The 57,028-nt window shown below is 42.8% G+C and carries 64 protein-coding genes (2 of these 64 only partly in view); 51 read left to right on the forward strand and 13 right to left on the reverse strand.

Annotation, left to right across the window (positions count from 1 at the left end):
* Positions 1-224, forward strand: partial view of a bifunctional aspartate kinase/homoserine dehydrogenase II gene (locus C9I86_RS07310; RefSeq protein ID WP_107276029.1) — the final stretch only. The gene continues 2,191 nt to the left of window position 1, outside the view; only the last 224 of its 2,415 coding nucleotides appear in the window; its start codon lies off the left edge, out of view; it ends in the stop codon at positions 222-224.
* A 68-nt stretch (positions 225-292) separates the two neighbouring features.
* On the opposite strand, the gene C9I86_RS07315 is transcribed toward C9I86_RS07310, so the two are convergent.
* Complete coding sequence (locus C9I86_RS07315) at positions 293-859, reverse strand: PadR family transcriptional regulator (protein ID WP_080158762.1); 567 nt, start codon at positions 857-859, stop codon at positions 293-295.
* Between the two features lie 411 nt (positions 860-1,270).
* A complete protein-coding gene (gene ppc, locus C9I86_RS07320) occupies positions 1,271-3,901 on the reverse strand; it encodes a phosphoenolpyruvate carboxylase (RefSeq protein ID WP_080158761.1) in 2,631 nt (876 codons plus the stop codon).
* A 632-nt stretch (positions 3,902-4,533) separates the two neighbouring features.
* On the opposite strand from ppc, the gene argC reads away from it, so the two are divergent.
* The 4 genes from argC to argH all read left to right on the forward strand — a co-directional run bounded on the left by argC (position 4,534) and on the right by argH (position 9,642).
* Positions 4,534-5,547, forward strand: coding sequence for an N-acetyl-gamma-glutamyl-phosphate reductase (gene argC, locus C9I86_RS07325; protein WP_107276030.1), 1,014 nt, complete (start codon positions 4,534-4,536; stop codon positions 5,545-5,547).
* A gap of 10 nt (positions 5,548-5,557) precedes the next feature.
* Positions 5,558-6,352, forward strand: coding sequence for an acetylglutamate kinase (argB, locus tag C9I86_RS07330; protein WP_107276031.1), 795 nt, complete (start codon positions 5,558-5,560; stop codon positions 6,350-6,352).
* Between the two features lie 103 nt (positions 6,353-6,455).
* On the forward strand, positions 6,456-7,661 hold the full coding sequence (locus C9I86_RS07335; RefSeq protein ID WP_080158758.1) for an argininosuccinate synthase: 1,206 nt from the start codon (positions 6,456-6,458) through the stop codon (positions 7,659-7,661).
* A 103-nt stretch (positions 7,662-7,764) separates the two neighbouring features.
* A complete protein-coding gene (gene argH, locus C9I86_RS07340) occupies positions 7,765-9,642 on the forward strand; it encodes an argininosuccinate lyase (protein ID WP_080158757.1) in 1,878 nt (625 codons plus the stop codon).
* An 82-nt stretch (positions 9,643-9,724) separates the two neighbouring features.
* Here argH and C9I86_RS07345 read toward each other — a convergent pair whose 3' ends face one another.
* The gene (locus tag C9I86_RS07345) at positions 9,725-10,453 is read right to left on the reverse strand and encodes a glutathione peroxidase (RefSeq protein WP_080158756.1); all 729 of its coding nucleotides are present in this window, start codon (positions 10,451-10,453) and stop codon (positions 9,725-9,727) included.
* Positions 10,454-10,612: 159 nt separating this feature from the next.
* On the opposite strand from C9I86_RS07345, the gene oxyR reads away from it, so the two are divergent.
* The gene (gene oxyR, locus C9I86_RS07350) at positions 10,613-11,524 is read left to right on the forward strand and encodes a DNA-binding transcriptional regulator OxyR (protein ID WP_107276032.1); all 912 of its coding nucleotides are present in this window, start codon (positions 10,613-10,615) and stop codon (positions 11,522-11,524) included.
* Positions 11,525-11,610: 86 nt separating this feature from the next.
* Here oxyR and C9I86_RS07355 read toward each other — a convergent pair whose 3' ends face one another.
* A complete protein-coding gene (locus C9I86_RS07355) occupies positions 11,611-14,199 on the reverse strand; it encodes a penicillin-binding protein 1A (protein WP_080158754.1) in 2,589 nt (862 codons plus the stop codon).
* Between the two features lie 148 nt (positions 14,200-14,347).
* On the opposite strand from C9I86_RS07355, the gene pilM reads away from it, so the two are divergent.
* The 9 genes from pilM to dam all read left to right on the forward strand — a co-directional run bounded on the left by pilM (position 14,348) and on the right by dam (position 23,272).
* Entirely contained in the window at positions 14,348-15,328 is a 981-nt protein-coding gene (pilM, locus tag C9I86_RS07360; protein WP_107276033.1) for a type IV pilus biogenesis protein PilM, read from the forward strand.
* Positions 15,325-15,936 (forward strand): PilN domain-containing protein, encoded by a 612-nt coding sequence (locus C9I86_RS07365; protein WP_107276034.1) that lies wholly within the window; start codon positions 15,325-15,327, stop codon positions 15,934-15,936. Before pilM ends, C9I86_RS07365 begins: the two co-directional genes overlap by 4 nt.
* On the forward strand, positions 15,929-16,513 hold the full coding sequence (locus C9I86_RS07370; protein ID WP_080158751.1) for a type 4a pilus biogenesis protein PilO: 585 nt from the start codon (positions 15,929-15,931) through the stop codon (positions 16,511-16,513). The genes C9I86_RS07365 and C9I86_RS07370 overlap by 8 nt, the downstream gene beginning before the upstream one ends.
* A 10-nt stretch (positions 16,514-16,523) precedes the next feature.
* Positions 16,524-17,039: a pilus assembly protein PilP gene (locus C9I86_RS07375; protein WP_107276035.1), complete on the forward strand. Its 516-nt coding sequence runs from the start codon at positions 16,524-16,526 to the stop codon at positions 17,037-17,039.
* Positions 17,040-17,052: 13 nt separating this feature from the next.
* Positions 17,053-18,774: a type IV pilus secretin PilQ gene (locus C9I86_RS07380; RefSeq protein ID WP_107276036.1), complete on the forward strand. Its 1,722-nt coding sequence runs from the start codon at positions 17,053-17,055 to the stop codon at positions 18,772-18,774.
* Between the two features lie 387 nt (positions 18,775-19,161).
* Positions 19,162-19,680 carry a shikimate kinase AroK gene (aroK, locus tag C9I86_RS07385; protein ID WP_045035958.1) on the forward strand — a complete coding sequence of 173 codons (519 nt, stop codon included), beginning with the start codon at positions 19,162-19,164 and terminating at the stop codon, positions 19,678-19,680.
* A gap of 23 nt (positions 19,681-19,703) precedes the next feature.
* Positions 19,704-20,783 (forward strand): 3-dehydroquinate synthase, encoded by a 1,080-nt coding sequence (gene aroB / locus C9I86_RS07390; protein ID WP_107276037.1) that lies wholly within the window; start codon positions 19,704-19,706, stop codon positions 20,781-20,783.
* Between the two features lie 23 nt (positions 20,784-20,806).
* Positions 20,807-22,327 (forward strand): AAA family ATPase, encoded by a 1,521-nt coding sequence (locus tag C9I86_RS07395; protein ID WP_107276038.1) that lies wholly within the window; start codon positions 20,807-20,809, stop codon positions 22,325-22,327.
* Positions 22,328-22,435: 108 nt separating this feature from the next.
* Complete coding sequence (dam, locus tag C9I86_RS07400; protein ID WP_107276039.1) at positions 22,436-23,272, forward strand: adenine-specific DNA-methyltransferase; 837 nt, start codon at positions 22,436-22,438, stop codon at positions 23,270-23,272.
* Positions 23,273-23,284: 12 nt separating this feature from the next.
* On the opposite strand, the gene C9I86_RS07405 is transcribed toward dam, so the two are convergent.
* On the reverse strand, positions 23,285-23,482 hold the full coding sequence (locus tag C9I86_RS07405; RefSeq protein ID WP_107276040.1) for a DUF2970 domain-containing protein: 198 nt from the start codon (positions 23,480-23,482) through the stop codon (positions 23,285-23,287).
* A gap of 199 nt (positions 23,483-23,681) precedes the next feature.
* Here C9I86_RS07405 and rpe point away from each other — a divergent pair, with 199 nt between their 5' ends.
* The 8 genes from rpe to C9I86_RS07445 all read left to right on the forward strand — a co-directional run bounded on the left by rpe (position 23,682) and on the right by C9I86_RS07445 (position 31,847).
* Positions 23,682-24,356 (forward strand): ribulose-phosphate 3-epimerase, encoded by a 675-nt coding sequence (gene rpe / locus C9I86_RS07410; RefSeq protein WP_080158744.1) that lies wholly within the window; start codon positions 23,682-23,684, stop codon positions 24,354-24,356.
* Positions 24,357-24,370: 14 nt separating this feature from the next.
* Complete coding sequence (locus C9I86_RS07415) at positions 24,371-25,054, forward strand: phosphoglycolate phosphatase (RefSeq protein WP_080158808.1); 684 nt, start codon at positions 24,371-24,373, stop codon at positions 25,052-25,054.
* 105 nt (positions 25,055-25,159) lie between these two features.
* Entirely contained in the window at positions 25,160-26,179 is a 1,020-nt protein-coding gene (trpS, locus tag C9I86_RS07420; RefSeq protein ID WP_080158743.1) for a tryptophan--tRNA ligase, read from the forward strand.
* A 104-nt stretch (positions 26,180-26,283) separates the two neighbouring features.
* Complete coding sequence (locus tag C9I86_RS07425; protein WP_080158742.1) at positions 26,284-26,859, forward strand: aminodeoxychorismate/anthranilate synthase component II; 576 nt, start codon at positions 26,284-26,286, stop codon at positions 26,857-26,859.
* A 325-nt stretch (positions 26,860-27,184) separates the two neighbouring features.
* Positions 27,185-28,417: an aspartate aminotransferase family protein gene (locus tag C9I86_RS07430; protein ID WP_080158741.1), complete on the forward strand. Its 1,233-nt coding sequence runs from the start codon at positions 27,185-27,187 to the stop codon at positions 28,415-28,417.
* Between the two features lie 105 nt (positions 28,418-28,522).
* Entirely contained in the window at positions 28,523-29,539 is a 1,017-nt protein-coding gene (gene astA, locus C9I86_RS07435) for an arginine N-succinyltransferase (RefSeq protein ID WP_107276041.1), read from the forward strand.
* Between the two features lie 12 nt (positions 29,540-29,551).
* Complete coding sequence (gene astD, locus C9I86_RS07440; RefSeq protein WP_107276042.1) at positions 29,552-31,012, forward strand: succinylglutamate-semialdehyde dehydrogenase; 1,461 nt, start codon at positions 29,552-29,554, stop codon at positions 31,010-31,012.
* 40 nt (positions 31,013-31,052) lie between these two features.
* The gene (locus C9I86_RS07445) at positions 31,053-31,847 is read left to right on the forward strand and encodes a DUF1338 domain-containing protein (RefSeq protein WP_080158738.1); all 795 of its coding nucleotides are present in this window, start codon (positions 31,053-31,055) and stop codon (positions 31,845-31,847) included.
* A 50-nt stretch (positions 31,848-31,897) separates the two neighbouring features.
* Here the strand turns inward: C9I86_RS07445 and C9I86_RS07450 are convergent, their stop codons facing one another.
* Together C9I86_RS07450 and crp are read right to left on the reverse strand one after the other, a co-directional pair.
* Positions 31,898-32,092: a hypothetical protein gene (locus C9I86_RS07450; protein WP_235865966.1), complete on the reverse strand. Its 195-nt coding sequence runs from the start codon at positions 32,090-32,092 to the stop codon at positions 31,898-31,900.
* A gap of 179 nt (positions 32,093-32,271) precedes the next feature.
* Entirely contained in the window at positions 32,272-32,904 is a 633-nt protein-coding gene (crp, locus tag C9I86_RS07455) for a cAMP-activated global transcriptional regulator CRP (protein ID WP_036789513.1), read from the reverse strand.
* A gap of 382 nt (positions 32,905-33,286) precedes the next feature.
* Here crp and C9I86_RS07460 point away from each other — a divergent pair, with 382 nt between their 5' ends.
* A complete protein-coding gene (locus C9I86_RS07460; RefSeq protein WP_107276043.1) occupies positions 33,287-33,691 on the forward strand; it encodes an OsmC family protein in 405 nt (134 codons plus the stop codon).
* 101 nt (positions 33,692-33,792) lie between these two features.
* Here C9I86_RS07460 and C9I86_RS07465 read toward each other — a convergent pair whose 3' ends face one another.
* From C9I86_RS07465 to C9I86_RS07480, 4 genes are all read right to left on the reverse strand, one after another.
* Positions 33,793-34,662 carry a phosphoribulokinase gene (locus C9I86_RS07465; RefSeq protein WP_080158736.1) on the reverse strand — a complete coding sequence of 290 codons (870 nt, stop codon included), beginning with the start codon at positions 34,660-34,662 and terminating at the stop codon, positions 33,793-33,795.
* Positions 34,663-34,813: 151 nt separating this feature from the next.
* On the reverse strand, positions 34,814-35,026 hold the full coding sequence (locus tag C9I86_RS07470) for a YheU family protein (protein WP_080158735.1): 213 nt from the start codon (positions 35,024-35,026) through the stop codon (positions 34,814-34,816).
* Positions 35,027-35,093: 67 nt separating this feature from the next.
* Positions 35,094-36,092 carry a hydrolase gene (locus C9I86_RS07475; protein ID WP_107276044.1) on the reverse strand — a complete coding sequence of 333 codons (999 nt, stop codon included), beginning with the start codon at positions 36,090-36,092 and terminating at the stop codon, positions 35,094-35,096.
* A 63-nt stretch (positions 36,093-36,155) separates the two neighbouring features.
* On the reverse strand, positions 36,156-38,078 hold the full coding sequence (locus C9I86_RS07480; protein ID WP_107276045.1) for an ABC transporter ATP-binding protein: 1,923 nt from the start codon (positions 38,076-38,078) through the stop codon (positions 36,156-36,158).
* A gap of 259 nt (positions 38,079-38,337) precedes the next feature.
* On the opposite strand from C9I86_RS07480, the gene kefG reads away from it, so the two are divergent.
* The 4 genes from kefG to slyD all read left to right on the forward strand — a co-directional run bounded on the left by kefG (position 38,338) and on the right by slyD (position 41,619).
* Positions 38,338-38,913 carry a glutathione-regulated potassium-efflux system ancillary protein KefG gene (kefG, locus tag C9I86_RS07485; RefSeq protein WP_107276046.1) on the forward strand — a complete coding sequence of 192 codons (576 nt, stop codon included), beginning with the start codon at positions 38,338-38,340 and terminating at the stop codon, positions 38,911-38,913.
* Positions 38,906-40,711: a glutathione-regulated potassium-efflux system protein KefB gene (gene kefB / locus C9I86_RS07490; RefSeq protein ID WP_107276047.1), complete on the forward strand. Its 1,806-nt coding sequence runs from the start codon at positions 38,906-38,908 to the stop codon at positions 40,709-40,711. The genes kefG and kefB overlap by 8 nt, the downstream gene beginning before the upstream one ends.
* A 15-nt stretch (positions 40,712-40,726) precedes the next feature.
* On the forward strand, positions 40,727-40,936 hold the full coding sequence (locus C9I86_RS07495; protein WP_080158730.1) for a YheV family putative zinc ribbon protein: 210 nt from the start codon (positions 40,727-40,729) through the stop codon (positions 40,934-40,936).
* A gap of 83 nt (positions 40,937-41,019) precedes the next feature.
* On the forward strand, positions 41,020-41,619 hold the full coding sequence (gene slyD, locus C9I86_RS07500; protein WP_045028976.1) for a peptidylprolyl isomerase: 600 nt from the start codon (positions 41,020-41,022) through the stop codon (positions 41,617-41,619).
* Between the two features lie 114 nt (positions 41,620-41,733).
* Here the strand turns inward: slyD and C9I86_RS07505 are convergent, their stop codons facing one another.
* Positions 41,734-41,955 (reverse strand): SlyX family protein, encoded by a 222-nt coding sequence (locus C9I86_RS07505; RefSeq protein ID WP_045035979.1) that lies wholly within the window; start codon positions 41,953-41,955, stop codon positions 41,734-41,736.
* A gap of 10 nt (positions 41,956-41,965) precedes the next feature.
* On the reverse strand, positions 41,966-42,943 hold the full coding sequence (locus C9I86_RS07510) for a WD40 repeat domain-containing protein (RefSeq protein ID WP_080158729.1): 978 nt from the start codon (positions 42,941-42,943) through the stop codon (positions 41,966-41,968).
* A 192-nt stretch (positions 42,944-43,135) separates the two neighbouring features.
* On the opposite strand from C9I86_RS07510, the gene fkpA reads away from it, so the two are divergent.
* The 23 genes from fkpA to rplE form a co-directional block, all read left to right on the forward strand.
* The gene (fkpA, locus tag C9I86_RS07515) at positions 43,136-43,999 is read left to right on the forward strand and encodes an FKBP-type peptidyl-prolyl cis-trans isomerase (protein WP_107276048.1); all 864 of its coding nucleotides are present in this window, start codon (positions 43,136-43,138) and stop codon (positions 43,997-43,999) included.
* Positions 44,000-44,187: 188 nt separating this feature from the next.
* Positions 44,188-44,910: a transcriptional regulator gene (locus tag C9I86_RS07520; protein ID WP_080158806.1), complete on the forward strand. Its 723-nt coding sequence runs from the start codon at positions 44,188-44,190 to the stop codon at positions 44,908-44,910.
* A complete protein-coding gene (gene tusD / locus C9I86_RS07525) occupies positions 44,907-45,299 on the forward strand; it encodes a sulfurtransferase complex subunit TusD (RefSeq protein ID WP_080158727.1) in 393 nt (130 codons plus the stop codon). The genes C9I86_RS07520 and tusD overlap by 4 nt, the downstream gene beginning before the upstream one ends.
* Before the next feature lie 10 nt (positions 45,300-45,309).
* Positions 45,310-45,666: a sulfurtransferase complex subunit TusC gene (tusC, locus tag C9I86_RS07530; protein ID WP_107276049.1), complete on the forward strand. Its 357-nt coding sequence runs from the start codon at positions 45,310-45,312 to the stop codon at positions 45,664-45,666.
* Positions 45,667-45,673: 7 nt separating this feature from the next.
* The gene (gene tusB / locus C9I86_RS07535) at positions 45,674-45,967 is read left to right on the forward strand and encodes a sulfurtransferase complex subunit TusB (protein WP_080158725.1); all 294 of its coding nucleotides are present in this window, start codon (positions 45,674-45,676) and stop codon (positions 45,965-45,967) included.
* 176 nt (positions 45,968-46,143) lie between these two features.
* The gene (rpsL, locus tag C9I86_RS07540) at positions 46,144-46,518 is read left to right on the forward strand and encodes a 30S ribosomal protein S12 (protein ID WP_004399892.1); all 375 of its coding nucleotides are present in this window, start codon (positions 46,144-46,146) and stop codon (positions 46,516-46,518) included.
* A 95-nt stretch (positions 46,519-46,613) separates the two neighbouring features.
* Positions 46,614-47,084, forward strand: coding sequence for a 30S ribosomal protein S7 (gene rpsG, locus C9I86_RS07545; RefSeq protein WP_080158724.1), 471 nt, complete (start codon positions 46,614-46,616; stop codon positions 47,082-47,084).
* Positions 47,085-47,173: 89 nt separating this feature from the next.
* Positions 47,174-49,279 (forward strand): elongation factor G, encoded by a 2,106-nt coding sequence (gene fusA, locus C9I86_RS07550; protein WP_107276050.1) that lies wholly within the window; start codon positions 47,174-47,176, stop codon positions 49,277-49,279.
* A gap of 100 nt (positions 49,280-49,379) precedes the next feature.
* Complete coding sequence (tuf, locus tag C9I86_RS07555) at positions 49,380-50,564, forward strand: elongation factor Tu (protein ID WP_107276051.1); 1,185 nt, start codon at positions 49,380-49,382, stop codon at positions 50,562-50,564.
* Positions 50,565-51,015: 451 nt separating this feature from the next.
* On the forward strand, positions 51,016-51,327 hold the full coding sequence (rpsJ, locus tag C9I86_RS07560; protein WP_002541412.1) for a 30S ribosomal protein S10: 312 nt from the start codon (positions 51,016-51,018) through the stop codon (positions 51,325-51,327).
* 14 nt (positions 51,328-51,341) lie between these two features.
* Entirely contained in the window at positions 51,342-51,971 is a 630-nt protein-coding gene (gene rplC / locus C9I86_RS07565; RefSeq protein WP_036789584.1) for a 50S ribosomal protein L3, read from the forward strand.
* Between the two features lie 16 nt (positions 51,972-51,987).
* Positions 51,988-52,590, forward strand: coding sequence for a 50S ribosomal protein L4 (gene rplD, locus C9I86_RS07570; RefSeq protein WP_036789587.1), 603 nt, complete (start codon positions 51,988-51,990; stop codon positions 52,588-52,590).
* Entirely contained in the window at positions 52,587-52,889 is a 303-nt protein-coding gene (rplW, locus tag C9I86_RS07575) for a 50S ribosomal protein L23 (RefSeq protein ID WP_036789589.1), read from the forward strand. Before rplD ends, rplW begins: the two co-directional genes overlap by 4 nt.
* An 18-nt stretch (positions 52,890-52,907) precedes the next feature.
* On the forward strand, positions 52,908-53,732 hold the full coding sequence (rplB, locus tag C9I86_RS07580; RefSeq protein ID WP_045038830.1) for a 50S ribosomal protein L2: 825 nt from the start codon (positions 52,908-52,910) through the stop codon (positions 53,730-53,732).
* Between the two features lie 18 nt (positions 53,733-53,750).
* Positions 53,751-54,029 carry a 30S ribosomal protein S19 gene (rpsS, locus tag C9I86_RS07585; protein ID WP_005302795.1) on the forward strand — a complete coding sequence of 93 codons (279 nt, stop codon included), beginning with the start codon at positions 53,751-53,753 and terminating at the stop codon, positions 54,027-54,029.
* Between the two features lie 10 nt (positions 54,030-54,039).
* Positions 54,040-54,372, forward strand: a complete 333-nt coding sequence (rplV, locus tag C9I86_RS07590; protein ID WP_005302797.1) for a 50S ribosomal protein L22 — start codon at positions 54,040-54,042, stop codon at positions 54,370-54,372.
* A 19-nt stretch (positions 54,373-54,391) separates the two neighbouring features.
* Positions 54,392-55,081 carry a 30S ribosomal protein S3 gene (rpsC, locus tag C9I86_RS07595; protein WP_036789594.1) on the forward strand — a complete coding sequence of 230 codons (690 nt, stop codon included), beginning with the start codon at positions 54,392-54,394 and terminating at the stop codon, positions 55,079-55,081.
* An 11-nt stretch (positions 55,082-55,092) separates the two neighbouring features.
* Positions 55,093-55,503 (forward strand): 50S ribosomal protein L16, encoded by a 411-nt coding sequence (gene rplP, locus C9I86_RS07600; RefSeq protein ID WP_080159320.1) that lies wholly within the window; start codon positions 55,093-55,095, stop codon positions 55,501-55,503.
* Positions 55,503-55,694, forward strand: coding sequence for a 50S ribosomal protein L29 (rpmC, locus tag C9I86_RS07605; protein WP_036789604.1), 192 nt, complete (start codon positions 55,503-55,505; stop codon positions 55,692-55,694). Before rplP ends, rpmC begins: the two co-directional genes overlap by 1 nt.
* Positions 55,694-55,948, forward strand: coding sequence for a 30S ribosomal protein S17 (gene rpsQ / locus C9I86_RS07610; protein ID WP_036789606.1), 255 nt, complete (start codon positions 55,694-55,696; stop codon positions 55,946-55,948). The genes rpmC and rpsQ overlap by 1 nt, the downstream gene beginning before the upstream one ends.
* 163 nt (positions 55,949-56,111) lie before the next feature.
* A complete protein-coding gene (gene rplN, locus C9I86_RS07615) occupies positions 56,112-56,483 on the forward strand; it encodes a 50S ribosomal protein L14 (protein WP_045032667.1) in 372 nt (123 codons plus the stop codon).
* Positions 56,484-56,495: 12 nt separating this feature from the next.
* Positions 56,496-56,807, forward strand: a complete 312-nt coding sequence (gene rplX, locus C9I86_RS07620) for a 50S ribosomal protein L24 (protein WP_036789611.1) — start codon at positions 56,496-56,498, stop codon at positions 56,805-56,807.
* Between the two features lie 15 nt (positions 56,808-56,822).
* Positions 56,823-57,028, forward strand: partial view of a 50S ribosomal protein L5 gene (rplE, locus tag C9I86_RS07625; RefSeq protein WP_036789621.1) — the start only. 334 nt of this gene lie beyond the right edge of the window; 206 of the gene's 540 nt are visible here — the first part of the coding sequence; its start codon is at positions 56,823-56,825; its stop codon lies off the right edge, out of view.

Consider the following 57,028-nt stretch of genomic DNA (forward strand, 5'->3'; position numbering starts at 1 on the left):
GTTATGTGGCCCGTTTAGATCGCCATGGTAAAGCATATGTTGGCTTAGAAGCATTACCTCATGAGCATGCATTAGCAAACTTACTACCTTGTGATAATATTTTTGCAATTGAAAGCCTCTGGTATCGCGAGAATCCATTAGTGATTCGAGGCCCTGGGGCTGGACGAGATGTAACAGCTGGGGCGTTAATATCTGATATCAATCGCTTAGCGACGATGTTGTAGGCGTATACCGTATTAGTAGTAATAAAAAAGCCGCAGTTTAAACTGCGGCTTTATTTTTTGATATTGATTTAGTTAATAGCGATTGCGCTATTTTCACTGTCCATATCTTTCAGTTCAGCGAGAACTTCTTCAGCCCATAATATCCAAGCTTGGCGGTTATGAAGCCCGCGGCGTAAGGTTAAACGGTCGAGACGTTGTTGACGATCCATGTTTTTGTAATCGCTAAAATGAATTTGCTCTAGCTCTTGATAATGACCCATTAAAATATGTGATTCATCAATTAAAGCTTCAAGTTGCTGCTGCATTGGTACTGAATTGTGAACACCACAAATCAATAGTTTTGCAGAAAACTCATCACGCGTGGTTGGATTACGTGCTGGTTCTTGGAACCACTCAAATAGTGCCTGACGGCCAAGATCGGTAATCGAATATACCTTACGATCAGGTTTACCATCTTGAGGTTCAAGACGGCAGGTTACTTGATCATTCGTCGCCATTTTATTGAGTTCACGGTACACCTGCTGGTGGCTCGCTTTCCAAAAATAACCGATACTGTGTGAAAATTCTTTGGTTATATCGTAACCAGTCGCTTCGCGAGTGCTAAGCACTGTTAAAATTACATGTGGTAGTGACATCTCTTCTATCCGTTAAATATATAAAATAAAAAAACACAATAGGGCTTAGATTATGTAACGCTTCAGGTGACGTTTTTAATTTATAATCGTGCTATTGCACTGCCTAATTGCGGTCGCATAGAATATCATTAATTGACTCAATATCGATACTTCTAGTTCAATTATCTGTTACTGAGGCGTTTCAATTTATTATCTTGTGAACTATCACTAAGTTAATTTAGCGCTAAAAAAATAATAACTTGATTGAAATATATTCATCTTTTCTCATATTGATACTTTTCTATCTTAGTCTTTATGAGCAATATAATGCTGTGTCATAGTTGAGAATTTACAATATATTTTAACAACATTGTAAATAACGATTAAAAAAAAAGGCTATCCGAAGATAGCCTTAGTGTCATTTATTGTAGATCAGCCAGTATTACGCATACCTGTTGCAATACCTGCAATGGTTACCATCAATGCTTCTTCAAGCTCTATTGGTAACTCTTTTTGCTGGCGAGTACGGTAAAGTAATTCAGCCTGCAACATGTTAAGTGGTTCAACATAAATATTACGTAGACGGATAGACTCAGCACCCCATGGGTCTTGCTGCATCAAATGATCATTATTTTCAACGGTTAATACAGCTTTAATATCTTGCACTAACTGTGAACGTAATTGTTTACCAAGCGGCCATAAAGCTTCATCAGTTAAACGTTGATCATAGTACTCTGTGATACCCAAGCTGGTTTTGCTGTACACCATTTCTAGCATACCTAAGCGAGTCGAGAAAAATGGCCATTCACGGCACATTTCTTCTAGCTGTGCAGTATCACCATTATCAATCGAGTGTTGAATCGCTTCACCCGCACCTAACCATGCTGGTAACAATAGACGGTTTTGACTCCAAGCAAAAATCCATGGAATAGCACGTAAACTTTCAACGCCACCATTAGGATTACGTTTTGCAGGGCGAGAGCCCAGCGGTAACTTACCTAGTTCAGACTCTGGCGTTGCGGCGCGGAAATAAGGAATAAACTCCGGCGTGTTTCGAACTACATTACGGTACGATTCACAGGAAACATGAGAAAGTTGGTCCATAATATGGCGCCATTCTTGTTTCGGTGCTGGTGGTGGTAGTAAGTTTGCTTCTAACGTTGCACTGGCATAAAGGCTGAGGCTATTAATTGCCACTTCAGGTAAACCGAGCTTAAAGCGAATCATCTCGCCTTGTTCGGTTACACGTAAACCACCTTTTAGGCTACGTGGTGGTTGAGATAACAATGCCGCATGAGCGGGTGCACCGCCACGACCAATACTACCGCCACGGCCATGGAATAAGGTAATTTCAACGTCTGCTTTTTCACAGACATCGACCAGTTTTTCCATCGCACTGTATTGCGCCCATCCCGCTGACATTACACCGGCATCTTTGGCTGAATCAGAATAGCCAATCATCACCATCTGATGGTTTTGAATAAAACCACGGTACCAGTCAATATTAAGCAGTTGTTCAATAACATCAGCGCCGTTATTTAAGTCTTCAAGTGTTTCAAATAATGGACACACATCCATGCGGAATGGACAACCTGCTTCTTGCAGTAATAAGTGAACGGCTAATACGTCAGATGCTGTACGTGCCATTGAAATAACATAGGCACCCAATGCTTCACGTGGTTGTTCTGCAATTGCTTTACAGGTTTCGAGTACTTCTTGAACGTCAGCTGATGGTTCCCACTTTCGTGGTAGTAATGGTCGCTTAGATGATAATTCACGAACTAAGAACGCGATCTTATCTTGTTCACACCATTGACTGTAATCACCTAAACCAAGGTGACGCGTTAGCTCTGAAATAACATTTTCGTGGCGAGTGCTTTCTTGACGAATATCCAGTTTAACCAGATGCACACCAAAACATTTGATACGACGTAGTGAATCAAGCAGTAAGCCGTCAGCAATGATCGCCATACCACATTGATGTAATGACTGGTAACACGCAAATAGTGGATCCCATAGCTCAGCAACATCATTAATAATATGTTTAGAAAGGGGAGCATTACCGTTGATTTGTGCTTCTAAGCTGTCTCGAGTAATAATCAGCTTAGTACGTAGTTGTTTTAAAATTGCACGGTAAGGTTCATGTGCTTCACCTGCGAGCTCTCGCACCTCAGCATTACATTGAATCATTGATAATTCATTGATCAATTCTTGCACGTCACCAAGATAAAGTTCGGCCGCTTTCCAACGAGAAAGGCGTAAAACTTCATGGGTAACATCAGACGTTACAAATGGGTTCCCATCGCGGTCGCCGCCCATCCATGAGGAGAAGGTTACTGGCGCTGCGTCTAATGGTAGTTTCTTATCTAAATGCTGTTGCAGTTTTTCATCAAACAGGCGTACAAACTCTGGTACCGCTTGCCACAATGAATTTTCAACCACGGCATAACCCCATTTTGCTTCATCAAGTGGGGTTGGGCGTTGCTGGCGAATAACATCGGAATACCATGCTTGAGCAATCAGTTGTTCTAAGCGTTGCTCAACACGTGCACGTTCAGCGGTTGATAATTCGCTTAATTCTAATTGTGATAAACATTTATTAATCTGTACCAATTTATGGATCATGGTACGGCGTGCAATTTCTGTTGGGTGCGCGGTAAGAACTAAATCAATATTTAATTCATTAATCGCCACTAAAGAATCAGCAGGGTTAACATCATGCTGGACTAATTTAGTAAACAATTCATCGAGTGCATCTGGGCTGCATAATGTCGTTTCACGTTGGCGTGAAATCGTATGGTATTGCTCTGCAATATTGGTGAGATTAAGGAATTGACTAAAAGCTCGAGCTACAGGAAGTAATTGATCATCGGGTAGGTTTTGTAATTCAGCAATCAGTTTCTCGCGGTCATCTTGATTACCTGTGCCTGCTGATTTAGAAAGTTTGCGAATCGTTTCAACTTTTTCTAATAGTTCATCACCGCAGGCTGTTTTGATCGTATTACCCAGCAAATGGCCAAGCATACTGACATTACTTGTTAACGCACTGTATTTCTCGTTCATATCGTATCCATCTTGTAATTTTGTTACATCCAATTTAACCTTTACCCCACAATCTAGCCGTGAAGTTAGTAACAGGTCAACAGAGATTGTATTTATCGCTAATAAAAACTATCGATATTGATTTTGGTCATAATCTTGATTGAATTTTGTAATTTTGTTTCATTCCTGCCTGTGTCAGCCCACATTTTTGTTCATTATTAAAGAGATAGGGCAAAAAAACGCCATTAAAAATAATCAGTTCTGTTATGGTTTAATGTTGTAAAAGTTAATGAAAAGCTAATAAAATATATTTTTTTATCGTCGCACTATTGACAGTATGTAATTTAATCAGTAAACATATTAATTCAAATTTATGAATAAATGGTGTTAGCTGTTTATTTATCCTTGAGCAACGGAACGCTCAGGGTTTATTGTTCGATGCAGGAAGTTATTATCATGAACCAAATCTATACCTCTGCCTTTATCTCCTCCCTTCGACGACGCTAAGTCTTTTGCCTTAGGTGCTTTTACGTGCCTTTTCTATGCTGTTTACAGCACACCTCTGTTAGCCGTTATGACAATCATCACTACTTAGCCATAGCTCCAATTATTTGATGACGGCTCGATAACACTACAATGATATGGAATGAGCGATGTTAAACACGGTTATTGTTGGCGCCAGTGGGTATACCGGCGCAGAACTGGCAAAAATAGTAAGTCGTCATCCGCAATTAACACTTTGCGGTTTGTATGTTTCAGCCACCAGTGTTGATGCAGGTAAACCATTAAGTGCGCTGCATGGTCAATTGCATGGTGTGGTTGATTTACCGTTGCAGCCGCTAACAGATATTAGAATGGCAGTGGCAAACATCGATATTGTGTTGTTAGCTACTGCCCACGAAGTGAGTCATGATATTGCAGCTGAATGTCTAAATATGGGTTGTCAGGTGTTTGACTTGTCAGGTGCATTTAGAGTGAAAGCGGATGGTTTCTATGATCAATATTATGGTTTTAAGCACCAATATGAGGCATTGCTAGACAGTGCTGTTTATGGGTTAGCTGAATGGAATCATGATCAAATTCGCCAAGCCCAATTAATTGCGGTTCCTGGGTGCTATCCCACCGCATCTCAATTAGCGTTAAAACCATTGCTCGTTGCAGGTCTGCTTGATTGCGATCAATGGCCAGTGATAAATGCCGTCAGTGGCGTGTCGGGTGCGGGTCGTAAAGCCACCATGACCAATAGTTTTTGTGAGGTGAGCTTACAGGCTTATGGCTTGTTTACGCATCGACACCAGCCTGAAATTGCCCATCATCTTAATTGCGATATTATTTTCACGCCTCATCTCGGGAATTTTAAACGCGGTATTTTAGCTACTATTACTGCTAAATTAGCCGATGGTGTAACCGCAGAAGAAGTGACTGCAGCAATGGCATCAGCCTATCTAAACCCGACCGATCAACATGCGGTACGGCTACTTAACCATAATACCGCTAAGTTGGATGATGTTGTTGGTAGCTGTTTTTGTGATATCGGCTGGCAGGTTCAAGGTGAGCATATTATTTTAACTGCCGCGATTGATAATTTATTGAAAGGGGCTTCATCACAAGCAGTTCAATGCATAAATATTCGCAATGGATTCCCTCAATTAACCGCGTTGGTGTAGGAGTAACACAATGAATCAAGTTCCTTTAGTGATTAAACTTGGTGGTGCTGCATTGGAATGTAATATCACCTTAGAGCGATTGTTTTCAACCATCAATGCGTACCAATCGCGGTCACAACGCTCGATCTTATTTGTTCATGGTGGTGGCTATCTTGTTGATGACCTGATGAAAAAATTGCAATTGCCGACAGTTAAAAAACAAGGGTTACGGGTTACTCCTAGTGATCACATTGGCTTGATTACCGGTGCGTTAGCTGGTACTGCCAATAAAATGCTGCAAGGGCAAGCGGTTAAAGCTGGCGTGGCAGCCGTAGGATTAAGTTTAGCTGATGGTGGTTTATGTACAGTTAGTCAATTAGATCCAGAGTTAGGCGCTGTGGGACATGCTGAACCAAATAACGGCGCTTTAGTGGGTCAAATTATGCAGTTAGGTTTTGTACCAATCATTAGCTCTATTGGACTTGATGGTCAGGGTGAAATGATGAATGTTAATGCTGATCAAGCGGCGGTTGCCGTTGCTGCGGCTGTTGGTGGTGAGTTGGTGTTGCTGTCTGATGTGACGGGTGTACTTGATGGTAAAGGTAATTTAATTAAGCAGTTAACGGAAGCGGAAGCAGAAGCATTAATTGCACAAGCTGTGATCACCGATGGCATGATCGTAAAGGTACGAGCAGCATTTACAGCGGCTAAAGCGCTAGGCCGTTCGATTGAAGTCGCCAGTTGGCGTTATCCCGACAAGCTTAATGCTTTATTAGCGGGCGACAGTATCGGGACTCGATTTACGGTGCCATTAATGGGTGATTAGCCTGTATTGATGACAGTTCATTGATGTATTACGACGAATTAATATTTTTGAAAATAGTGCCTGAACGGGATGACCGCGATAAGGCTGAAAAGGAGAGCAGCAGATGAGCAAGATTAACAAAGTGGTATTGGCCTATTCAGGTGGTTTAGATACTTCAGCCATTATTCCATGGCTAAAAGAGAACTATGACTGTGAAGTGGTCGCGTTTGTGGCAGATGTCGGTCAAGGTGAAGAAGAGTTGGTTGGCATTGAAGCCAAAGCACTCGCCTCTGGTGCATCTGCATGTTACATCGCTGATTTAAAAGAAGAGATGGTCAAAGATTATATTTACCCATCCCTTAAAACGGGAGCAACTTACGAAGGTAAATATTTACTGGGCACTTCAATGGCGCGTCCCATTATTGCTAAAGCGCAAGTGGAGTGTGCATTAGAAGTTGGTGCTGATGCGTTATGTCATGGTTGTACAGGTAAAGGAAATGATCAGGTGCGCTTTGAAGGGGCATTTGCGGCTCTTGCGCCACAATTGACAGTGATTGCACCATGGCGTGAATGGAATTTACGTAGCCGTGAAGCACTGCTTGATTATTTGGCTGAGCGTAATATTCCTTGTACTGCATCGTTAGAAAAAATTTATTCACGTGATGCTAATGCATGGCACGTTTCAACTGAAGGTGGTGTACTTGAAAATACGTGGAATGCACCTAATGAGTTATGTTGGGTGTGGACTAAAGATCCACAACAGGCGCCTGATATCGCTGAAACGGTGTCTGTTTTAGTTGAAAAAGGTGAAGTGGTTGCGGTTGATGGTGAGCCGATGACGCCTTATAACGCGCTTAATTATCTCAATAGCAAAGGTGCCGAGCACGGAATTGGACGGATTGATATTGTTGAGAACCGTCTCGTAGGAATAAAATCTCGTGGTTGCTATGAAACCCCTGGCGGTACCATCATGATGGAAGCATTGCGTGCCGTTGAACAATTAGTGCTTGATAAAGAGTCGTTTGAGTTCCGTCAAACCATTGGTCTTAAAGCATCGCATCTTATTTATGATGGCCGCTGGTTTACGCCATTGTGCCAATCGTTGTTAGCCGCGGCTGATACGTTGGCACAAGATGTAACGGGTGAAGTCGTGATTCAACTATATAAAGGCCAAGCCACCGTTATTCAAAAGCGTTCAGGCAATAGTTTGTACTCGGAAGAGTTTGCTACGTTTGGTGAAGATGATGTTTATGATCATAGTCATGCTGGCGGTTTTATTCGTTTGTATTCTTTGGCTAGCCGTATTCGTGCGCTTAATAGTCAAAAATAAATAATCCAATCAATATTGTTGCTTGCGCTGTAATGATGACGCTATTCATTGCAACGTAAGCTTCTCAATATGACTTCGCTTAGACAGTAACAGGAGATTCAGCATGGCATTATGGGGTGGGCGGTTTAGTCAGGCAGCTGACATCAGATTTAAGCAATTTAATGATTCGTTGCGTTTTGACTATCGACTCGCAGAGCAAGATATTGTCGGTTCAATAGCTTGGTCAAAAGCCCTGCGCCAAGTGAATGTACTTACTGAAACAGAGCAACAACAGCTTGAATTGGCACTAAATGAACTTAAATTAGCGGTAATGGAAGATCCTGAACAAATTCTCGCTTCCGATGCTGAAGATATTCACAGTTGGGTGGAGCAACAGCTGATTGCTAAAGTGGGGGATTTGGGTAAAAAACTGCACACGGGTCGTTCACGTAATGATCAGGTGGCGACGGATCTTAAACTGTGGTGCCGTCAGCAAGGTCAGCAATTATTGTTGATGTTAGATAAATTACAACAACAGTTAGTTACCGTCGCCCGCCAGCATCAAGCAACGGTATTACCTGGATATACCCATCTGCAACGAGCGCAGCCCGTCACTTTTGCCCATTGGTGTTTAGCGTATGTTGAAATGCTAGAGCGTGATCATTCCCGGTTGAATGATGCAATGACGCGACTTGATACCTGTCCGTTAGGCTCTGGCGCACTGGCGGGAACGGCGTATCCGATAGATCGTGAAGTGTTAGCCCATAACCTTGGTTTTCAGCGAGCAACCCGTAATAGTCTTGATTCGGTGTCTGATCGTGATCACGTGATGGAATTATTATCCACCGCATCAATTTCAATGTTGCATTTATCACGAATGGCAGAAGATTTAATTTTCTATAATTCTGGCGAATCTAATTTTATTGAACTTGATGATGCGGTGACCTCTGGTTCATCATTGATGCCGCAAAAGAAAAATCCTGATGCCCTAGAGCTTATTCGTGGCAAGTGTGGCCGAGTGTATGGCGCGATGGCGGCGATGATGATGACCGTTAAGGCATTACCGCTGGCTTACAATAAGGACATGCAAGAAGATAAAGAAGGGCTATTTGATGCGTTAGATAGCTGGCATGATTGTATGGAAATGGCTGCATTATGTTTTGAAGGGATCAAGATTAATCAAGATCGTACTTTAGAAGCGGCGATGCAAGGTTATTCAAATGCGACCGAATTAGCCGATTATTTAGTGGCGAAAGGGATCCCTTTTCGAGAAGCGCATCATATTGTTGGGGTGGCTGTGGTGGCCGCGATTGCCAAAGGCTGTGCGTTAGAAGAACTCTCTCTTGAGGAGATGAAACAATTTTCGACGGTGATTGAAAATGATGTCTATCCGATTTTGACCATTGAATCATGTTTAGATAAACGGTGTGCTTTAGGTGGTGTTGCACCAAACCAAGTTGACTATGCCATTGGTCAAGCAGAGAAGCGGCTTGATAAGCGTTATTCGCCTAATGTTAAAGTACGAGGCGCACGACTCACCGATCTTGATGCTATTGAAGGCATGGTGGTGTATTGGGCGGGACTAGGTGAGAATTTACCGCGTAATCGTAATGAGTTAGTGCGCGATATTGGCTCGTTTGCAGTGGCTGAAAATCATGGTGTAGTAACCGGGTGTGCATCATTGTATGTCTATGATTCTGGACTGGCTGAGATACGATCTTTAGGGGTTGAAGCGGGCTGGCAACAGCAAGGCCAGGGAAAAGCGATTGTTGAACATTTGCTTGATAAAGCCACTCAAATGGCGATTAAAAAAGTATTTGTGTTAACTCGAGTGCCTGAATTCTTTATGAAACGTGGTTTTACGCCAACCTCAAAAGCCTTATTACCAGAGAAAGTAATGAAAGACTGTGATCGTTGCCCACGTCAACATGCATGTGATGAGGTCGCTCTAGAGGTCTGGCTTGATCAAGCTCAGCATATTCCAACGGTGAATGTTGCTTAGCTCAATATTCGCGATGGATTGATATCAAAAAGCCCTCACTTTATTGTAAAGTAAGGGCTTTTTTGTAGCTAATGACTATTGCTTAGCCTAAGAAAATTTCCAGTTCTTCGCTACCACCAATGTGTTTACCACCGATGAAGACTTGAGGCACAGTGCTACGGCCTGTAATTGCACGTAGAGAAACTGTGGTTGCGTCTTTGCCCAGAATGATTTCTTCATACTGTAGGCCTTTGTCGATTAGATTCTGTTTTGCTTTAACACAGAAAGGGCAACCAGGCTTTGAGAATACAGTGATTGATTCTTGTAGTTTTTGCTCAGGTGCAATGTAGTTTAACATTGTATCAGCGTCAGAAACTTTGAATGGGTCGCCTGGTTCTTCGTTTTCAACGAACATTTTCTCAACCACGCCGTTTTTAACCAGCATGCTGTAACGCCATGAACGCGCACCAAAACCTAGGTCGTCTTTTTCAACTAACATGCCCATGCCGTTAGTGAACTCACCATTACCATCAGGAATAAAAGTGATATTTTCTGCTTCTTGATCTGCTTTCCATGCATTCATTACGAACGTATCGTTAACCGATACACATAGAATGTCGTCAACGCCATTGTCAGCAAATACTGATGCTAGCTCGTTATAACGAGGTAGGTGGCTAGAAGAACATGTTGGTGTAAATGCGCCTGGCAGGCTAAATACAACCACTGTTTTATTAGCAAATAACTCATTAGTTGTTACGTCTACCCATTGATCACCCTTACGAGTGTGGAAAGTAACTTGAGGTACTGGCTGACCTTCTTTAGATGCGAACATAATGTGATTCCTTAAAAAATATAAATAAATTTAATGCAATCGGAGCTTCGTAAATATGTTCTCCATATTGATGAAGTAATTATGCGATTTTACTCTTGATAGTTCTAATCGTTTACTGCTATGGTTTTGATAGTTGATTCCTATTGGTAACCTTAGCTAATGAATATTCGAGATCTTGAGTACCTTGTCGCCCTATCTGAACATAAGCATTTTCGTAAAGCCGCTGAAGCATGTTACGTCAGTCAGCCAACCCTAAGTGGTCAAATTCGTAAATTAGAAGATGAACTAGGGGTGTCGTTGTTAGAACGAACCAGTCGTCGCGTACTTTTTACCGATGCGGGATTGAGTTTAGTCGCCCAAGCTCAAAAAGTGTTGCTTGAGGTCAAAATATTGACCGAACTTGCTAGTTTACAAGGAGAAAGCATGGCCGGCCCGTTACATATTGGCTTTATTCCAACGGTTGGTCCATATTTATTGCCGCAAATTATTCCAACGCTTAAAGAAGCCTTTCCTGAGTTAGAGCTGTTTTTACATGAAGCGCAAACACATCAATTAGTTCAACAACTTGAAGAGGGTAAGCTCGACTGTATGATTTTAGCGTCAGTCAAAGAGAGCGAGCCGTTTATTGAGTTGCCTTTGTATGATGAACCTATGATGCTTGCAGTGCCTGAAACACATCAATGGGCACAAGAGAAAGAAATTGATATGTCACGCTTACATGGTGAAACCTTATTAATGTTGGAAGATGGCCACTGTTTACGTAATCAAGCATTAGGTTTTTGTTTTGCTGCTGGTGCCCGTGATGATGGTCGTTTTAAAGCGACCAGTCTCGAAACATTACGTAATATGGTCGCTGCGGGCAGTGGGATTACTTTATTGCCTCAGTTAGCAACGCCGAAAGAACATTGTCGTGATGGTGTGTGTTACATCGAAGCTGAGCATCCACAGCCAACCCGTTTAATAACCTTAGCTTATCGTCCTGGCTCACCATTAAAATCACGTTATGAGAAATTAGCAGCGGTTATAAAGGCTAAGATGCCGACTATTTTTGAAAAGCATGTGCAACAATAATTGCTAATACCGATGATTAGTCATGATATTTGATTAAAAAAAGAGCGCCAATAGGCGCTCTTTTTGATTGCGGTTAGAAACCGTAATTAGAATAGCTCTTCAGCCGTTTCAGTATCAAACTTTTGCTCAGAGGTTACTTGGCGAGCTGATTGTGTTGGCTCAGTACCCTTGATGAAATACTCATACATTGATCTTGAACCATCTCGATCAGACAGTTTACCCGTTGCACGGTCAATACGGACTTTAACGATATCAGCAGGAACCTGTAGTGGTTGCTCTGGCGTATTTTTCAATGCAGTACGCATAAAGTTAATCCATGCTGGTTGTGCGGCATTACCACCGTATTCACCCCCCATTACCTGATTTTTACCAAGGTTTTTATTATAGCTAGTACGACCTAATGCATGACGGTGATCGTCAAAACCTACCCAAGTAGTTGCAACAATATTAGGCCCAAAACCGGTATACCAAGCATCTTTCGAATCATTAGTTGTACCTGTTTTACCACCAATATCATGTCGATCTAATACGCGAGCTCTAAAGCCAGTTCCATACGGATGACCGGGCTCACCCCAAATGTTACTGGTCAACATTTGACGAACAAGAAATGCATTTTGCTCACTGATCACTTCAGGTGCATAACGTACTTCAGGTGGTGTGATCACTTGCTCTAACTGTGCCAATGTTGGTTTTTCAGCTGTCGATGATGGCACTTTTTGGATTGGCGCATTTTGAGCGGCAGTTGCGAGTGCTACTTGCATTTTCGCTTGTGGATTTTCACTTTGGCAAACATCGTCACAAACAATTTTAGGATTAGCACTGTAGATCAATTCACCATTACTATTATCAACTTTATTGATAAGGAATGGTTTAACCGCATAACCACCGTTAGCAAATACAGAATAACCTTGGGCTAATTCTAGTGGCGTTAAACTACCAGCACCTAACGCTAATGGTTCTGCGCGAGGAAGATCAGCTCGTTTAAAACCAAACCGAGTGAGGTAGTTAATGGTGAAATCTAAACCTGCTAGACGTAATACACGAATTGCCATTACGTTGATAGAACGTGCTAGACCAATGCGAGCACGGGTCGGGCCACCATAACGACCATCAGCATTCTTTGGTCGCCATGCGGTACCTTGCCATTTATCCCATTTAGTTATCGGCGCATCATTAATTAGCGTGGCTAGCGTCATTCCTTTTTCAATGGCTGCTGAGTAAATAAAGGGCTTGATGCCAGAACCAACTTGACGAATTGACTGTGTAGCACGGTTAAACTTACTTTGGGTGTAATTAAAACCACCGACCATCGCCAATATGGCGCCGTTGTTTGGTGACATTGCAACAAACGAGGTGTTGGCTCCTGGTACTTGGCTCAATACCCAATGGTCAGTTGTTACCGCAGCGGTGTCAGCCGTTGCTGCAACTGTTGTGGCTTTATTTTGAACCCAGATTTGTTGACCTGCAGTTAAGATTTGAGCTGCTGTCGTTGGTGCTGGTCCTTGAGCGCTATTTGTCTGGAACTTACGCGCCCATTTCATACCATTCCAATTTAAGGTTATGGTTTGACCTTGTTTGGTCACTACTGTTGCAGTTTGTTGCTTAACCTGAGTAACGACCGCAGGAATTAACTCACCGTAAGTTGGCTGGCTACTTAGCTTTTCAACAATTTGATTGGCATTCAGTGGTGTTTGCCCCGGCTTCCATATCACCGCAGTTGCACCACGGTAACCATGACGTTCATCGTAACTTAGCAGGTTATCAACGGCAGATTGCTGAGCTGCATGCTGTAGCTTGGCGTTAATGGTGGTGTAAACATCCATCCCTTTGGTGTAAGCATCTTCACCATAACGGTTAACCATCCATGCACGTGCTCGTTCTGCAACGTAAGGTGCATACAATTGAATTTCAGCGCGATGGTAATGGGAAACAATCGGCTCTGAACGCGCTTGATCCATTTGTGCTTGAGTGATGTAACCTTCTTTAAACATACGATCAAGAACCACATTACGACGAGTTGTCGCGCGATCGATGGAGTAAATAGGGTTCATGGTTGATGGCGCTTTAGGTAAGCCGGCAATAACAGCCATTTCACTTAATGTTAGCTCATCAACACTTTTACCGAAGTAAACCTGTGCAGCAGCACCGACACCATAAGCACGATAACCGAGGTAAATTTTATTCAAATAAAGGTCAAGAATTTGATCTTTCGTTAAAATTTGCTCGATATGAATCGCAATAAATGCTTCTCGAATTTTACGAGAGAAGGTTTTTTTATTGGATAAGAAAAAGTTACGTGCAAGCTGTTGTGTGATCGTACTGGCACCTTGACGAGCGTGACCAGAGGTTAGCATCACAAAAGCGGCGCGAGCGATACCAATCGGATCGACACCGTGATGCTCATAAAAACGACTGTCTTCGGTCGCAATAAAACCATCGACCAGTAGTGGTGGCATTTGTTTTAGCGTTAATGGTATACGACGTTTCTCACCAAACTGTGAGATCAGTTCACCATCAGCACTGTACACCCTTAATGGTGTTTGCAGTTCTATATTTTTTAATTTAGCAACATCTGGTAGGTCTGGTTTTAGGTATAAATAAAAACCAAAAATTGTACCCACTCCAAGAGTGATGCAAATTATTGCAAGTATTAGTAATCGCTTTATGAACTTCACTTGAGATTTCCCGTTACGCCATCGTTCTGGCGGTCATTATCTATTATCTTTTACCTTCAAGTATAAAGATAACAAAAAATTAATTAATGCCGTTGATGGTGTTTATTCGAAATAGTTTGTTTTTTCGCCACATGGGAGCATAACACGGATGTTTCGGAACCCATTAAGTGTTGGGGTAGATATTGGTAATCACAGTATAAAAGCTGTGGTGCTACAACAAAAAAAAGAGCAGTTTGAGTTAGCTGCATTTGTTGAAGTTGAATTGACTAAAACTGTCATAAACGATCAGCATAGCGTGAATAATGCTGAGCTGTTGTCAGCAATGCGTCAAATTAAAAAGCAATTACCATGGCAAGCCAAAGCCGTTACCTTAGCCTTACCTGATAGTGCTGTGATCAGCAAAGTTGTTCAATTAGATACCAACCTCAGCGAAGAAGAGGCTGAATTCGCCATAGTGCAAGCATTGGGTGCGGCTTCGCCGTTCCCGGTGGAAGAGCTGTGTTTCGATTATTTTCCTCTTATCAGTGATCGCTTTAGTGACTCAGCGTCGACGACACCATTTCAAGTGTTTGCTTCTCGCCGAGAGACTATAGATAACCGTTTAAACTCATTATTAAAGTTAGGTTTTAAGCCTAAGGTAATGGAACTGCAAACTCATGCTTTATTATGGTTAGCGGAATACCTTGCTGAAATGGGCAGCCATTATAACCAATGGGGCGTCGTTGATGTAGGTAAACGTCATACTGAGTTTTGTATGAAACCTCAAGGTAGTGCGGCTTATCATCGTGAAATTCGATTTGGTACGGGTTTGTTTGAGGATCAAGAAGCAGTAACCGATCTTGGAAGCAACCATTCAGAACAATTTACCAAACAATTAGCGGAACAATTAAAGCGCCAAATTCAATTGTATAACTCAACCCATCCGCGTAGTGGCATTAAAGGTTTATGGCTCTGTGGCGGCGGGCAAAGTTTGGTGTCTGAATCTTTGCTACAACGTTTGATTGGACTGGATGTAACCTGGGTGAGCCCATTTCAGCATTTTAGCTGTGCTAAAAAAGTTGAATTACCGCATTTGATGTCGAGTCAATATGCCGTTGCTACAGGCTTAGCACTGCGAGGGCTAGCATGATCGATAAACTCAATCTATTGCCGTGGCGAGAGCAGCGGCGCAAACAACATAAACAGCGTTTTATCGGGTTATTGTTGGCCAGTGTGGTGGTGGCCTTTATAGGGAATGGCGCAATTGGTGAATACATTGAAAATCAACAATTGCAGCAGCAAAGCCGTAATGATCAGTTACAGCAAGAATTGGACAGCTTAGAGCAGCGATTGGCTTTCTTACCGTTATTAGATAAACAGCGTGATGCTATTGAGTTGCGATTAAAGGTGATTGTCGATATTCAATTATCGCGTAATCGCGTCACGCAGTTACTTAATCAGTTACCCGAAGTGGTACCCGCTGGCGTATATCTAGATGGCGTCAATTTAGCTTCGCAGCGGGTCAAAGTTGACGGCTTTGGTGATACCAATGGCCACCTTGCCGCGTTATTAGGTAAAGCGGAGCAATCACCGTGGTTTCAAAATATTGAGATGCATTCTTTAGTTACCACTAAAAGTGCAGATAAACAGCAAAAATCACAGTTCAATGCCTCTTTTGATTTAACTACGCCAGTAATTAATAACAAGCCGTTAAAGGCGACCTTTCCTACTGCAATAGTGGAGAAAAACAATGATTGATTGGCGTGAATTAGAGCTTGATGAAATCACGGAATGGCCATTATTGCCACAAGGTTTAATTGCTGCGGTGTTGGCAATATTGCTCTCAATGTTAGGCTATTGGTATTGGTTAACACCATTAACTGAGGCGTTAGAACAGCAAAAACAGCAGGAAATAACGTTGCGGTCTCAGTTGGTCAGTCGTGCTGCTCAAGTGGCTGCTTTACCTCGTGTAAAAGAACAAGTTGCGGAGCTTAATCGTCGCTATCAAGAGGTGATAGAGCAATTACCGGAAGAGCAAGAATTAGCGAGCTTACTGGCAAGTATTAACGATATTGGTGTTAAAAACGGATTGATCTTCCAGTCAATTAAGTGGGCATCACGCATCGAACATGACCTTTATTATGAATTGCCTCTAAATATGCAGCTAACGGGCTCTTATCAACAGATTGGTCAGTTTGCTGAAGCGATAGCCCAGCTGCCACGAATAGTTAACTTGCGTAATGTTGAGTTGGGACGGGTGGATAAGCAAGGTTTTGATGAATTGTTGTCGTTAACAGTCTCTGCTACGACATACCGTTTTAAAACCCCACAGTAATGAGGATCTTATGAGAACACTATTATGGCTGTTACCGTTAGGACTCGGATTAATGGGGTGTCAGGCTAACACTGATTCAATTGAGCAGTTTATTGCCAAAACACATACCAATGCTAAAGCAAAAGTAAAACCATTGGCTGATCCTTATATTTTTGTCGCTGAATCATTTGTAATGACCAGTAAACGAGTGCCATTTTTACGGCCAAGGCCAGAGCTATTATTGGCGAAACAAGCGAATAGTAGTTGTTGGCAACCATTAGCTGATCACAAGTCAACGCCGTTAGAAACGTTTCCATTAGAGCAACTTTCGATGAAAGGGGCGATTGGACATCAGCATCAATTGTGGGGGCTGGTTTATACCCCTAAAGGCGAGTTAGTAAAAATTAAGCCAGGACAGTTTGTTGGGCTTAATCGCGGCAAAGTAATAAAGGTGAGTGATAAGCTCATTGAAATAGAAGAAACATTACCCGATGGCAAAGGTTGTTGGCTAACACGGCCTGCAAAGCTGGCTTTAGTTCAGCATTAATCAAGGATGAGTTATGAAAGGGAATACATGGGGGCTTAGCCGCCAGATTTTCGTCAGTGTATGGTTAATGTGCTGCGGGTTGCTGACGGTAACCAGCGTTACAGCAGCGCCAGCGAGTGGCATTACTAATCAAGTTCAAGAGATTGAATTTCATCGTGATGGTAAAGGTCGAGGCGTATTAACTGTTAAGTTAAAACAGCCGCAGTCATTGGTTGATATTCGCCGTCAAGGTAAGCAATTACAGCTGGATATTTTTGATACTCAGTTAACCAATGAGCAAATACACACTTTAGATGTAATTGATTTTGCTACGGTCGTTAATAGCATTGATACTAGCAATGTGCCTCGTGGGGCGCGGTTTATGTTTAATATGACTGGTGGTTATGATTACGATTATCGTATTCGAGGCAATAACCTTGAAGTGACGTTAATTAAACGTACTCAAGCTAAAACGGCAACAACGGCAAACAAAGGTAATGTGTCGTACAAAGGCAAACCTATCTCTATAAACTTTCAAGATATTCCGGTGCGTAATGTCTTACAGTTAATAGCTGATTATAATGATTTTAACTTGGTGGTTGCTGATACGGTGAGCGGTAACGTTACGTTGCGTTTAGATAATGTGCCATGGCCGCAAGTGCTCGATATTATCCTGCAAGCGAAAGGATTAGATAAACGTGTCCGTGGCTCAGTGTTATTAGTTGCCCCTAAAGCTGAATTAGCGGCTAATGAACATCAAGTGATGGAAACTGCACGCAAACAACAAGAATTAGCGAGTTTACGCTCTGAGCTTATTCAAGTGAACTATGCCAAGGCAACGGACATTTCGGCGTTATTAAGTGGATCGAGTGATGGTGTGGGAATGCTGTCAGAACGCGGTTCTTTGCATGTTGATGAGCGTACTAATGCATTGATAATTAAGGATACTCCTGAAAATATAGCCAGTATTAAAGACATCGTAGTTGCACTTGATATTCCAGTCAAACAAGTACAGATTGAAGCGCGTATCGTTACCATTGATGAAGGTAATATTGATGAGCTTGGTGTTCGTTGGGGCGTGTCGAGTATTGATGGTGATACTACCATTGGTGGTTCAATTGAAGGTAACCTTGGTAGTTCTGGTTTGCTTGATGATACCACCGTTGATGATTTCCTTAATGTGAACTTAGGTGCGACTCAAGCGGGTGCCTCTAGTATTGCTTTTCAGGTGGCAAAACTGGGTAATGTATTGTTAGATTTAGAATTATCAGCATTACAATCAGAGCGTAAAGCTGAGATTATTTCCAGTCCGCGCTTAATGACCACCAATAAAAAAGCGGCTTATATCGAGCAAGGTACCGAAATTCCGTATCTTGAAGCATCATCAAGTGGTGCGGTGTCGGTTGATTTTAAAAAGGCGGTGCTGAGCTTGATGGTAACCCCTCAAATCACGCCCGATAATAAATTGGTATTGGATTTAGAAGTCACGCAAGACAGTAAAGGTGAAGAAGTGCCAACTGGCGTCGGTACGGCGGTTGCAATTAAAACGCAACGTATTGGAACACAGGTGTTAGTCAATAACGGTGAAACAGTTGTATTAGGTGGTATTTATCAAAATCAAGTCAACAATAGTGTTCGTAAAGTGCCTATTCTTGGTGATATTCCAGTACTTGGTGCATTATTTAGGCATAAAATGGAAGAACTTGGAAAACGTGAATTATTGATTTTTGTGACGCCAAAGATTGTGATGCAATAATTTTTCACTTACCTAATCACCTTGCTGATAATGCTTCTAAACAATGCTTCAGCAGGGTGAGTCTCGCTAAAAGTTGTTTTATTTCTATTGGTTACCTTTGCCCGTTGAATGGGTGTTGAGCATGTTATTCGGCAATTATTAGGATATTTACGAGCTTAATACGATTGACCTCTGACCTCGGGTAAGCCATTATGGCAACCTCTGTGGGTAAGACAGGCTTAATAAAATATCGATTGATGTCGACTAGCTATTGCAAAATAGTAGTCAGTCCTGAGATAATTTTCTGTCTTATCACGAATTATATGTGAGGAACTTGGCGCCTCGGGCTTATATTACATAGAGCCTGCGGGTGGTGTCGTTTTATTAACCGCGCGTAAATTGCTAAAAATGGCTGAAAAACGAAATATTTTCTTGGTTGGCCCTATGGGTGCCGGCAAAAGCACTATTGGTAGACACCTTGCACAACAGCTGCATATGGAATTCTTTGATTCAGATACTGTGATCGAAGAACGTACTGGCGCTGATATTAGTTGGGTGTTTGATGTTGAAGGTGAAGACGGTTTCCGTGTTCGCGAAGAAGCTGTAATTGATGACCTAACACAAGAACAAGGTATTGTTCTCGCAACGGGTGGCGGCTCTGTTATTAACAAAGAGAACCGCAATCGCCTTTCTGCTCGTGGTATTGTTGTTTATCTAGAGACGACTATTGAAAAACAATTAGCTCGTACTCAACGTGATAAAAAACGCCCGTTACTTCAAACTGACACACCTCGTGAAGTACTTGAAGAACTAGCAGCAGAGCGTAACCCATTGTATGAAGAGGTTGCTGACTACGTTGTTCGTACTGATGATCAGAGTGCGAAGGTAGTTGCTAACCAAATCATCAAGATGTTGGAAGAGCGTTAATTCATTAAAAAGAGAAGCTGACCATGGAACGGATCAATGTCAATTTAGATGACAGAAGCTACCCTATTTCAATTGGCGCCGAGTTGTTCGACAACTCGGCGTTGTTTGCATCTGCGATATCTGCAGGCAAGCAAGTAGTTGTGGTCAGTAATGATACTGTTGCCCCGTTATATGCGGATAAGGTAATAGCAACCATCGGTTCATTATCGTGCCAAGTGGCACTACTTTCTCTGCCTGATGGTGAACAATACAAAACCCTTGATACGTTTAATCACATCATGACATTTTTACTGGAAGGTAATTATGGCCGCGATGTGATTTTAGTTGCTTTAGGCGGCGGCGTAATTGGTGATATCGTTGGCTTTGCGGCTGCGAGTTATCAGCGAGGGGTTGATTTTATTCAGGTGCCAACCACGTTGTTAGCACAAGTTGATTCATCTGTTGGTGGAAAAACTGCGGTTAATCACCGTCTGGGTAAAAACATGATTGGTGCCTTTTACCAACCTAAAGCAGTGATTATTGATAATTATTGTTTACATACCTTGCCGCAACGAGAGTTAGCAGCAGGATTGGCAGAAGTCATCAAGTACGGCATTATTGCCGATCATGATTTTTTTGTTTGGTTAGAGAATAACATCGAACGGTTACATGCACTGGATAACGAGGCGTTGTGTTACGCCATTAGCCGTTGCTGTCAAATTAAAGCCGATGTTGTTGCTGCCGACGAAAAAGAATCAGGCGTTAGGGCATTACTTAATCTTGGCCATACCTTTGGTCATGCGATTGAAGCAGAAATGGGCTACGGTAATTGGCTGCATGGCGAAGCGGTGTCAGTAGGTACAATTCTCGCAGCACATACTGCCGCAAAGCAGGGATTAATCAGTGATGCTGATGTAATGCGTATTATTGCATTACATCAACGAGCAAATTTGCCCGTTGTTGCTCCTGATACAATGTTTTTTGACGATTTTATTAAGCATATGATGCGTGATAAAAAAGTATTGTCAGGTCAGCTACGCTTAGTGTTGCCAACATCGATTGGTAGTGCTGAGGTTGTGGCTGATGTTCCTTTTGATGTGCTTCAGGATGTAATTGGTCGCTAAACTGTAACCAATTGATAACTCGCATGACAAAACGAAAAAGTCTGGATCTGGAAAGTCAGATCCAGTTGCTGACTCGAGTACAGTTCATTACTCGGTTTAGCTCTCACCTCATTCACCTTTCTGGTGCTCCTGGCTCAGGTAAAACTTGGCTTGCCCATGCTTTTCTTGAAGATTATGCCACCGATTGTCATCAAGTATTATTGATGTGTCAGCATGGACAAACAGACGTTCAACATCGTACCTTACTGCTACAACAATTTGTTAGCCACGCTATGTTTAATGAACATGACTCTTTATGTCAGAGTGTTGAGCATCTATTAGCGAACCAACATTATAAATTAATGGTGGTGATTGATGACGCCCAGTGTCTGAGCCCAACGTTAATTGCTGAATTGTGGGCATTGGCACAATATGCCAATCAACATCCAGAGCGACAACTGAATATTGTGCTATTTGCCAATAGTGGCGAGTTGAATCAAACTTTAGCCCATGTCGCTCATGGCTCAGGTATTACTCCTGTTGAACTTGATATTGATGATTTTAGTCAGCAAGAAGTGATGCTATTTAGTGATATGCTAATGACGTCCGATGGATTAGATGCCCCTTGTCGGCGTTCATTAAAACAGCGCTTACTAATGGCGCTTCCTCGTCCGGGCGTATTACATAATCTTCCGCAAGCAGAAGGGATAACCATGAATTCAAATATGAAAAAGAAGCCGTTATTACCGATTGTAATTGGTGGCGTGATCATTGTTTTAATTGCGGGCGGTTATTTCTTTATGGCATCCCGCTCTGGCAGTGAGTCTGCATCTGCAACGATAACGGCACCTCAGCCTCCTGTGCCTGCGGCGGTAACAATTGATAAAGAGCCATTACCACCACAAGTTAATCCACAGGGGTTAACTGTGGGGCGTCAAGATGACATCAAGGGTCAAGAGCGGGTTGTTATCTCTGATCAACAAATTGATGCCATTATTGACGATCACACGTTGGACGATCATCCTGCTGCTACAGAAGCTACAGAAGCTACAGAAGCTACAGAAGCTACAGAAGCTACAGAAGCTACAGAAGCTACAGAAGCTACAGAAGCTACAGAAGCTACAGAAGCTACAGAAGCTACAGAAGCTACAGAAGCTACAGAAATGACTGAAAAATCGCCTGTCATTGCGACAGAAGCAATCAAAACGCCAGCGGCTGTTAGTGTTACATCATCGCCTGTCTCTAAGTTAGATTGGTCACTTAAATTAGCCGCAGATAAACAACGATTAATTGCCGTAAAGCCAACACATTATGCGTTACAACTGGCGGCAACTCAGAGCCTTGCCGCTGCTGCAGAATTTATTACAACCCATAATGTAATGGATGCGATAGTTTACCAAACGGTACGTAATCAGCAGTCATGGTTTATTGTTGTGACCGGAGATTACGCTACCGCGAGTCAGGCACGCACTGCAAAAAATCAATTATCACCTGCATTACAACAGCTAAAACCATGGTTAAAATCTTATCGTAAGATCACGCAAGAAATAGATCGCTTAAAATAAAGCCATAAATAGTAGTTATTTATGTGAATTGGTATCAGCGCAGGGTGTAAATGAGGTACAATCCGCGACCTTTCGTGACATTCTTGTAAGTGGTGGTGGGTCAGCTTAATGAAAAAGCATCGTGCATTCCTGAAGTGGGCTGGGGGTAAGTACTCTCTGGTCGAGGATATTAAACGACACCTACCGCCGGCGCGTAAATTGGTTGAGCCTTTTGTAGGTGCTGGTTCGGTGTTTTTAAATACTGATTATGAGCATTACTTACTGGCAGATATCAACCCAGATCTGATTAATTTATATAATATTATTAAGCAAGAGCCTGAGCGATACATTGAAGATGTACGTCGATTATTTACGCCTGAATATAATACTAAAGCGGCGTACTTGAATATTAGAGAAGACTTTAATAACAGTACTGATCCTTACCAGCGTTCGATTTATTTTCTCTATCTTAATCGACATGGTTTTAATGGCTTATGCCGTTATAACAAAAAGGGCGGGTTTAATGTGCCTTTTGGCTCTTACAAAAAACCGTATTTCCCTGAAGCTGAAATGTATTATTTTTCAGAAAAAGCTAAACGTGCGACGTTTATTTGTGAAGGGTACAGCCAGACATTTTCACGGGCGCGTAAAGGCAGTGTGATTTATTGCGATCCACCGTATGCGCCATTATCAACTACGGCTAATTTTACCTCTTATTCTGGTAATGGCTTTAGTTTGGATGATCAGGCGACCTTAGCTAATATTGCAGAGAAAGCCGCGACTGAACGTGATATAGCGGTATTGATTTCTAATCATGATACGCCGTTAACCCGCCGTTTATATACTGGTGCTGATTTATCCGTAGTAAGGGTTAAGCGCACGATTAGTCGTAATGGCAGTGGCCGCAATAAGGTTGATGAACTACTGGCGTTATTTAAAACCCCGCTTATTGCCGATAACGAATAACCCTCCCTGCTTTTAGATTGCTATTGCTTGATGAGCGATAGCAATCAATATGCTCACTAGCAGCACGATAACAATCCCTCCAATGACAATAAATAACCATGGACTTGAATGTTGAAAGTCTTGTTGGTGCTGTTGTTGTGATTGCACCCCAAACAATGCAGCTAAGACACTCTTTATTATTTGCCACACCGCTTTGCTGTGTTTATTCATCAGCTTTCCTGTGCGTGTTTTATTTAAATGCTAGCTAGATTGTAGTGCCTATGTTGGTAGTAACACTGATAATTATGGCTAACTACAGTAATAAATAAATCCATTAAGACAACACCTAGGGGATCGGGTAGACTGACAGCAATTTATGAGCTTGGTACGCCGAGCCTGTGTTTTTATCGCTAGTGTAAAGAGGCTAACCATGAAGGACTTTTTGATCGCTCCATCTATTTTGTCTGCTGATTTTGCCCGCTTAGGTGAAGATGTAGCAAACGTATTGGCAGCGGGTGCTGATGTGGTGCATTTTGATGTTATGGATAATCATTTTGTCCCTAACCTGACGTTTGGTGCGCCTATCTGTCAAGCATTACGCGACTACGGTATTACCGCGCCAATTGATGTTCATTTAATGGTAAAACCTGTCGATCGTATTATTCCTGATTTTGCCAAAGCTGGCGCAAGCATGATCACTGTTCATGTTGAAGCGACCGATCACCTTGACCGTAGTTTGCAACTGATTAAAGAACATGGTTGCCAAGCCGGGGTGGTATTTAATCCCGCAACACCGCTACACCACCTTGATTACATTATGGATAAAGTGGATATGATTTTGATCATGTCTGTAAATCCTGGTTTTGGTGGTCAATCATTTATTCCAAGTACGCTAGATAAATTACGTCAAGTACGTCAGCGTATTGATGCTTCAGGGCGAGATATTCGTTTAGAAGTGGATGGTGGTGTTAACGTTAATAATATTGCGGAAATCGCAGCAGCAGGTGCGGATATGTTTGTTGCGGGGTCTGCTATTTTTAATGAACCTGATTATAAAATTGCGATTGATAATATGCGTGCACAGTTAGCTGAGGCTAAGCGTTAATGGTTTCTGAAAACATGATTGAAAATATTAAATTTATAGCGTTTGATTTAGACGGTACGTTGTTAGATAGCGTACCTGATTTAGCCGATGCGGCTGATTTGACTATGCGTCATCTTGGCCGTGAAGGTGTGACGGTTGAACAGGTGACGACTTGGATTGGCAACGGGGCTGATATTTTAATTGGTCGCGCATTAAGCCGTAGTATCGATATTGATCCTGAGATTGATCCGCAATTACAGCGTCAAGCGCGTGAACTATTTGATCATTATTATGCCGCGGGTGGTCATCAAAAAAGTGCGCTATATGCGGATGTGAAAACGACGCTAGCTGATTTACACCAAGCGGGTGTTTTGATGGCAGTGGTGACGAATAAGCCATCACAATTTGTGCCTCACTTACTTGAAGAACATGGTTTGAGTGCTTACTTTGTTGATGTGATTGGCGGTGATACCTTTCCATTGAAAAAGCCAGATCCTTACGCATTACATTGGTTGATGGAAAAACACCATGTTGCAGCCACTGAATTGCTGATGGTGGGTGATTCGCGTAACGATATTTTAGCGGCACAAGCTGCCAGTTGTCGCTCGCTTGGGCTGACTTATGGTTATAACTATGGTCAACCGATCAGTGATAGTCAGCCAGATGTTGTTTGTGATCACTTCAAGCAATTACTTGATGTGGTTAAACTAGGCTGCTAGTACATTACGGTGTACACTAAAAAATCAATAACATTAGGTGCAGGTAACGGTGTTATCAGCACCTATCGTCAATACAATTACAGATATTAACAGGACAGCCTGATCATGAGTAAACCCATTGTATTAAGTGGCGTACAGCCTTCTGGTGAATTGAGTATCGGCAACTACCTTGGTGCGCTGCGTCAGTGGGAACAGATGCAGGATGATTATGATTGTCAGTACTGCGTGGTTGATTTACATGCCATTACTGTACGTCAAGATCCCAAAGCCCTTCATGAAGCAACTCTCGATGCACTTGCGATTTGTTTAGCCGTTGGTGTTGATCCAAAGAAAAGCACCTTGTTTGTACAATCGCATGTACCTGAGCATGCACAGCTGGGCTGGTTATTAAACTGCTATACCCAAATGGGTGAGCTAAGCCGCATGACTCAGTTTAAAGATAAATCAGCCCGTCACGCAAATGACGTTAACGCGGGTTTATTTGGTTATCCAGTACTGATGGCTGCCGATATTTTATTGTATGGCGCCCATCAAGTGCCTGTAGGTAGCGATCAGAAGCAACATTTAGAGTTAGCGCGTGATATCGCAACCCGTTTTAATAATCTTTATGGCACAGAGCAAAGCCCAATTTTCCAAGTACCTGAACCGTATATTCCAACGGTAGGTGCACGCGTAATGAGCTTACAAGATGCGACTAAGAAAATGTCGAAGTCAGATGATAACCGTAAGAACGTTATTACGTTACTTGAAGATCCTAAGTCAATTCTAAAGAAAATCAATAAAGCGCAAACAGACGCAGAAATGCCGCCTCGTATCGCGCATGATATTGAACAAAAAGCGGGTATTTCAAACCTAATGGGCTTGTATTCTGGCGCAACAGGCAAAACGTTTGCTGAAATTGAAGCGCAGTATGCTGGTGTTGAAATGTATGGTCCATTTAAGAAAGATGTCGGTGAAGCATTAGTCGCAATGCTTGAGCCTGTACAGGCTGAATACCAACGCATTCGTCATGATCGTGCTTACCTTGATAGCGTGATGAAAGCCGGTGCGGATAAAGCATCTGCGCGTGCTGCTGAAGTGTTGAAAAAAGCTTATCATGCAGTCGGTTTTGTTGCTCGCCCATAAGTGCAGGCAATAACAATGATAATAAAGCAGGGCTAAGGCTCTGCTTTTTTATCGCGGGTTAATTACTGCCGTTGGCAGTAAAAGAATAAGAGCTTAGTTGTAGTATGTTGTTACTTATTGATAACTACGATTCCTTTACTTACAACCTTTATCAATACTTTTGTGAATTAGGCGCTGAAGTCGTTGTTGTGCGTAATGATGAAATTGATATTGCGGCAATTGAGGCGTTAGCTCCCACGCATTTAGTCATTTCTCCTGGTCCCTGTACGCCTAATGAAGCGGGTATCTCTTTGCAAGCTATTGAATATTTCGCAGGTAAATTACCGATTCTCGGTGTGTGTCTTGGGCACCAATCACTTGCGCAAGTATTTGGCGGCGATGTAGTACGTGCTCGCCAAGTTATGCACGGTAAAACGTCACCTATCTATCATACTGATTGTGGTGTTTTTAAGGGGCTTAATAATCCTCTAACAGTGACGCGTTACCATTCCTTGGTCGTTAAAGCGGCAACATTACCTGATTGTTTTGAGATCACCGCTTGGACAGAATTAAACGGTGAATTTGATGAAATTATGGGTATTCGACATAAAACGCTGGCACTTGAAGGGGTACAGTTTCATCCAGAAAGCATTTTGACCGAACAAGGCCATCAATTGCTGGCTAATTTTCTGCAACGCTAATTCCTCTACTGTTCTTCTAACGTACTTATTACTGCGTGAGTAAGTACGCTTTTCTGTTGTTATCACTGCTTATCTTCGTTATTTGAGTCGTTTCGTTTTTGTTGAAATGCAATTTTATGCATTTGATAAGAATTATTTCCTTAGAGGAAAGAGTGTTGGTCAATGATAGTGGTTAATAATCTTCCGTAAATAATGCATAACTATTGCTAGTGTATTCATTTATTAACACTTTTGCTGAAATAAAAAGCATTAACTTGCTTGGCAAAAGGTTAATAAAATGTAAATACTATTAATAATACGGCATACAGCACAGAAGGATAGTGTGATGGCAACAGAAGAGAAGCTGCAACGTTCATTGTTTAATGAGGTCATGGTACCTTGCTATGCGCCGATGGATATTATTCCCGTTCGTGGACAAGGCTCGCGCTTATGGGATCAACAGCAACGGGAATATATTGATTTCGCGGGGGGGATTGCGGTCAGTTGTTTGGGCCATTGCCATCCGGTGCTGGTGGAAGCATTAACAGAGCAAGCACAAAAATTGTGGCATTTAAGTAATGTGATGACCAATGAGCCCGCGTTGCGCTTAGCTGACACACTGACCCAACTTACTTTTGCTGATAAAGTCTTTTTCGCTAACTCTGGCGCAGAAGCCAATGAAGCCGCATTGAAATTGGCGCGTCGTTATGCCGTTGATAACTTTGGTGCAGATAAAGATCAAATTATCGCCTTTCATCATGGTTTTCATGGACGTACCTTTTTTACCGTGACGGTCGGTGGCCAAAGTACTTATTCCGATGGTTTTGGTCCTAAACCCCAAGCTGTTACCCATATTCCTTATAATGATTTAGCGGCAATTGCTGAATTAATGTCAGATAAAACCTGTGCTGTGATGATGGAGCCTTTACAAGGTGAGGGTGGGGTCATTAGCCCAACGATTGAGTTCGTGCAAGGGGTACGTGAGCTGTGTGATAAACACCATGCGCTGTTGATCTTTGATGAAGTGCAAACGGGTAATGGCCGTACGGGAGACTTGTTTGCTTACCAAGGTCTTGGTGTTACCCCAGATATTTTGACCACAGCAAAATCATTAGGTGGCGGCTTCCCTGTTGCTGCAATGCTGACAACAACGGCATTTGCAGCCCATCTTAAAGTGGGTACCCATGGTTCAACTTATGGCGGTAATCCTCTTGCGTGTGCGGTTGCTGAAGCGGTGATCAATACCATTAGTCAGCCCGCAGTATTAGCTGGCGTGAAACAGCGCGAACAATGGTTCCGTGATGGGCTCATGCAGATTAATCATCGTTATCCTATTTTTAGTGAAATTCGCGGTAAAGGGTTATTACTTGGGGCGGTGTTATGCCCACAATGGCAAGGCCGAGCACGAGATATCTTAGTTGCCGCAGGTAAAGAAGGGTTAATGGTATTAGTTGCGGGCACTGATGTGGTGCGCTTTACGCCTTCATTGGTAATTGATAAAAAAGATATCGATGAAGGAATGCAACGCTTAGAAGCGGCAATTGCAACGTTATATGAACTGCATTCTGCTGAGCTGTGATTGAATTGCTATTACGGGGTTAGTTAACACCAATAGCCCCATTCTAACGCTGATGTTGAGCGAGACAATGGCAGGAGTCATTGTCTATATTTAGGAGGGAATGCTATGCTCATTATTCGTCCTATTACTGCCGCTGATTATCCTGCACTGATGCAATGTGCAGAAGCCTCTGGTCATGGTTTTACATCATTACCCATCAATGAAGATTTACTTCGTCGCCGTATCCAACATTCTCAAGCCAGTTTTAATGCCAGTGTTACCTTTCCAGGCCAGGAAAGTTATCTATTGGTCGCGGTTGATAGTGATACCAATCAAGTCGTTGGTACAACAGCAATTGAAGCGACGGTTGGACTTGATGTGCCTTTTTATAATTACCATTTAAGTACGGTGACCCATGCTTCGCGTCAGTTAGGCGTACACAACATCGTTAAGGTACTGACATTGGGTAACCAATACACTGGGGAAACTGAGTTGTGTAGCTTATTTTTATTGCCCGAGTGGCGTCAAGGTACTAACGGACGCTTATTGTCAAAGTCACGTTTCTTATTGATGGCTGATCATCAACAGCGATTTGCTAAGGTGGCTTTTGCTGAAATGCGTGGTGTCTCTGATGAACAGGGGAATTCCCCTTTTTGGCAATGGCTGAAAGAACATTTTTTTTCGATTGATTTTACTTATGCAGATTATTTAACCGGTATTGGCCGCAAAGGCTTTATTGCTGATTTAATGCCTAAATTACCGATTTACGTCAATTTACTTAGCAAAGAAGCACAAGCGGTGATAGGGAAAGTACATACTAATACTCGTCCCGCGTTACAACTGTTAGAACAAGAAGGATTTTGTTGTCGCGGTTATGTTGATATTTTTGATGCCGGTCCTAGTATTGAATGTGACGTGCGTAATATTGAAACTGTGCGTCATTCGCAGCGTTATTCGGTCAATATTGGTGAACATAGCAGCCAACAACATTATCTTATCTCAAATGGTCAGTTAGCAGGGTTTCGAGCGGTTGTGGCTTCTATTGCGATTACTGCACAAGGACAAGCCATGATGACCGCTGAGGTTGCCGCTGCACTTAATGTGGAAATGGGTGATGAAGTAAGGTTAATAGCCCAACCATAAAAGGAGAGACGAATGAGCTTATGGATTAATAATCAATGGCTAGTGGGCGATGGTGAGCGATTTCAATCACTCAATCCTTATAATGATGATGTGGTTTGGCAAGGTAATGCTGCGAGTGTAGAGCAAGTTGAGAATGCTGTTGCTGCTGCAAATACAGCGTTTTTAAACTGGCGAAATACGACGTTTAATGAGCGCTTAGCCGTTATTGAACGCTTTGCTCAATTACTGCAACAACATCAATCACAATTGGCACATATTATTGCGGCAGAAACAGGTAAACCAGTATGGGAAAGTACCACGGAAGTCGCGGCGATGATTGCCAAAGTTGGGTTATCAACGCAAGCTTATCATGAGCGAACGGGTATTCGTCAGCGTCAACAGGCCGGAACCACCATGATTGTTCGCCATCGTCCTTTGGGGGTGATGGCGGTATTTGGACCATATAACTTCCCCGCACACTTACCTAATGGCCATATTATTCCAGCATTGTTAGCGGGTAACACCGTGGTATTTAAACCCTCAGAACTGACACCTAATACCGCTCAACGAATGTGTGAGTTATGGCAACAAGCGGGTATTGCTGATGGGGTGATTAATTTAGTACAAGGTGGACGTACAACGGGAGCGGCATTAGCCATGGCAACGAGAGTGGCTGGAGTATTGTTTACCGGGAGTGCGCAAACGGGGCATTTGTTACATCAACAATTTGCGGGGCAACCGCAAACTATGTTGGCTTTAGAGATGGGAGGTAATAATCCATTAGTGATCGGCCAAGAGTATGGTGACATTGATGCGGCGGTATATACCATCATTCAATCGGCTTTTTTAAGTGCTGGACAGCGTTGTACTTGTGCACGGCGATTATATATCGCCACAGGAAAAGCTGGCGATGCTCTGTTAGCCCGTTTAGTGACGGTCGCTTCACAATTGCTGGTGGGTGATCCCTTTGCAACCCCTGCACCGTTTATGGGGCCATTAATTTCTGCTGTGGCGGCGGATCACATCATATTGCATCAACAACAACTTTTGGATGCTGGTGGCGTTGCTTTATTAACGGCAACGCGGGGACAAGGCGCAATTGTGACGCCTGCGATTATCGATGTTAGTGCTATTACTGAACTTGCGGATGAAGAATATTTTGGACCACTATTACACGTTAGTCGTTATGTTGATTTTATTCAAGCGGTAGTCAGTGCCAATCAAACTCGCTATGGCTTAGCGGCAGGGCTCATTTCAACCGATGAGCAACAATGGCTCTATTTTATTGAACATATTCGTGCTGGTATTGTGAATCGAAACCGACCCTTAACAGGAGCGAGTGGTGATGCACCTTTTGGTGGCCCTGGCGCATCAGGAAATCTTCGCCCAAGCGCTTATTATGCTGCGGACTATTGTGCTTATCCTATGGCGTCTGTTGAAGGGGATGATGTGCAATTACCGGCTCAATTAGCGCCAGGAGTATGCTTGAGCTAAGGTTTAATGAGTGATAATGCTTTCAATAGGCAGGCTGATTATGGAATCTATTACCCAACTTTTTGATGGTTTATGGCACGATTATAGTCACCGCTTATGCCCTTCAGCGGTGCAAATACAGCAGTTGTTAACCGAGGACACAGCATTACTTAATGATCATATTGCATTGCGCAGCTTTGGGTTACCGAAGTGTGGCTTAGCCGTACTGGCTGCGCCATTTATTGCTTTGGGTTACCAACCGCAAGCAAAATATCATTTTAGTGCCAAAAAGCTGTATGCCGAATCCTTTATTCATGCAAACCCGGTGTTGCCAAAAGTCTTTATTAGCGAATTACAATTAGCGGGGTGCTCGGCTGAATTACAACATACGATACGAGCCTTGCTTGATCAGGTTGATGATGATTATTTTCGCCAACCTGATTTTATTTATCGTGGCCGTCCATGGCAACTTGACTTTGCGACCTATCAATTTTTAGCGGCTGAAAGTGAATATGCAGCGTGGGTTGCGGCACACGGTTTTGGCGCTAACCATTTTACGGTGAGTATTAATCAATTAGAACAGTTCTCTAATCTTGAAGAGGTTAATCATTTATTGCGCCATAACCAGTTTGTTATTAATCAAGCGGGCGGGGAGATAAAAGGTAATGCTGAGGTGATGTTGGAACAATCAGCAACCATGGCTGACAAGGTGGGGGTCAGTTTTCGAGACGGTATTCATAACATCCCTGGTGGATTTTATGAATTTGCAAAACGCCATCCCCAAGCGAATGGTGAGTTATATTCAGGGTTTGTGGTTGCTTCGGCGAATAAAATTTTTGAAAGTACAGATCGTTAATTGTAAGCCAAATAAACAGTGCTTAGCGCATAAGCACTGTTGTTGAAGGGTTAGTTATCCAGTGGTGAAGCCCAAACACCTGATTCATCTGCAGGGCAGCGACGTAATCCGGTTTGTTGTTCGAGATAACAGCGACTATCACTAAACCCTGTCATTTCAATGGTTGTTGGCTGACTAGTTAAGATCCCAGGTACCGTGGTGTAACTGTTAACTGAAAAGCGTTCAATATCCATATTGACCATCATCGATTTAAAATCCATTTGTGAGCAAAATGTAGCATAAATAGATGTTATTACAAGTTAAAATTTAACACTAATGCCTGAGTGTTCAATGATTGTTTTACGGTGATCATCTGGGGAGTGATAAAAAAAAACCGCAGGCATAAGCTGCGGTTTCATCGGTGATTTTGGTATGACTAAAATAATTAGCGTGTACCGTAAACCACAATAGTCTTGCCATGAGCAGAAATAAGATTTTGCTCTTCTAGCATTTTAAGAATACGGCCGACTGTTTCGCGAGAACAACCTACGATCTGACCAATTTCTTGACGAGTGATCTTAATTTGCATGCCATCAGGGTGTGTCATTGCATCAGGTTGTTTTGCAAGATTCAGTAATGTCTGTGCAATACGACCTGTAACATCAAGGAACGCAAGATCACCCACTTTTTGACTTGTCACTTGTAGACGACATGCCATTTGAGCAGATAGACGCATTAGAATATCTGGGTTAACTTGAATTAATTGACGGAATTTTTTAAATGAAATTTCTGCAACTTCACAAGGGCTTTTTGCGCGAACCCAAGCTGTACGTTCTTGGTCTTCTTCGAACAAGCCGAGTTCACCAATAAAGTCGCCCTGGTTTAGGTAAGAAAGGATCATCTCCTTACCTTCTTCATCCTTGATTAATACAGCAACAGAACCCTTCACGATGTAGTACAAAGTCTCTGCTTTTTCACCTGCGTGAATTAACGTGCTCTTTGATGGATATTTGTGAATGTGACAATGGGAAAGAAACCACTCTAAAGTTGGATCTGTTTGCGGTTTACCTGGAACCATATTACTAACTTCCTCTGCATATGTTGCCCAACAATATGTTCTGTAAAGATAACTCGACAAAACTGTGCGTTGGCAGGGTTATTCACTCAGCTGATGGGCTGCGAGCTAACTTAAACTGGTTTAGAGTGTATCCTTTTTTTGGGGCTTTTTCTTGATATTGATCTCGATGACCCGCTCATTTATGAGAGATAAGTGTGCACATGATCACATCGTTGTGACTTAGTTACCAAAAGCACCGTTTCAAAGTGATTTTGCTCTCCAATTCTAGCAATAGAAATATGCAACACAATTAGCATCAAACAAAATAAATAACGTTTACATCGATGGAATTATCAACAAAAATAAGATCAAATTTTAAATAATATAGCTCAAGGATATAAAAATGCAGTCACGTGTAAAATGGGTAGAAAACATGACGTTTGTTGGCCAATCAGCATCGGGCCATAGCGTCGTTTTAGATGGTAACGGTGGTGAAAAAGGGCCAAGTCCAATGGAGTTGGTATTAATGGCTGCCGGGGGATGTAGCTCTGTGGATGTTGTTAGTGGTTTACAAGATTTACAACAGCAGATCACGGCTTGTGAAGTGAATATCTTCGCCGAACGTCGTGAACAAGCGCCACGAATTTTCACTCATGCCAATTTACACTTTGTTGTTACTGGCCATGATTTAAATGATGCACTAGTGAGTAAGATGGTGGCTGACTCGCTTGAAAAATATTGCTCAGTTTGTTTGATGCTAGGTAAAGGTGTTGAAATGAGTCACAGCTATGAGATTGTTGTGGCGTAACTCGATGACGATGACGGTTGCTGATATCAGTAACCGTTTATCAACGAGTAGTGAGAGCTACGTCTGATACTTACTTCTGAGTATCATACAAGAAATAATGCTTACGCTATTTTTCCATTTTCAATGAGTTGTTCAAGCAACGGTCGCATAATCAGTTCCATCGCAAAACTCATTTTCCCACCAGGAACCACAAGGGTATTGTGGCGTGACATAAATGAGCCTTGAATCATCGCCAATAAATGTGGAAAGTCGACATTTTTTAAGCCACGAAACCGGATCACGACAAAGCTTTCATCTAAACTTGGAATACCTTTCGCACTGACAGGGTTTGACGTATCAACGGTAGGGACTCGTTGAAAATTAATATGGGTGCGAGAAAATTGGGGTGTGATGTAATTAAGATAGTCATCCATTGAGCGCACAATTGATTCCATCACCGCTTCTCTTGAATGACCGCGGTCGCGAGTGTCGCGAATGATCTTTTGAATCCACTCTAAGTTTACAATGGGCACCATCCCAATCAGTAAATCAACATGCTGAGCGACATTGGTTTCACCATCAACCACACCGCCATGTAGCCCTTCATAAAATAACACATCAGTATTTTCAGCTAACTGTTGCCAAGGCGTGAAAGTACCCGGCATTTGATTATAAGGTACGGCTTCATCAAAGGTATGTAAGTAACGCCGAAACTTGCCACTGCCGTCTTGAGCATATTGCTCGAAAAAGTGGGCTAACTGTTCAAAGTCATTGGCTTCTGCACCGAAATAGCTGATATGACGACCTTGTTCTTTGGCTTTACGAATCTCACAATCCATCTCTGGGCGAGTAAAACGATGAAAACTATCGCCTTCTAACCATGCGGCGTTGATGTCCATCATATTAAACATTTTGCGGAAGGCTTCAGAGGTGGTGGTCGTACCCGCGCCTGATGAACCAGTGACAGCAATAATAGGGTGTTTTACCGACATAACTCACCTTGTTGTTGTGATTAGCACAGGTTTAATAACAAATAATGGTCAGCGATAAATGTTACTACATGTTTGCTAAAATGTCGGTATTAAGTGATAAAAATGCAACTGATACCAAGTTTTAATGGTTATCGCTACAATAATGTAGTGATTACATTTGATTGCGGAGCTTAATATCTACTGATTCATGCAATTCAGAGAAAACAATTACAGCATCACCAGATTGTAATTGGCGTCGTACATAAGCCACTTTATCACTGAGGCTGATTTCAACTTCGCCATAATCAGTGCCTTCTCGTAAAATAAATTGTTCGATAAGGTTAGTGAGTGTTTCTGGTGCGATGTCTTGCCAAGGGATAATCATTACAACTTCTTAAATGACTAATAAAATAATAGCCGCAGTATATTCTTAAAATTAGCATGAAAGAAAGTCAGTCATTATTTGGTTGGGTTGTTTGATGTTGATCTAATTGTTGTTGAAACCATGCAGGCACTGTGTGCTCTAACCAAAATTGTGGTTTGAGTAAGCTGCCATTGATAAAACCGACATGACCACCGGTGGCTGATAAATCATAACGAATGTTGGCGGGTAATGGCTGTGATGGAATAACATCGCTGTTCATAAACGGATCATCTTTAGCATGAATGATTCGTAAAGGACGACGAATATTTGTCAGTTGCAGTAAGCCACTGCAACGTTGATAGTAGTCATTAGCATTTTTGAAGCCATGTAATGGTGCTGTTACTGCTTGATCAAATTGCCACACATTGTTAATCGATGCTAACTGTTGCTGATTAATGGGCATGGTGTGAGGCTGACGTTCAATCTTTTTGGCAATGGTGCGTTTAAGCGATGTTAGTAAGTAGCGTTGATATACTCGTGAGAACCCTTGCTGAATACGATCAGAACAGGAGGCAAGGTTAAGTGGTGGTGAAATCGCTTGAGCGGCAATCAGTTCGCTATTGTCACGGTAGTTAGCTAAGTAATTAATCAATACATTACCACCCAGAGATACCCCAACAGCCATAAATGGGCGTTGTGGAAATTGCTGCCGTAGCCATTGAATGAAGAAGCGTACATCTTTGATGTCACCGGAATGATAGCTTTGTGGATGACGATTTAATTCACCGCTGCAGCCTCTAAAATGCATCATTACTCCAAGCCAGCCTTGCTGTTTGGCGGCCATCAATAAGCCATTAGCATAAGGGCTGTTAAAACTGCCTTCTAAACCATGTAATAAAATCATCAATGGCTGGTGATGGTTAGTGTGGTCTGGCTGCTCTGTCCAAGCAAGATCGATAAAATCGCCATCAGGCATTTCAAGGCGTTGAGTGATAGGGGTAAAGAGGGGCTGGCGACGAATAAAGCGAGGTAATAAGGTTTGTAAGTGAGGATTACCTAATCCGGTAGCAGCGCTAAATGGTTGCATGTAATGTCCTTGATCTTAATAAAAACGCCGGAGTAATAAAACTATCACTACGGCGTTAAATGATCACTCAGCGTTAAGCTGGCTTTCCATTTCTTCTAGTTGTTCTTGTAGTTCCATCCAGGCGACTTCAATGTCTTCAAGATCGGATTTAGCATCGCCTTGAAGCTTCAACTGTTCATTCATTTGCGCTTTATTTTCAGGCTCATAAATGGTGCTATCACTTAATGCTGTTTCTGCAGCGGTGATGATCGCATTAAGCTTATCCATTTGCTTTTCAAGCTTAGTGATCTCTTTGCGAATCGGTGCGGTTTGTTTACGGAACTCAGCATCTAAACGTTTTTGTTCTTTACGTGATGCAGCACTATTGTCTTTATTGGTTTCAGGTTTTGCTGCTTGCTGCTCACGACGTTCATTGCGTTGCTGTTCGCCTAACCACTTGTGGTAATCACCTAAATCACCATCAAAAGGCACTACTTGGCGATCGTGAACCAAGTATAAATCATCGGTCGTTGCACGGAGTAAGTAACGGTCGTGACTAACAATAACCATTGCGCCTTCATAAGATTGCAACGCGAAGGTCAGTGCTTGACGCATATCTAAGTCAAGGTGGTTAGTCGGTTCATCGAGTAACAATAGGTTTGGACGTTGCCAAACAATTAACGCTAATACCAAGCGCGCTTTTTCACCCCCAGAAAAAGGACCGACTTTCTCTAGTGCTTTATCGCCAATAAAACCAAAACTGCCTAAGTAATCACGCAGTTGTTGTTCGGTTGAGTTTGGCGCGATACGTGCCATGTGTTGGACCGGGGTGTCATCAAGGTATAAAGTTTCTAATTGATGCTGAGCGAAGTAGCCAATTTTAACCCCTTGTGAGAACGCCATATCACCGGCTTTAGCGGGTAAATCACCTGCGAGCATTTTAATTAAGGTTGATTTACCGGCACCATTACGCCCCAGTAATCCAATTCGGCTTCCCGGTACTAAGTTTAAGCGGATCTTTTCTAGAATCAGTAAATCATCATAACCAGCAGCGACATGATCCATCATCAAAATTGGATTTGGCAGTGCGCTGGGTTCTCTAAACTCAAACGTAAATGGGTTATCAAGTTGCGCTGGCAGTACTTTCTCCATCCGTTCTAATGCTTTAATACGGCTTTGCGCTTGGCGTGCTTTGCTGGCTTTGTAACGAAAGCGTTCGATATATGACTGCATGTGGGTCATTTGCTTCTGTTGCTTTTGAAACATTGCTTGTTGCAATACCAGCTTTTCTGCACGTTGAACTTCAAACGAGGAATAGTTACCGGTGTAACTGTTCATGGTTTGGTTTTCAACGTGAATAATACGGTTAATAACCGGGTCTAAGAAATCACGGTCATGGGAAATCAGTACTAGCGTACCACGGTAGCTTTGAAGCCATTTTTCAAGCCACATTACTGCATCAAGATCTAAGTGGTTGGTTGGCTCATCGAGTAATAGCAGATCAGAACGGCATAGTAGTGCTTGAGCAAGGTTTAAACGCATGCGCCAACCACCAGAAAACTGGGTTAAGTTCCACTGCATTTGGTGTTGTGAAAAACCGAGACCATTGAGTAATTCTGCTGCACGTGCATTGATACTATAACCACCGATGGTATCAATTTTACCATGCAGTTCAGCGACTTTATTGCCGTTATCAGCCAGTTCTGCTGCGATTAATTGACGTTCAAGTTCGCGGTATTCGCGATCACCATCAATAACATATTCAATTGCCGCTCGCTCCAGTGCTGGAGTTTCTTGGGCTACCCACGCTAATTCCCAATTACTTGGAAACTGACAATTACCGCCATCTAAGCTGAGTTCATTTTTGAGTAATGCGAATAGGGTTGATTTACCACACCCATTTTTACCCACCAGACCGACTTTATCGCCAGGGTTAATGGTTGCTGTGGCATTTTCAAGCAGAACTTTACCACCACGTAGAAGTTGGATATCTGAGAAGATAATCATCGATAGCGCCGGGGACGTGCCCGCTCCACAAAATTAAACTGGAATTATGTTCAGGAGTCTAACCCAAACTTGAACCAGTGGCTAACCTGACACCGAGTTAACACGGTACTTACATCGGGGGAATGTCGGTTTGTATAAAATAGAAAAGCCAACTAAATGATCATATTAAGTAACAATTAGGTATGATAGTTAACAATTGGGCACCGTAATACTCTAGCAAAGTATTACTTGGATCATTTAACGACGTGCAAAGGACAATATGACCGATTTAAAAATATTAATTATCTTTGCTCACCCCGATCCTCAAGAATCCGTTGCGAATCAAACATTACTCAATGAAATAGATCAACTACCTCATGTTACTGTGCATGATTTATATGCCACTTATCCTGATTTTTTTATTGATGAGGTCGCTGAACGAGCACGGGTACTGGCGCATGATGTGATCATATTTCAACATCCATTGTATATGTACTCTTGTCCGTCACTATTGAAAGAGTGGCTTGATCGAGTGTTAACCAAAGGGTTTGCCCATGGTGATGGCAAAGCGACGGCAGGTAAATATTGGCGCTCAGTGATCACCACTGGCGGTGCTGCGGAAGCTTACAGTCCTGATGGCTATAACCGATGTAGTATTGACGATATTTTAAAGCCGTTTGAATTGTGTGCTGATCTTTGCCGAATGCAATGGTTGCCGCCATTAGTGGTGCATTGGGCTCGGCGAATTCCAGAATTGGAGCGACAACAGTACGCACGATGGTATCGGCAGTGGTTAATCAACCCTCATCAATACGATCCGCAATTACCATTAGCCACAGGAGCCAGCCATGGATAATGACTTTTTAGTGGTGATGGTGATTTTTTTAGGGGCAGCCATTATTGCGGTACCGTTAGCACAACGATTAGGTCTCGGTTCGGTATTGGGGTATCTCATTGCTGGCATTGGTATTGGACCATGGGGATTGGGATTAATCTCTGATGTGGATGCAATATTGCACTTTTCTGAGTTTGGGGTGGTGTTGTTACTGTTCCTTATCGGTTTGGAACTTAACCCGAAAAAATTATGGCAAATGCGTAAGCCAATTTTAGGATTAGGTGGCAGCCAAGTGGTGATCTCGACGCTGGTTATTGCTGCAATTGCTCTTGGCTGGCGATGGTTTTTTCCTGAGCTTGGTTGGCGTGATGCGATTGTTATCGGCATGGGGTTGGCATTATCGTCAACTGCGATTGCATTACGGGTGATAGACGAACAACAATTAAGTGGTAGCGAAACGGGTCAATCAGGATTTGCAGTACTGCTGTTTCAAGATATCGCGGTTATTCCAATGTTAGCGTTATTACCATTGCTGGCAGGTAATGCTGGTGGCACCTGGCTGGATGGCATTTGGATGTTAGGCTGCATTGTACTGTTTTTAGTTGCTGGCCACTTTTTGTTGCGGCCGTTATTTCGTTATGTGGTGATGAGTGGTGTGCGTGAGTTGTTTAACGTGGCCGCGTTATTATTAGTCATTGGTATTGCATTGATAATGCAGATGATCGGTTTGTCGATGGCACTCGGTGCATTTTTAGCGGGTGTATTACTGGCTGAAAGTGAATATCGGCATGAACTTGAAATAGCCATCGAACCATTCAAAGGATTATTACTGGGATTGTTTTTTATCTCGGTTGGCATGGCGGTTAATCTGGGGCTGTTATTACAATACCCATTACAGATCCTCGCGGTAGTTATTGGCTTAGTGACCCTTAAGGCTGGCATTCTTTATCTATTGGCGCGCCTGTTTGGTGTTGGTGAAAAATCGCGTAGTCAAATGGCGGTTATTTTAAGCCAAGGTGGAGAGTTTGCTTTTGTGTTATTTACGGCAGCTAAAGCTGATGGATTATTAAGTGGTGAGTTAGCACCGTTGTTATTAGTGGTTGTTAGTTTATCGATGATGACGACGCCATTAATTTTACAGCTACAAAAACAGTGGTATCGCCGTAGCTTTCAAGCAGAAGATTCACAGCAACCAGTTTCGGATGTCATTGATCGCCAGCCGCGCGTCATTATTACCGGGTTTGGTCGATTTGGGCAGGTGGTGGGACGGCTACTGTTTGCCAATAAAATTCGCGTTACTGTATTAGAGCGCGATCCCAGTCAAATTCAATTTTTGCGTAAATTTGGTTATAAGGTCTATTACGGTGATGCGACGCAATTGGATTTATTACGTTCGGCGGGAGCAGAGAATGCTGAAGCCTTGATTATCTGTACTGATGACCCAAATGAAGTGATGGAAGTGGTCGCGTTATGCCAACAGCACTTTCCTCGATTGAAATTAATGGCGCGCGCACGTAGTCGAGTTGAAGCCCATCAGTTATTAAGTCATGGGGTTGAATGTTTTTCACGTGAAACATTTGAAGGTGCCCTTGATTTAGGTCGCCAAGCCCTCATATCTTTGGGTATACATCCTTATAAAGCGAATCGTGCTCAGGCGCATTTTCGTAAAATCGATAGCCAAGCATTACGTGATTTACTGCCTCAGCATAGTGAAGATGTCAATTTAGCATCACGTCAAAAAGAGGCTCGTAAAGAGTTGGAAGATATTTTTGATCGTGAAATGCGTGGTGAGCAACAACGCCACCAAGATTGGGATTAATCAAGGAATGATTCAATGATCAAGAAACGATTTATTGCAGGTGCAGTGTGTCCGAATTGCCAAGCACAAGATACATTACGCTGGTGGCAACAACATGACATTGAACATATTGAATGTGCACTGTGTCATCACCTTGATACACGTTTGCCACAGTCAGTAAAAGAAAGTGAACAACTTTCTTCAGCAACCAAACAACAAGTGATAGGGATTTTTAAACCAGACTAATGTGATAATGGCATCTCAATGGTATTATCCTGTATGATATGGGAACAAAAACTATCACCCCAAGCTTAAATTTTGGAGTTAACATGAAAGTCGCTAAAGACACAGTAGTAAGCCTAGCTTACCAAGTGAAAACTGAAGAAGGTATCGTTGTCGATCAATCAACAGTTGAAGTACCTCTTGATTACCTACACGGTCACAACAACCTTATTCCTGGTCTGGAAAAAGCGCTTGAAGGCCACGTGGCAGGCGACAAGTTTGAAATCACTGTTGCTCCTGAAGAAGCTTACGGCGAGCACATGGACGAAATGGTTCAACGTGTTCCTGCAAATGTATTCCAAGGTGTTGATGAAATCACTGTTGGTATGCGTTTCCTAGCTGATACTGATCAAGGTCCAATCCCTGTAGAAGTAACTGAAGTTGACGGCGACGAAGTTGTTGTTGATGGTAACCACATGCTTGCTGGTCAAACACTTGGTTTTGACGTTGAAGTTGTTGCTGTACGTGCTGCAACTGAAGAAGAAATTGAACACGGTCACCTACACCAAGGTGGCGGTTGTTGTGGTGGTGAAGGCGGTTGTGGCGATCACGGTGACGACGATTGCTGTGGCGGCGACCATGATCACGGTAACGACGAAGGTTGTTGCGGTGGCGAAGGTAAGGGCGGCTGCGGCTGTTCTCACTAATCACATTTATTGTGATCATAAAAAAAGGAAGCCTCGGCTTCCTTTTTTGTTTTTATCTTGTCGAACCTCGAACCTCGAACCTCGAACCTCGAACCTCGAACCTCGAACCTCTATTTAATAATGTGGTGGCGGTGTTTCTTCTGATTCATCTGCCATATTAGAGGTTTGCATACCTTTAACTTTACCGACCATAAACTTAAGTTGTACTTCCATTCGATCAATCATAAATTGCTGCTTCGTTAGCGCATCATTTAATTCATCAATGGTCTGTTCTTGGAAGGCGAGTTTCATCTCGAGTTCATCAAGACGGCTTTGTAGTTGTTGTATCTCATTCATGGGATATCTTTCAGTCGGTTGACCAGGCTTGAGCGTAACCAGCAGATGAGCCAGCGACAACATTACCTGTAGGGCTAATAGCGACATCATACACCACTGCTGTGGCGGGTCGAGCCCCTGGCTGTACTTCCGCACGCCAATTTTTGATATTTTCACCATTATCTGTGCGCCATAATTCGACTCGGCGTGATGGTGATCCCGTTACCAAAAATTGACCATCATCAGAAAAACGTGCACTTGAAAGGGTTTGATAACGTACTTTCATCGCTAATTGAGTGATTTTGTTACCCGTAGTCAAATCCCAAATAATATTGTCATTATTATCGGTAGCAGAAAAAGCGAATTTTCCATCGCGTTGCAGTGCGACTTGGTTGACACGGCTGCTATGCTTAAATGAATAAATAATCTGTCCGCTGCGGGTATCCCATAAATAGGCGTGGTGATCATTGCCTCCAGAAAGGGCATAGCGGCCATTGGCAGAAAGGGCAACACTATTAACATTGTTTCGATGCGCTAAAAATTCGAGCCGTCGACCATTTGTCAGATCAATAAACAAGGCTTTACCGTTATTTAATGCTAACAATACGTCAGTGCCATTATTGGCAATAGCGACATCTTGAATTTTTGCGTTATCAATTGACCATAACCCATGGGCTTGTGACCATCCCAAATCCCATACGGCAAAATTTTGAGTTGTTGCGGTTATGGCATAACGATTGTTATCAGATATATAACTTGTTATCACGCTATTGTGATATTGATCTTGAGAACCAAAATCAGCTAACTTTTTGTTTTGCTGTAAATCCCATAGCGCGATACCTTGTATGTTTGTACTAATAAGTGCAAAACGGCCATCACGACTAAGGCTTAAGCTCGTGCTACCTTGTTGAGCAAGATGCCAGCGTTGGAGTTCTGAATTAAATAGAAAACAACCGCTTAAGGCAAAGGTAGAGAAAAGTAGACTAACTGACAAAAATTTCTTGTACATTAAGCTCTGGTTCCGCTTTATTAGGGTAACTAGATAGAAGAAATGAATCTGATTAAATAACTGCAGCGCTAAGTATTTACAGTTACTTAATCAGACTGGTAGTAGTATATTGATATAATTTTGTTTTCATACTCATACTAATAAACACAGTGTAAAAGTGAGGCATGACCTCAATGACTGATGGAGAAATACATGAAGCCTATTTTAAAGATGTCTGTATTAGCAGCAACAATCTTCCTTGCTGTGGGTTGTCAGGACGATAATAAAGCAGACACCAACAAGCCTGCTGAGCCTGCAAAAGTTGAACAAACAACGGCTTCAGCTGCTGTTGCAACAACGGATGCTGCTAAAGTTGAATTTAAAACTGAAGATCAAAAAGCAGCGTATGCTATTGGTGCATCACTAGCACAATACCTATCAGCTAACCTTGATCAACAAAAAGAACTTGGCCTTAACCTGAACCGTCAAGATGTACTTGCGGGGGTTGAAGATGTGTTTGCAGGTAAGAGCCTGATGACACAAGAGCAAACTCAACAAGCACTACAATCTCTTGATCAACGTGTTGCAAAGATTGTTGAGCAGAAAGCAAAAGCTGACGCTGAAAAGAACATTAAAGCAGGTGAAGAGTTCCGCGCTAAATTTGCTAAAGAAGCCGGTGTAGTTACCACTAAATCTGGTTTGATGTACAAAGTTGAGAAAGAAGGTACAGGCGCAAAACCTGCTGCAACTGATACTGTTGAAGTGCAGTACAAAGGCATGCTAACTGACGGTACTGTATTTGATAGTTCATACCAACGTAACCAACCAGCAACCTTCCCACTAAATCAAGTGATTCCAGGTTGGACTGAAGGCGTACAATTAATGCCTGTTGGTTCTAAGTTTGAATTTGTTATTCCGCCACAACTTGCATATGGCGCACAAGCTAATCCAAGCATTCCTGCTAATTCTACTCTAGTTTTCCAAGTAGAATTATTAAGCATCAAAGATGCTAAGCAAGCTCAACAGCCAGTTGTTGAAGCAGTAAAAACAACAACTACAGCGACAAAAACGCAATAAGTTATCACTTTCTAGTGACAAAAAAGCGTAACTGTTGATCCAGACCCGGCATATGTCGGGTCTTTTTTGTTCAATTATCTGATAAACTTACTGAGAAGATTTTAAATTTTATCAATTATATTGAATGCTTGTGGTGATAGATCAGGGCGATCGCATTGTAGATAAGCAGCAAAATGGAAGGTGATATCGTGATTTCAGTAGATAATTTTGGAACAGAGATAATTGTTGATAGTGACATCGTTGACAGACGAATTTTTTCTGAACACGATGATAATATTCTGCGCGCGTATGAAGCGGTTGTTGACGGTTTAGCCGCATTAATTGGGCCATTTTGTGAAATTGTTCTGCACTCCTTAGCCGATTTAAATACCTCGGCCATCAAAATAGCCAATGGTCAGAATACAGGTCGTAAAGTAGGATCACCGATCACCGATCTTGCGTTACGCTCTTTACGTGATATTCAAAATTCAGAACGGAATTTTTCACGTGCTTATTTCACGCGCGCTAAAGGCGGTGATTTAATGAAATCAATCACTATTGCGATTCGTAATGGTGATAATAAAGTTATCGGGTTGTTGTGCATTAACGTTAATCTTGATGTGCCATTTACCCAAATACTGCAATCGTTTATGCCAACGGATGAAGCCAAACAAGCAGCATCAAAAGTAAACTTTGCCAGTGATGTTGATGAATTGGTGGATCAAACCGTTGAACGCACTATTGAAGAAATAAACGCAGATAAGAATGTATCTAATAATGCTAAAAATCGTCAGATAGTGATGGAGCTATTTGATAAGGGTATTTTTGACATCAAAGATGCAATTAACCGTGTTGCTGATCGATTGAATATCTCAAAGCACACTGTTTATCTTTATATTCGTCAGCGAAAAACAGAGGATGGTGACAAGTGAGTTTAACTTACGCCATTGTTGTTAATGGCCCAGCCTATGGTACTCAAGCCGCACGTTCAGCTTATCAATTTTCATGTGCACTTATTGAGCTAGGACATACCTTAACTCGCGTATTCTTTTATCAAGATGGTGTTTTAAATGGTAATGGGCTGACAGTACCCGCATCCGATGAATTTGATCTGGTTGCTGCATGGCAGCAGTTGGCGCAAACACATCAGGTTGAATTACATACTTGCGTGGCTGCAGCATTACGACGTGGCATTATTGGTGAACAAGAAGCACAACAACATCAATTGCCCAGTCATAATTTAGCCTATGGGTTTGAAGCGGCTGGATTGGGTGGTTTAGCTGAAGTATTACTTAGTGCAGATCGCGTGATTCAATTTTGAGGTTAATCGAGTGAATAACTTAGGGTTTGTTTTTCGTCAACCACCTCATGGTAGCAGTTGTGGTCGTGAAGGTTTAGATGCGCTATTGGCGGCTTCTGCTTACACTGAAGCATTAGACGTATTTTTTCTTGGTGATGGGGTATTACAACTACTTAAACATCAGCAGCCAGACGCTATTTTAAGTCGTAATTATATCGCGACTTTTAAAATGCTACCTTTGTATGACATCGAAAATATTTATGTTTGTCAGCAGTCATTAATTGAACGCGGATTAAGCGTTGATGATTTATTAATTGACGTAAATATCTGTCCCCATTCTGAGCTGGTGACAAGATTGCATTGTTGCCACCAAATTCTCACATTTTGAGGTGCCGATGTTACATACTGTGACCCGATCACCATTTCAGAGCCACTCATTGGCACAATGTTTACAGTTTATTTGCGCTGGTGATGAGATCTTATTGCTCGAAGACGCTGTAATTGTCGCCTTGAGCGAAAATATTTACTTTGATTTAATAAAAAATATCGGCGTAAAAATTTATTTACTAGAAGCCGATATTATTGCGCGTGGTTTGCAAGATAAATGTGATAAAGATCTAGATGTTATTGATTATAAAGGGTTTGTTTTGCTTACTGAAAGACATGACAAGCACATGAAATGGGCGTAACAAGCCATTATTAGTAACAATATATGGACAAAAAAGTGATTGTTTAAGAAATGATCACTTAATTGATCGTTGGTTAGATCTTGACACCTTTAGGTGCGATGCCTAAAATTTCGCGTCCTCCTGTTGTTGGGAGGCAGATTTTTCACCTTACGAAAGTAACAATCAGGAGCTATTTAATGGCAACTATTAACCAGTTGGTACGTAAGCCACGTGCTAAGCAAGTTGTAAAAAGCAACGTGCCAGCACTAGAAGCGTGCCCACAGAAACGTGGTGTATGTACTCGTGTTTACACTACTACACCTAAAAAACCGAACTCAGCATTACGTAAAGTTTGTCGTGTTCGTCTAACAAACGGTTTTGAAGTAACATCATACATCGGCGGTGAAGGTCACAACCTTCAGGAGCACTCAGTTGTTCTTATCCGCGGTGGTCGTGTTAAAGACTTACCGGGTGTTCGTTACCACACTGTTCGTGGTGCACTTGACTGTGCAGGCGTTAATGACCGTAAACAAGGTCGTTCTAAGTACGGTGTGAAGCGTCCTAAGTCTTAATGGATTCCGTTAAGTAAGGCCAAACACTAAAATTATTTAATTTTGAAGAAACTGAAAAGTTTTGGATAACCTGAAGAAGACAACGGAGATAATCCATGCCACGTCGTCGCGTAATCGGTCAGCGTAAGATCCTTCCAGATCCTAAATTCAAATCAGAATTGCTGGCAAAATTCGTTAACATCCTAATGGTTGACGGAAAGAAATCTACTGCAGAAAAAATTGTTTACTCTGCACTAGAAACTATGGCTGAGCGTTCTGGTGAAGAACACTTATCTGTATTCGAAAAAGCTCTTGAAAATGTACGTCCAGCGGTAGAAGTTAAATCTCGCCGTGTGGGTGGTTCAACTTACCAGGTGCCTGTAGAAGTACGTCCAGTACGTCGTAATGCACTAGCTATGCGTTGGTTAGTTGAAGCTGCGCGTAAGCGTGGTGAAAAATCTATGGCTCAGCGTCTTGCAGGCGAAATGCTAGATGCAGCTGACAACAAAGGTTCTGCTGTTAAGAAACGTGAAGACGTTCACCGTATGGCAGATGCGAACAAAGCGTTCGCACATTACCGCTGGTAATATAGCTGGTAATACCGCTTGGGCACAGCAGGTTTTCCTGCTGTGCCTAAACCATTTTCTAAGGTTCACCTTAGTAAGAGGATACAACCGTGGCTCGCAAAACGCCTATCGAGCGCTACCGTAATATCGGTATCTGTGCTCACGTTGACGCCGGTAAAACAACCACTACCGAGCGCATCCTGTTTTATACAGGTCTATCTCACAAGATTGGTGAAGTACACGACGGCGCTGCTACTATGGATTGGATGGAGCAGGAGCAAGAACGTGGTATCACTATCACATCTGCTGCTACGACCACCTTTTGGCGCGGTATGGACAAGCAGTTCGACGAGCACCGAATCAACATTATTGATACTCCAGGACACGTAGACTTCACCATTGAAGTTGAACGTTCACTGCGCGTACTTGATGGTGCTGTTGTTGTGTTCTGTGGTGCTTCAGGTGTAGAGCCTCAGTCTGAGACTGTATGGCGTCAAGCCGATCGATATGAAGTTCCTCGTATTGTTTTTATCAACAAGATGGATCGCACGGGCGCAGATTTCTTCCGCGTTATCGAGCAGATCAAACACCGTCTTGGTGCAACACCAGTGCCTCTGCAATTAAATATTGGTACTGAAGATGAATTTAAAGGTGTAATTGACCTGATCAAAATGAAGGCCATTAACTGGTCTGATGCTGATCAAGGCACCAGTTTTACCTATGAAGATATTCCTGCTGACATGCAAGAGTTAGCAGAAGAGTGGCGCATGAACTTAGTTGAATCAGCAGCAGAAGCTAATGATGAACTAATGGATAAATACCTTGAAGAAGGTGAACTGACCGAAGCTGAAATTAAAGCTGGTCTGCGTCAACGTACCCTAAACAACGAAATCGTACTGGCAACTTGTGGTTCTGCATTTAAGAACAAAGGTGTTCAAGCCGTACTAGATGCTGTTGTTGATTTTCTACCTTCACCAACTGAAGTAAAAGCAATTACTGGTGAAGACGAACACGGTAACCCTGTTGAGCGTCATTCAAGTGATGACGAACCATTCTCAGCACTAGCGTTCAAAATCGCAACCGACCCGTTCGTAGGTACGTTAACTTTCATGCGCGTATACTCAGGTGTTGTTAATTCAGGTGATACTGTTTTCAACACTGTAAAAGAAAAACGTGAGCGTTTAGGTCGTATTGTTCAGATGCATGCGAATAAACGTGAAGAGATCAAAGAAGTGCGCGCTGGTGACATTGCGGCAGCCATTGGTCTTAAATTTGCAACGACAGGCGATACCTTGTGCGATCAAAATCATAAAGTGATCCTTGAGCGCATGGAATTCCCTGAACCGGTTATTCAGATTGTGGTTGAACCACGATCTATTGCTGATCAAGATAAGATGACAATTGCGCTAGATAAACTAGCAGCAGAAGACCCATCTTTCCGCGTTGAGACCGATGTTGAATCAGGTCAGATTTTAATTTCTGGCATGGGTGAGCTTCACCTAGATATCATCGTCGATCGTATGAAGCGCGAATTTAACGTCAACTGTAACGTGGGTAAACCCCAGGTTGCTTACCGTGAAACTATTCGTGGTAATACTAAAGTTGAAGGTAAATTCATTCGTCAAGCTGGTGAAACTGGCGGCCGTGGCCAATATGGTCATGTGTGGTTGAAGCTTGAACCATCAGAACCGGGTGAAGGTTTCGTATTCGTAGATGAAATTGTTGGTGGCAGCGTACCTAAAGAATACATTAGTGCTGTTGCTACAGGTATCGAAGAACAAATGAAGAGTGGCGTGCTAGCAGGCTACCCAATGATTGATGTCAAAGCGACATTAGTTGATGGTTCTTACCACGACACTGATTCAAGCGAAATTGCATTTAAAATCGCAGGTTCAATGGCATTACGACAAGGTGCACTTGATGCAACTCCAGTATTGCTTGAACCGATGATGAAAGTTGAAATTACCACGCCAGAAGATTGGATGGGTGATGTTGTTGGTGACCTTAACCGTCGCCGCGGCATGATCGAAGGTATGGAAGAAGGCAACGCGGGTATTAAAATTATTCGTGCGCAAGTTCCACTATCAGCAATGTTCGGGTATGCAACTGATTTAAGATCAGCAACACAAGGCCGTGCGTCTTATTCTATGGAGTTTAGCGAGTACGCTGAAATGCCAAAGAACGTTACTGACAAAATTATTGCTGAACGTATTTAATTTCATTATTGCGTCAATGGCTATTGGCGCATAAAATACAAACTTCAGAGCCGTCCCCGACCTAGTAGGGGGCGTATCTTAACTAGGAAGGAACACAATTGTGTCTAAAGAAAAATTTGAACGTCTAAAACCGCATGTTAACGTTGGTACAATCGGTCACGTTGACCACGGTAAAACAACTCTAACAGCTGCTATCTGTACTACACTTGCAAAAGTGTACGGTGGTGTTGCTAAAGACTTCGCATCTATCGATAACGCTCCTGAAGAGCGCGAGCGCGGTATCACAATCTCTACTTCTCACGTAGAATACGATACTCCTACTCGTCACTACGCACACGTAGACTGTCCTGGACACGCCGATTATGTTAAAAACATGATCACTGGTGCTGCTCAAATGGATGGTGGTATCCTAGTTGTTGCTGCAACTGACGGTCCTATGCCTCAAACTCGTGAGCACATCCTACTTGGTCGTCAAGTTGGTATTCCTTACATCATCGTATTCATGAACAAGTGTGACATGGTTGATGATGAAGAACTACTTGAACTAGTAGAGATGGAAGTTCGTGAACTTCTTTCTGAGTACGATTTCCCAGGTGATGATTGCCCAGTAATCATGGGTTCTGCACTAGGCGCGCTTAACGGCGAAGCTGAGTGGGAAGCTAAGATTGTTGAACTAGCTGAAGCTCTAGATTCTTACATCCCAGAGCCAGAGCGTGCTATCGATCTACCATTCATCCTTCCAATCGAAGATGTTTTCTCAATCCAAGGCCGTGGTACTGTTGTAACTGGTCGTATTGAGCAAGGTATCGTTAAAGTTGGTGACGAAGTAGCTATCATCGGTATTCACGACACTATCACTACTACATGTACTGGTGTTGAGATGTTCCGTAAGCTTCTTGACGAAGGCCGTGCTGGTGAGAACGTTGGTGTTCTTCTACGTGGTACTAAGCGTGATGACGTTGAACGTGGTCAAGTTCTTGCTAAGCCAGGTTCAATCACTCCACACACTACTTTCACTTCAGAAATCTATGTTCTTTCTAAAGATGAAGGCGGTCGTCACACTCCTTTCTTCAAAGGTTACCGTCCACAGTTCTACTTCCGTACAACTGACGTAACTGGTACTATCGAGTTACCAGAAGGCGTTGAAATGGTAATGCCTGGTGATAACATCTCTATGACTGTTACTCTAATCGCACCTATCGCGATGGATGAAGGTCTACGTTTTGCTATCCGTGAAGGTGGCCGTACAGTTGGTGCTGGTGTTGTTGCAACTATCATTGCTTAATAGCAATTAGTGCATAACTAAGTACTGAATAAAAAGGAAGCTTCGGCTTCCTTTTTTTATATCTAAAAAACAGAAGTGGTTAATTTTTGCTATTAAGCAGCCACATGTAAAGACACTAAGTTATTGATAATATAGGTTAATAATTGAATAATTGTTTATTTATCGATCAAGGCTTGCTTTCAAAAATGTGATCTGTATAATGCTCACCACTGCCAGAGACAAAGTCTTGTAAGCGCTGTTGTGAACCAATAAGCATTGAGGAGAAACGTACTACAGGCTATGCCGAGTATGTTTCATAATGAATACTCTGACTTATGTTCGCAGTCATTAAATTGGCTGACAATGCATCCGATAGGGATGCTACGTTCACATAAATCAATCGACATTCCTTCGTCTTTACGAACGTGAGTGGCGATATTGTTTGTGTAATTTTTATTTGGAGCTCTGTCTAATGCAGAACCAACGTATTCGTATCCGCCTAAAGGCTTTCGATCATCGTTTGATCGACCAGTCTACTGCGGAAATCGTTGAAACAGCTAAGCGTACTGGCGCACAGGTTAAGGGTCCAATCCCTCTTCCTACTCGCAAAGAGCGCTTCACTGTTCTTATTTCTCCACACGTTAATAAGGACGCACGTGACCAGTACGAAATTCGTACACACAAGCGCCTTATCGACATCGTTGAGCCTACAGACAAAACTGTTGATGCTCTGATGCGTCTAGATCTAGCTGCTGGCGTTGACGTACAGATCAGCCTAGGTTAAGGGGAGATAAGAGAATGATTGGTCTAATCGGTCGTAAAGTGGGCATGACCCGCATCTTTACCGAAGATGGCATTTCTATTCCAGTTACTGTTGTTGAAGTTGAAAACAACCGCGTTACTCAGGTTAAATCTGTAGAAACTGACGGTTACAACGCTATTCAAGTAACAGCTGGAACTAAGAAAGCTAGCCGCGTATCTAAGCCAGAAGCTGGTCACTTTGCGAAAGCAGGTGTAGAAGCTGGTCGCGGTCTTTGGGAATTCCGTCTAGAAAATAATGAAGAATTCGCAGTTGGCGCTGAGCTAAGTGTTGAAATCTTTAACGAAATTAAAAAAGTAGACGTTACTGGTACATCTAAAGGTAAGGGCTTCCAAGGTGCTATTAAGCGCTGGAACTTCCGTACTCAAGATATGACCCATGGTAACTCCTTGTCTCACCGCGCTCCGGGTTCAATTGGCCAATGTCAAACTCCAGGTCGTGTATTTAAAGGCAAGAAAATGGCTGGTCACATGGGTGCTGAGCGTGTAACGACTCAAAACCTAGAGATCGTACGTGTTGACGCTGAGCGCAATCTGCTTCTTATTAAAGGTGCAGTCCCTGGTGCTACAGGCGGTAACGTGATCGTTAAACCAGCTGTTAAAGCGTAACGTCGAGGAGTTAGTAATGGAATTGGTAGTCAAAGGCGCTAACGCGCTAACTGTCTCCGAAACTACTTTTGGGCGTGATTTCAATGAAGCGCTTGTACACCAAGTAGTTGTTGCGTTTGCAGCAGGTGCTCGTCAGGGTACACGTGCTCAGAAGACTCGTTCAGACGTTTCTGGTGGTGGCGCTAAGCCATGGCGCCAGAAGGGTACTGGTCGCGCTCGTGCAGGTACAATCCGCAGTCCGCTATGGCGTTCTGGTGGTGTTACTTTCGCTGCTCGTCCTCAGGATCACAGCCAAAAAGTAAACAAGAAAATGTACCGCGGTGCTATGAAGAGCATTCTTTCTGAGTTAGTTCGTCAAGAGCGTTTAATCGTTGTTGAAAACTTCACTCTAGAAGCACCAAAGACAAAAGCACTAGTTGCTAAGCTTAAAGAGCTTGAGCTAACTGATGCACTAATCGTAACTGGCGAACTAGATGAGAATCTATTCCTTGCAGCACGTAACCTATACAAAGTAGACGTACGTGACGCAGCGGCAATCGATCCAGTTAGCTTGATCGCTTTCGATAAAATTGTAATGACTGCAGCAGCAGTTAAAGCAATCGAGGAGATGCTAGCATGATCACTGAAGAGCGTATTTTAAAAGTTCTACGTGCTCCGCACATCTCTGAAAAAGCATCAATGGCTGCTGAAAACGCGAATACTATCGTGTTTAAAGTTGCTATTACTGCGACAAAGAGAGAGATCAAAGCAGCAGTTGAAAAACTGTTTGAGGTTGAAGTTAAGTCTGTAAATACTCTTATCACTAAGGGTAAGACCAAACGTCAAGGTATGCGCCAAGGCCGTCGTTCAGACGTGAAGAAAGCGTATGTTATCTTGAAAGAAGGTCAAGACATCGACTTCGCTGGTAGTGCAGAGTAAGGCTAGGAGCAAAGAAGAATGGCTATTGTAAAATGTAAGCCGACTTCCCCAGGTCGTCGCCACGTAGTTAAAGTGGTTAACTCTGACCTGCATAAGGGTAAGCCGTACGCACCACTTCTAGAGAAAAACTCTAAGACTGGTGGTCGTAACAATAACGGTCGTATCACAGTACGTCATATCGGTGGTGGTAACAAACAACACTACCGTCTAATTGACTTTAAACGTACTAAAGATGGCATCCCAGCGAAAGTTGAGCGTCTAGAATACGATCCAAACCGTAGCGCAAACATTGCTCTAGTTCTGTACGCAGACGGTGAGCGCCGCTACATTATCGCACCTAAAGGTATCCAAGCTGGTGATATGATCCAGTCTGGCGAAGATGCTGCTATCAAAGTTGGTAACACTTTACCAATGCGCAACATCCCAGTAGGTTCAACAGTACACTGTGTTGAACTTAAGCCTGGTAAAGGTGCACAGCTGGCTCGTTCAGCTGGTGCATACGCTCAGATCATTGCACGTGCAGGCACTTATGTGACTCTACGTCTACGTTCTGGTGAAATGCGTAAAGTTCTTGCTGACGGTCGTGCGACTCTAGGTGAAGTTGGTAACGCAGAACACATGCTACGTGAGCTAGGTAAAGCTGGTGCTTCACGCTGGCGCGGTGTTCGTCCAACTGTACGTGGTGTTGTAATGAACCCAGTGGATCACCCACATGGTGGTGGTGAAGGTCGTACATCAGGCGGTCGTCATCCAGTAACACCTTGGGGCGTTCCAACTAAGGGTTATAAGACTCGTAGCAACAAGCGCACCGACAAGTACATCGTACGTCGTCGTAATAAGTAATTATAAAGAGGATACGCCATGCCACGTTCTCTCAAGAAAGGTCCATTCATTGACCTACACTTGCTGAAGAAGGTAGAGAAAGCGTTGGAAAGCGGAGACAAAAAGCCTGTTAAGACTTGGTCCCGTCGCTCAATGATCATCCCTCAGATGATCGGTTTGACCATCGCTGTCCATAATGGTCGTCAGCACGTTCCTGTTTTCGTTTCTGAAGAAATGATCGGTCACAAGCTAGGCGAATTTGCACCAACACGTACTTACCGCGGTCATGCTGCGGATAAGAAAGCTAAAAAGCGCTAAGGAGTAGGTAATGGAAGCTATCGCTAAACATCGCTTTGCTCGCATTTCGCCGCAAAAAGCTCGTTTGGTTGCAGATCAACTGCGCGGTAAGCCAGTTGCTCAAGCTCTAGAAATTCTTAATTTCAGCAACAAAAAAGCTGCTGATTTAATCAAGAAAGTTCTAGAGTCAGCTATCGCTAACGCAGAACACAACGAAGGCGCAGACATTGATGATCTTAATGTTGCTAAAATCTTCGTTGACGAAGGTCCTACCATGAAGCGTATTATGCCTCGTGCTAAAGGCCGTGCCGATCGCATCTTGAAGCGTTCTAGCCACATCACTGTTGTTGTAGCAGACCGCTAAGAGACTAGGAGAGAAAGCAATGGGTCAGAAAGTACATCCTAATGGTATTCGTTTAGGCATCTGTAAGCCTTGGAATACCACTTGGTTTGCTAACAGCCAAGAATTCGCTGACAACCTAGACGGCGATTTCAAGGTACGCCAGTTCCTTACTAAGGAACTAGCAAAAGCATCTCTATCACGCATCGTTATCGAGCGTCCTGCGAAGAGCATCCGTGTGACTATTCACACTGCTCGTCCAGGCGTAGTAATCGGTAAGAAAGGCGAAGACGTAGAGAAACTACGTGCAGCAGTTGCGAAGATCGCGGGCGTTCCAGCTCAGATCAACATCGCTGAAGTACGTAAACCAGAACTAGATGGTCAACTAGTTGCAGACAGCATTTCGTCTCAACTAGAGCGTCGTGTAATGTTCCGTCGCGCGATGAAGCGTGCAGTTCAAAACGCTATGCGTCTTGGCGCTAAAGGTATCAAAGTTGAAGTAAGCGGCCGTCTAGGCGGTGCTGAAATTGCACGTACTGAGTGGTACCGTGAAGGCCGTGTGCCTCTACATACTCTTCGTGCTGACATTGACTACGCAACTTCTTCGGCTCACACCCAATACGGTGTTATCGGCGTTAAAGTTTGGATCTTCAAAGGTGAAGTTCTAGGCGGCATGCCGGTTGAAGAGCCAAAGGCTGACAAGCCTAAGAAGCAGCGCAAAAGCCGTAAATAAGGAGTTTATTGATGCTGCAACCTAAACGCACTAAATTCCGCAAGGCCTTTAAAGGCCGTAACCGCGGTTTAGCGAACGGTACTGATGTAAGCTTTGGTACATTTGGTCTTAAAGCAGTCGGCCGTGGTCGTCTAACTGCTCGTCAGATCGAAGCTGCACGTCGTGCTATGACTCGTCATGTAAAACGTCAGGGCCAAATCTGGATTCGTGTATTCCCAGACAAACCAATCACATCTAAGCCTCTTGAAGTTCGTCAAGGTAAAGGTAAGGGTAGTGTGGAGTACTGGGTTGCACAGATTCAACCAGGTAAAGTTCTATACGAAATGGGTGGTGTTCCTGAAACATTAGCTCGTGAAGCATTTAATCTTGCTGCACGTAAGCTACCAATCAAGACAACATTCGTAATTAAGGCGGTGATGTGATGAATGCACTAGATCTACGCGCTAAAAGCGTTGAAGAGCTTAATGCAGAGCTTGTGAATTTGCTACGTGAACAGTTTAACTTGCGCATGCAAGCTGCGACTGGTCAACTACAGCAGACTCACAATCTTAAAACTGTACGTCGTGATATCGCACGTGTTAAAACTGTACTGACTGAGAAGGCTGGCGCATAATGAGCGATCAAATCCGTACTCAGCTTGGTCGTGTAGTTAGCGACAAAGGCGATAAGTCTATTGTTGTTGCTATCGAGCGTAAAGTGAAGCACCCGATCTACGGTAAGTACATCACACGCACGACTAAGCTTCATGCACACGATGAAAACAACGAATGTGGCCTAGGCGACATGGTTGAAGTTCGCGAGTGCCGTCCAATGTCAAAGACTAAGTCTTGGGCTTTGGTACGCGTAGTTGAGAAAGCACGTATTTAATACGTACTAACAACTACTTAAGTAAGCGGCCCTGAAAAACTTAGGGCCGTTCATTTTTTTATCTACCCATCGGTCGAAAATGGTGTTATTATTCGCCGCCTTTGAAGAAAAGGCATATCGACTCGATTTGGGTCTAGATGTTTTAAATTAGCGGAGCACTAACATGATCCAAATGCAAAGTATGCTTGATGCTGCGGATAACTCCGGCGCACGTAGCGTAATGTGTATTAAGGTTCTGGGTGGTTCTCACCGTCGCTATGCACATATCGGTGACATCATCAAGATTACTGTAAAGGAAGCAATTCCACGCGGTAAAGTTAAGAAAGGTGATGTACTGAAAGCGGTGGTTGTACGCACCCGTAAAGGCGTTCGTCGTCAAGATGGCTCTGTCATTCGCTTTGACCGTAATGCTTGCGTATTGTTGAACGACAACACTGAGCAACCTATCGGTACCCGTATCTTTGGCCCTGTGACTCGTGAACTTCGTAATACGAAATTCATGAAGATTGTATCACTAGCGCCAGAAGTACTTTAAGGAGCGACTATAATGGCAGCTAAAATCCGTCGTAACGACGAAGTTATCATTCTTGCTGGTAAAGATAAAGGCAAGACTGGTAAAGTAACTAAGGTTCTAGCAACCGGTAAAGTTATCGTTGAAGGTATCAACATGGTTAAGAAACACCAGAAGCCGGTTCCGGCAATGGGTGTTCAAGGCGGTATCGTTGAGCAGGAAGCTGCGATCGATGCGTCTAATGTTGCTATCGTTAACGGTCAAGGTAAAGCGGACCGTGTAGGCTTCCGATTTGAAGACGACAAAAAAGTTCGTTTCTTTAAATCGACTGGCGAAACTATCAAGTAAGTTTGGAGTAGTACTATGGCGAAACTGCATGATTACTACAAAGAGACTGTTGTAAAAGACCTTGCTGGCAAGTTCGAATACAAGAGTATCATGCAAGTCCCAAGGATCGAAAAGATCACACTTAATATGGGTGTGGGCGAAGCTATCAACGACAAGAAGCTGCTAGAAAACGCTGCTGCTGACATGACTGCAATTGCAGGTCAGAAGCCGCTAATCACAGT

Origin of the sequence: Photobacterium sp. NCIMB 13483 (genome assembly GCF_003025475.1) — a bacterium.
GTDB classification, from domain to species: domain Bacteria; phylum Pseudomonadota; class Gammaproteobacteria; order Enterobacterales; family Vibrionaceae; genus Photobacterium; species Photobacterium piscicola.

Excerpts from the sequence above, each read along its gene's own strand:
- C9I86_RS07315 (WP_080158762.1), bottom strand. The coding sequence starts at position 859 with ATGTCACTACCACATGTAATTTTAACAGTGCTTAGCACTCGCGAAGCG.
- ppc (WP_080158761.1), bottom strand. The coding sequence starts at position 3,901 with ATGAACGAGAAATACAGTGCGTTAACAAGTAATGTCAGTATGCTTGGC.
- argC (WP_107276030.1), top strand. The coding sequence starts at position 4,534 with ATGTTAAACACGGTTATTGTTGGCGCCAGTGGGTATACCGGCGCAGAA.
- argB (WP_107276031.1), top strand. The coding sequence starts at position 5,558 with ATGAATCAAGTTCCTTTAGTGATTAAACTTGGTGGTGCTGCATTGGAA.
- C9I86_RS07335 (WP_080158758.1), top strand. The coding sequence starts at position 6,456 with ATGAGCAAGATTAACAAAGTGGTATTGGCCTATTCAGGTGGTTTAGAT.
- argH (WP_080158757.1), top strand. The coding sequence starts at position 7,765 with ATGGCATTATGGGGTGGGCGGTTTAGTCAGGCAGCTGACATCAGATTT.
- C9I86_RS07345 (WP_080158756.1), bottom strand. The coding sequence starts at position 10,453 with ATGTTCGCATCTAAAGAAGGTCAGCCAGTACCTCAAGTTACTTTCCAC.
- oxyR (WP_107276032.1), top strand. The coding sequence starts at position 10,613 with ATGAATATTCGAGATCTTGAGTACCTTGTCGCCCTATCTGAACATAAG.
- pilM (WP_107276033.1), top strand. The coding sequence starts at position 14,348 with ATGTTTCGGAACCCATTAAGTGTTGGGGTAGATATTGGTAATCACAGT.
- C9I86_RS07365 (WP_107276034.1), top strand. The coding sequence starts at position 15,325 with ATGATCGATAAACTCAATCTATTGCCGTGGCGAGAGCAGCGGCGCAAA.
- C9I86_RS07370 (WP_080158751.1), top strand. The coding sequence starts at position 15,929 with ATGATTGATTGGCGTGAATTAGAGCTTGATGAAATCACGGAATGGCCA.
- C9I86_RS07375 (WP_107276035.1), top strand. The coding sequence starts at position 16,524 with ATGAGAACACTATTATGGCTGTTACCGTTAGGACTCGGATTAATGGGG.
- C9I86_RS07380 (WP_107276036.1), top strand. The coding sequence starts at position 17,053 with ATGAAAGGGAATACATGGGGGCTTAGCCGCCAGATTTTCGTCAGTGTA.
- aroK (WP_045035958.1), top strand. The coding sequence starts at position 19,162 with ATGGCTGAAAAACGAAATATTTTCTTGGTTGGCCCTATGGGTGCCGGC.
- aroB (WP_107276037.1), top strand. The coding sequence starts at position 19,704 with ATGGAACGGATCAATGTCAATTTAGATGACAGAAGCTACCCTATTTCA.
- C9I86_RS07395 (WP_107276038.1), top strand. The coding sequence starts at position 20,807 with ATGACAAAACGAAAAAGTCTGGATCTGGAAAGTCAGATCCAGTTGCTG.
- dam (WP_107276039.1), top strand. The coding sequence starts at position 22,436 with ATGAAAAAGCATCGTGCATTCCTGAAGTGGGCTGGGGGTAAGTACTCT.
- C9I86_RS07405 (WP_107276040.1), bottom strand. The coding sequence starts at position 23,482 with ATGAATAAACACAGCAAAGCGGTGTGGCAAATAATAAAGAGTGTCTTA.
- rpe (WP_080158744.1), top strand. The coding sequence starts at position 23,682 with ATGAAGGACTTTTTGATCGCTCCATCTATTTTGTCTGCTGATTTTGCC.
- C9I86_RS07415 (WP_080158808.1), top strand. The coding sequence starts at position 24,371 with ATGATTGAAAATATTAAATTTATAGCGTTTGATTTAGACGGTACGTTG.
- trpS (WP_080158743.1), top strand. The coding sequence starts at position 25,160 with ATGAGTAAACCCATTGTATTAAGTGGCGTACAGCCTTCTGGTGAATTG.
- C9I86_RS07425 (WP_080158742.1), top strand. The coding sequence starts at position 26,284 with ATGTTGTTACTTATTGATAACTACGATTCCTTTACTTACAACCTTTAT.
- C9I86_RS07430 (WP_080158741.1), top strand. The coding sequence starts at position 27,185 with ATGGCAACAGAAGAGAAGCTGCAACGTTCATTGTTTAATGAGGTCATG.
- astA (WP_107276041.1), top strand. The coding sequence starts at position 28,523 with ATGCTCATTATTCGTCCTATTACTGCCGCTGATTATCCTGCACTGATG.
- astD (WP_107276042.1), top strand. The coding sequence starts at position 29,552 with ATGAGCTTATGGATTAATAATCAATGGCTAGTGGGCGATGGTGAGCGA.
- C9I86_RS07445 (WP_080158738.1), top strand. The coding sequence starts at position 31,053 with ATGGAATCTATTACCCAACTTTTTGATGGTTTATGGCACGATTATAGT.
- C9I86_RS07450 (WP_235865966.1), bottom strand. The coding sequence starts at position 32,092 with ATGATGGTCAATATGGATATTGAACGCTTTTCAGTTAACAGTTACACC.
- crp (WP_036789513.1), bottom strand. The coding sequence starts at position 32,904 with ATGGTTCCAGGTAAACCGCAAACAGATCCAACTTTAGAGTGGTTTCTT.
- C9I86_RS07460 (WP_107276043.1), top strand. The coding sequence starts at position 33,287 with ATGCAGTCACGTGTAAAATGGGTAGAAAACATGACGTTTGTTGGCCAA.
- C9I86_RS07465 (WP_080158736.1), bottom strand. The coding sequence starts at position 34,662 with ATGTCGGTAAAACACCCTATTATTGCTGTCACTGGTTCATCAGGCGCG.
- C9I86_RS07470 (WP_080158735.1), bottom strand. The coding sequence starts at position 35,026 with ATGATTATCCCTTGGCAAGACATCGCACCAGAAACACTCACTAACCTT.
- C9I86_RS07475 (WP_107276044.1), bottom strand. The coding sequence starts at position 36,092 with ATGCAACCATTTAGCGCTGCTACCGGATTAGGTAATCCTCACTTACAA.
- C9I86_RS07480 (WP_107276045.1), bottom strand. The coding sequence starts at position 38,078 with ATGATTATCTTCTCAGATATCCAACTTCTACGTGGTGGTAAAGTTCTG.
- kefG (WP_107276046.1), top strand. The coding sequence starts at position 38,338 with ATGACCGATTTAAAAATATTAATTATCTTTGCTCACCCCGATCCTCAA.
- kefB (WP_107276047.1), top strand. The coding sequence starts at position 38,906 with ATGGATAATGACTTTTTAGTGGTGATGGTGATTTTTTTAGGGGCAGCC.
- C9I86_RS07495 (WP_080158730.1), top strand. The coding sequence starts at position 40,727 with ATGATCAAGAAACGATTTATTGCAGGTGCAGTGTGTCCGAATTGCCAA.
- slyD (WP_045028976.1), top strand. The coding sequence starts at position 41,020 with ATGAAAGTCGCTAAAGACACAGTAGTAAGCCTAGCTTACCAAGTGAAA.
- C9I86_RS07505 (WP_045035979.1), bottom strand. The coding sequence starts at position 41,955 with ATGAATGAGATACAACAACTACAAAGCCGTCTTGATGAACTCGAGATG.
- C9I86_RS07510 (WP_080158729.1), bottom strand. The coding sequence starts at position 42,943 with ATGTACAAGAAATTTTTGTCAGTTAGTCTACTTTTCTCTACCTTTGCC.
- fkpA (WP_107276048.1), top strand. The coding sequence starts at position 43,136 with ATGAAGCCTATTTTAAAGATGTCTGTATTAGCAGCAACAATCTTCCTT.
- tusB (WP_080158725.1), top strand. The coding sequence starts at position 45,674 with ATGTTACATACTGTGACCCGATCACCATTTCAGAGCCACTCATTGGCA.
- rpsL (WP_004399892.1), top strand. The coding sequence starts at position 46,144 with ATGGCAACTATTAACCAGTTGGTACGTAAGCCACGTGCTAAGCAAGTT.
- rpsG (WP_080158724.1), top strand. The coding sequence starts at position 46,614 with ATGCCACGTCGTCGCGTAATCGGTCAGCGTAAGATCCTTCCAGATCCT.
- rpsJ (WP_002541412.1), top strand. The coding sequence starts at position 51,016 with ATGCAGAACCAACGTATTCGTATCCGCCTAAAGGCTTTCGATCATCGT.
- rplC (WP_036789584.1), top strand. The coding sequence starts at position 51,342 with ATGATTGGTCTAATCGGTCGTAAAGTGGGCATGACCCGCATCTTTACC.
- rplD (WP_036789587.1), top strand. The coding sequence starts at position 51,988 with ATGGAATTGGTAGTCAAAGGCGCTAACGCGCTAACTGTCTCCGAAACT.
- rplW (WP_036789589.1), top strand. The coding sequence starts at position 52,587 with ATGATCACTGAAGAGCGTATTTTAAAAGTTCTACGTGCTCCGCACATC.
- rplB (WP_045038830.1), top strand. The coding sequence starts at position 52,908 with ATGGCTATTGTAAAATGTAAGCCGACTTCCCCAGGTCGTCGCCACGTA.
- rpsS (WP_005302795.1), top strand. The coding sequence starts at position 53,751 with ATGCCACGTTCTCTCAAGAAAGGTCCATTCATTGACCTACACTTGCTG.
- rplV (WP_005302797.1), top strand. The coding sequence starts at position 54,040 with ATGGAAGCTATCGCTAAACATCGCTTTGCTCGCATTTCGCCGCAAAAA.
- rpsC (WP_036789594.1), top strand. The coding sequence starts at position 54,392 with ATGGGTCAGAAAGTACATCCTAATGGTATTCGTTTAGGCATCTGTAAG.
- rplP (WP_080159320.1), top strand. The coding sequence starts at position 55,093 with ATGCTGCAACCTAAACGCACTAAATTCCGCAAGGCCTTTAAAGGCCGT.
- rpmC (WP_036789604.1), top strand. The coding sequence starts at position 55,503 with ATGAATGCACTAGATCTACGCGCTAAAAGCGTTGAAGAGCTTAATGCA.
- rpsQ (WP_036789606.1), top strand. The coding sequence starts at position 55,694 with ATGAGCGATCAAATCCGTACTCAGCTTGGTCGTGTAGTTAGCGACAAA.
- rplN (WP_045032667.1), top strand. The coding sequence starts at position 56,112 with ATGATCCAAATGCAAAGTATGCTTGATGCTGCGGATAACTCCGGCGCA.
- rplX (WP_036789611.1), top strand. The coding sequence starts at position 56,496 with ATGGCAGCTAAAATCCGTCGTAACGACGAAGTTATCATTCTTGCTGGT.